Below are 55,071 nucleotides of genomic sequence, written 5' to 3' on the forward strand. Positions count from 1 at the left end.
AGGTCGGGTCAGCCTCGACCGGACGGCGGGACGGCGAGCGGGGGTCCGCCGTCGCGGAGTTCGTCATGGTGTCCGCGCTGGTGATCGCGCTGTTCCTCGCCGTGGTGCAGGTCGCGCTGGCGATGCACGTGCGCGGGCTGGCGATCGACGCCGCCGCGGAGGGTGCGCGCGTGGCGGCCCGTGCCGACCGGGACCTGGCGAGCGGCGCCACCCGGACGCAGGAGCTGCTGACCGCCGCGCTGGGGTCCCGGTACGCCGACGACGTCTCGGTGCGCCGCACCGTGCAGGACGGCCTCGAGGTCGTCGAGGTGACGGTGCAGGTGCCGCTACCGGTGGTCGGGCTGATCGGGCCGTCCGGGATGCTCACGCTCCAGGGCCACGCGCTGGAGGAGGCGTGAGAGCGCACGCCGCGCAGCCGCCGCGCGGACCTCGGGCGGCGCAGACGCCAGCACAGGGATCAGCACAGGGATTAGCACAGAGGGCACCCGACCCCGAGACAACCGACCCCGCGGCGCCGGACCATGAGGCACCCGATTCCGAGGCCGGCGCCGCACTGGTGGAGTTCCTCGGCACGGCGGTGCTGCTCCTGGTGCCGCTGGTGTATTTGGTGCTCACGGTCGCGCAGGTGCAGGCCGGGGCGTTCGCCGTCGAGGGCGCGGCGCGGGAGGCGGGCCGGGCGATGGTGACGGCCGACTCCTCCGAGGCGGGCGCGCAACGGGCCCGCGCGGCGGCCGGGATCGCGTTCGGGGACCAGGGGTTCGCCGTCGCCGACGGCTCGGTGTCCCTGGAGTGCTCGTCCGACCCGTGCCTCACGCCCGGCGCGACGGTGGGGGTCAGGACGCGGCTGGCGGTGCCGCTGCCGTTCGTGCCCGAGGCGCTGCGTGGCTGGCTGCCGCTGGAGATCCCGGTCACCGCGACGCACGTCGCGACGGTCGACGAGTACGGGACGGCGCGGTCGTGAGCCGGGGCGGGCCCGAGGGCGATCCCGAGGACGGGCGGATCATGCTGCTCACGGCCGGCGTGGTGGCGGTGGCGCTGATGCTGGTCGGCATGGTGGCGTCGGCGACGGCCGTGCACCTCGACCGCAAGCACCTGTACGACCTCGCGGACGCGGTCGCGGCCGACGCGGCGGACGCCGTGCCCCCGGAGCGGTTCTACGACGGGACGGCCTCGTCGCCGGGGGAGGCCGTGCTGACGCTCACCGACGCCGACGTCGAGGCGTCGGTGCGCGACTACCTCGCCGCGCACCCGGGGGAGTCGGAGGGGATCGACCACCTGCGCCTGGTGGAGGCGACCTCGCCGGACGGGCGGACGGCGCAGGTCGGTCTGGCGGCCACGTCGCGCCCGCCGCTGCTGCGGTGGTTCACGGATGCGTTCGGCGGCGGGTTCACCGTCGCCGCGACGTCGTCGGCGCGCGCGGGCTGAGCCCCGCGGGAGGCTCGGCGGATCGGGGTGGGCAGGTGTGGAACTTCCCACACCGTCAAAGGCGCATCCAGGATGCCGATTTGGCTAGCCTGCGGGTGTGCAGCTCACCGCGTTCACCGACCTCGGCCTGAGGATCGTCATGCGCCTCGCCGTGCTCGACGCCGAGCAGACGGCCACCACCCGCGTGCTCGCCGAGCAGCTGAACGTGCCCGCGACGCACGCGGCGAAGGTGGTCACGAGGCTGGGGCACCTCGGCGTCGTCGAGGCCCGCCGCGGCCGGGCCGGCGGGCTGCGCCTCGCGGACGGCGCCCGCGACCTGTCCGTCGGGTTCGTCGCGCGCGCCCTCGAGGGCGACGGCGAGGTCGTCGAGTGCGAGGGCGCGAACCCGTGTCCGTTGCGCGGCGGCTGCCGGCTGCGCGGCGTGCTGGCCCGCGCCCGCGAGGCGTTCTTCGCGGCCCTCGACCCGGTGACGATCGCCGACGTCTCCGCCGCGCCCACCCGGGACCTGCTGCTCACCATCGGTGCGCGCCCGCCCGGCTGACGTCCGCGCCGGGCGCCCCCACGAGGCGCACCCACCAGGCGCGGAGATCCCCGAAGGAAGAGACAGGAGAGTCACCCATGCTCACCCCCGAGTCCGCCGCCGTCGTCCGCGCCACGCTGCCCGTCATCGGCGGCGCGATCGGCGACATCACGCCGATCTTCTACCGGCGCATGTTCGCCGCGCACCCCGAGCTGGAGCGCGACCTGTTCAACCGGGGCAACCAGGCCCGCGGCGACCAGCAGCGGGCGCTCGCCGGGGCCATCGCGGCCTACGCGACCCTCCTCGTCGACGGCGGCCCGGACCCGCGCGCCGTCCTGGCCCGCATCGCGCACAAGCACGCCTCGCTCGGGATCCTCCCGGAGCAGTACCCGATCGTGCACGAGCACCTGTTCGCCGCCATCGTCGAGGTGCTCGGCGACGCCGTCACGCCCGAGGTCGCCGCGGCGTGGGACGAGGTCTACTGGGACATGGCCGACGCGCTCGTCGAGATCGAGCTCGGCCTCTACGCCGAGGCAGGGGTGGCGCCCGGCGACGTGTGGCGCACCGCCTACGTGCGCCGGCGGGTGCAGGAGTCGCCCGACACGATCTCGCTCGAGCTCGTCTCCTCGGACGGCGCCCCGCTCCCCGCCGCGCGACCCGGGCAGTACGTCTCGGTCGCCGTCACCCTGCCCGACGGCGCGCGGCAGATCCGGCAGTACAGCCTCACGGGCGCCGGGGCGCCCGGCGCGTGGGCCGTCTCGGTGAAGGCGATCCTCGCCGGCGCCGTCCCGGGCGGCGTGACGCCCGCGGGCGAGGTCTCCAACCACCTGCACGACAACGTGTTCGAGGGCGACGCCCTCGAGGTCTCCTCCCCGTTCGGCGAGCTCGCCCTGGTCGAGGGGGAGAACCCGCTGGTGCTGGTCTCGGCGGGGATCGGCATCACGCCGATGATCGGCTTCCTGCACCACCTGCGCGACGTCGGCACCTCGCGCCGCGTCGTGGTGCTGCACGCCGACCGGTCGCCGTCGCGCCACGCGCACCGCGCGGAGCTCCGCGCGCTCGTCGACGACCTCCCGACGGCCGAGCTGCACCGCTGGTACGAGGACCTCGGGACCCGTCCGGTGCAGGACCGGCTGCGCTCGGGGTACATCGACCTGGACGGCGTCGACGTCCCGCACGACGCCGACGCCTACCTCTGCGGCCCGGCGCCCTTCATGGCGGTGGTCCAGTCGGCCCTGCTCGGCCGCGGCGTCACCGCCGACCGCATCCACCACGAGGTCTTCGGCCCCGGCCGGGAGATCGCCGCCGCCTGACCGGTCCGCTCATCCGTCGTCGGCGAGGCGGGTGAACAGGCCCGGGTAGTCCACGACGAGGCCGTCGGCGTCGACGGAGATCTCGCGGTGGAAGTCGCCGTCGCGGGACTCGTAGACGTACCGGTCGGTGTCGAGCCGGGTGTACCGCTGCGGGTCGGGCGAGACCTCGAAGGTGTCCCCGTCGACGTACGCCGTGACGATGTCGGCCGCCGTCCCGACCGCGAGGTCGAGGCGGCGGATCGGCAGCGTGTTCGTGAACGGGCTGAACGAGAGGTCCACGTCCACGGCGTCGGCCAGGTCGGTCCGGGCGGCGCCGTCGACCCACCAGGAGCCGTCGTCGTCCCGGCTCAGGTCGAGCTGGCGACGGTCCGACGAGCGCAGCCGCAGGCCCCGGAAGGTCCAGGCGGCGTCGAGCTCCATCGCGTACTCGAGCCGCACGGGCCCGAGGTCCACGACGGACCGGGCGCGGAGCCGGTCGTCGCGGGGCAGCAGGTCGAGGTGCTCGACGCCGCCGGACCCGAGCCGCCGCCACCGGTACGTCGCCATCCCCGCCCGCCTCCGTGCTCCGTCGTGGCGCGGACCCCGTGCACGGGTCCGCTCGGTCCAGGATCGACCCGGACCGCCGCCCCCGCCCGGTAGATTCGCGCGCATGACCGACGACAACCCGCCCGTCGACAAGCTGCCGGTCGACCTCGACCAGATGTTCGACCTCGCCCGCGCGGGCGCCGACCTGCTGCTGGAGTTCGTCGACGCCGGCGTCCCGGCCGACCACGCCGACGCCGCGGGCAACACGCTGCTCATGCTGGCGGCGTACCACGGGCACGCCGGCCTGGTACGCGGCCTCGCCGAGCGCGGCGCCGACGTCGACCGCGTCAACGGGCGCGGCCAGTCGCCCCTCGCGGGCGCGGTCTTCAAGGGCTCCGACGACGTCGTCGCGGCGCTCCTCGCCGCCGGCGCCGACCCCGACGCGGGGACGCCTAGCGCCCGGGACACCGCGCAGATGTTCGGCCGCGCGCTGCCCGAGCGGGGCTGACTCCGGCCGCGGGCAGCCCGCCGACGTCGTCGGGCGGGACCGGGCCGCGTGGCGGGTAACCTTGAGGATCGTGGCCACCATCGACTTCCCCGCAGAGATCAAGGCGCTCCGCGCCACCCTCGACTCCATCGAGGCCGTGAGCGACCCCACGGTGCTGCAGGCGAAGATCGACGACCTCACGGAGCAGGCCTCGGCCCCCGACCTGTGGGACGACCCGGAGAAGGCCCAGAAGGTCACCTCCGCGCTGTCCACCGCGCAGGCCGAGCTGCAGCGCGTGGAGAAGCTCGGGCGTCGCATCGACGACGTCGAGACGCTCGTCGAGCTCGGTCAGGAGATGGAGGACGAGGACTCGCTGACCGAGGCCGAGGCCGAGGTCGCGGCGATCCGCAAGGACCTCGACGCCCTCGAGGTGCGCACCCTGCTGTCCGGCGAGTACGACGCCCGGGACGCCGTCGTCACGATCCGCGCGGGCGCCGGCGGCGTCGACGCGGCGGACTTCGCCGAGATGCTGATGCGCATGTACCTGCGCTGGGCCGAGCGGCACGGCTACTCGACGAAGGTGATGGACACCTCGTACGCGGAGGAGGCCGGGCTGAAGTCGGCCACCTTCGAGGTGAACGCGCCGTACGCCTTCGGCAACCTGTCCGTCGAGGCCGGCACGCACCGCCTGGTGCGCATCTCGCCCTTCGACAACCAGGGCCGCCGCCAGACCTCGTTCGCCGCGGTCGAGGTGGTGCCGCTCATCGAGCAGACCGACTCGATCGAGATCCCGGAGTCCGACCTCAAGATCGACGTCTTCCGGTCCTCCGGCCCGGGTGGCCAGTCCGTGAACACGACGGACTCCGCCGTGCGCATGACCCACCTCCCCACCGGCACGGTCGTGTCGATGCAGAACGAGAAGTCGCAGATCCAGAACCGCGCCGCGGCGCTGCGCGTCATGCAGTCCCGCCTGCTGCTCATCCGGCAGCAGGAGGAGGCGGCGAAGAAGAAGGAGCTCGCCGGCGACATCAAGGCGAGCTGGGGCGACCAGATGCGCTCCTACGTGCTGCAGCCCTACCAGATGGTCAAGGACCTGCGCACCGAGCACGAGTCCGGGAACACGCAGGCCGTGTTCGACGGCGCCATCGACGACTTCATCGAGGCCGGGATCCGCTGGCGCCGCTCGGGCGGCGCCGACGCCGCCTGACGCGCTCCCCGCGGCCGACGACGCCGCCCGGACGCCTTGAACGGGTGCCCCGGGCGTCATCCCTGACCCGCGACACACCGGCGTGTCCTTCGCGCCACCCTCGCCGCCGGGTGCGACTCTCGGGAATCGGGCGGCCCCGGCCCAGGCGCGACGTGACGTCGTGCCCGCTCCGGTGCCGCACGGTCGACTGGCAGGGGAGAGGCACGTCGTGATCCGGTTCGAGAACGTCTCGAAGGTCTACGCCCGAGGGGCACGGCCCGCGCTCGACGACGTCTCCGTCGACGTCTCGCGCGGGGAGTTCGTCTTCCTCGTGGGCGCGTCCGGCTCGGGCAAGAGCACGTTCCTGCGGCTCGTGCTGCGCGAGGAACGGCCCACGGGCGGCACCGTGTACGTCGCGGGCCGCGACCTGTCCCGGCTCTCGAGCTGGAAGGTGCCCTCCCTGAGGCGCAGCATCGGCGTCGTCTTCCAGGACTTCCGCCTGCTGCCCGGCAAGACGGTCTACGAGAACGTGGCGTTCGCCCTCCAGGTGATCGGCAAGCCGCGGCACACGATCCGCACCACGGTGCCCGAGGTGCTGGAGATGGTGGGCCTGGACGGCAAGGAGAAGCGGCTCCCGCACGAGCTGTCCGGCGGCGAGCAGCAGCGCGTCGCGATCGCGCGGGCGTTCGTCAACCGGCCCCAGATCCTGCTGGCGGACGAGCCGACCGGCAACCTCGACCCCACCACGTCGCTGGGCATCATGCGGCTGCTCGACCGGATCAACCGCACGGGCACGACCGTGGTCATGGCCACGCACGACGACGAGATCGTCAACGAGATGCGCAAGCGCGTCGTCGAGCTGTCGACCGGGTCGGTGGTGCGCGACGAGGTCGACGCGGTCTACGGCGAGCGGGAGTCGATCCTGCCGCAGGTGGGGCAGACGCCGGTGCTGGACGCCCCGGGTCGCGGCGAGCGGGCGGTGCAGCGGGTGCAGGTCTCGCCCGAGCCGGCGGACCTCGAGGCCGAGCGGGCCGCCGAGGCGGCGGCCGCGAGGGCGGCTGCCCAGGAGCCCGAGGCGCCGCCCGCTCAGCCCGTGGTCCCGGAGCCGGCGGGCGCGTCCGCGGACGAGGTGGTGCAGCAGGTGCTGCGCGAGCACGAGCGCGTGCGCGCGGGACGGGAGGCCTGAGGGTGCGGCTCCAGTTCGTCCTCACCGAGGTCCTCCAGGGCCTGCGACGCAACCTGTCGATGGTGATCTCCGTCGTCCTCGTGACGTTCGTGTCCCTGACCTTCGTCGGCGCGGCGGCGCTGCTGCAGACACAGGTCACCAAGCTCAAGGGGGACTGGTACGACCTCGTCGAGGTGTCCGTCTTCCTCTGCCCGGACGGCTCCACCGCACCGACGTGCGCCGACGGCGAGGCCACGAAGGAGCAGGTCGCCGGGCTCGAGGAGCTCATCGACACCGAGCTGTCCGACGTCGTCGCCGCCACCTACTTCGAGAGCAAGGCGGACGCCTTCGCGGCGTTCACCCAGCTCTACCCGGACGGCTACCAGGGCACCCAGCTCACCGAGGACGACATGCAGGCGTCGTTCCGGCTCAAGCTCGTCGACCCCGAGCAGTACCAGGTGGTCGACGACGTCCTCGAGGGCCGCGCGGGCGTCGAGGTCGTGGAGGACCAGCGCGAGGTGTTCGAGCCGTTGTTCCTCGCGCTCGGGCGGGCGTCGCTGCTGGCCGCGGGGCTCGCGGGCGTGATGCTCCTCGCGGCGGTGCTGCTCATCACGACGACGATCCGGCTCTCGGCCGTGTCGCGACGTCGTGAGACGGGCATCATGCGCCTGGTCGGCGCGTCGAACCTGTTCGTGCAGCTGCCGTTCATGCTGGAGGGCGCGATCGCCGCGCTGGTGGGCGCGCTGCTCGCCGTGGGCGGGCTCTGGCTCGCCGTGCAGTACCTGGTGACGGACTGGCTGCAGGACTCCGTCGACTGGGTGGCCTACGTGGACGTGGGCGACGTCCTGATCGTCGCGCCGCTGCTCATCGGGATCGCCGTGCTCCTGGCGGTGGTGTCGTCCGTGGTAACGCTCAACCGGTACACGAGGGTGTGAGATCGCAGATGACGACCCTGAGGATGTCCCCCGGCGTCGGCCGGCGCGCGCTCGGCGGGCTCGTGGCCGCCGTCCTGGTGCTGGGCGGCGCGACGACGTCGGCGACCGTGTCCGCCGGGGTGTCGGCACGCACGGCGGCCGCGGACGACATCGACGACCAGCGGGCCGCCGCGGAGGCGAAGCAGCGCGCGAAGGAACGCGAGCGCGACGGCCTGCAGGAGGAGCTCGAGGACACCAACGCCAAGTACCGCCAGGCGGTGCTGGACCTCAACGAGGTCGAGGGCCGGCTCCCGGTGGCGCAGGCCGAGCTCGCGGCCGCCGAGGCGGCGCTCGAGGAGGCGCGGCGCAAGGCCGCGATCCTCGCGCAGCGGTTGTCCGACGCCGAGGCCGAGGAGGCCGCCGTCGCCGGACAGATCGAGGCCGGCAAGGGCAAGGTCGACGCGGCGCGCGCCGACGTCGTGCAGATGGCGCGCCAGGCGTACCGCAACGGGGACGACACGAGCACCCTCGGCATCGTCACCGGAGCGCAGTCCACCGAGGACTTCCTCGAGGAGTTCGCGGTGTCGTCGTCGGCGGCGCGCAGCCAGGCGCGCACCCTGACCGACCTGCAGGACGCCGAGGCGGTGGCCCGCAACCAGCAGGCGCGCCTCGACGCCATCCGGTCCGCGATCGAGGATCTCAAGCGCGAGGCCGACGCCAACGTGGTGGCCGCGGAGAAGGCTCAGCGGCAAGCGGCGGACCGCAAGGCCGAGGTCGAGCGCCTCATCTCCAAGCAGCGCAAGCTCAAGGCGTCGATCGAGGCGCAGAAGGCGAACGCCCTCGAGGAGCTCAAGGCGAACGAGCAGGCGCAGCAGAGCCTCGAGGCGCAGCTCAAGGACATCATCGCCAAGCAGAAGGCCCGCGACGCCCGGCTCGCCGAGGAGCGTCGCAAGGCCGAGGAGGCGGAGCGCAAGAAGCAGGCGGCTGCCGAGCGGCGGAGCAACAGCGGCGGCGGTGGGGGCGGCGGATCCAGCAGCGGCGGCGGCTCCGGCGGAGGCGGCGGTGGCGGCGGTGGCTCGTCGTCGTCCGGCCCGTTCCTCGGCTGGCCGACGAACTACCACGTCGTCACCAGCTCCTACGGGATGCGTTTCCACCCGACCCTGCACTACTGGCGGCTGCACGCCGGCACGGACATCCGCACGTACTGCGGCACGCCGATCTACGCGGCGCAGAGCGGGTACGTCGAGCAGGCGCACTACACGTCCGGCGGCGGCAACAACGTGCTCATCAACCACGGCGCGTACAAGGGCCGCAACGTGATGTCCCGCTACCTGCACCTGACGTACGACACCGTGAGCGTGGGCGAGAAGGTCAGCAAGGGCGAGATCATCGGCTACTCCGGGTCGACCGGGACCTCGGCCGCGTGCCACCTGCACTTCGAGGTCTACGTCAACGGCAGCACCACGGACCCGATGGGCGGCTGGCTGAACTGACGCCCCGGGTGTGTTCGCAGGGCGCGGAAAAGCCCTGGCCGTGACGGGAGGCTCCCGTATCCTGGGTCGTCGCGAGACCGCGCGAACCGGGAGGAGGAGACCATGTCCAACAAGGCCAAGGGCGCCAAGAAGAAGCAGGGCGACCCGCGCACGATCGTGGCGAACAACAAGAAGGCCCGCCACGACTACGTGATCGAGGACGTGGTCGAGGCCGGGATCGTGCTGTCCGGCACCGAGGTCAAGGCGCTGCGCATGGGGCGCGCGTCGCTGCTCGACGGGTACGCGGCGATCGACAACGGCGAGGCCTGGCTCGAGAACGTGCACATCCCCGAGTACTTCCAGGGCACCTGGAACAACCACGCCCCGCGGCGCAAGCGCAAGCTGCTGCTGCACCGCGAGGAGATCGACCGGCTGGGCGTGAAGTCCCGGGAGAAGGGGCACACCCTCGTCCCGCTGAGCCTGTACTTCCTGGACGGGCGCGCCAAGGTCGAGATCGCGCTGGCGCGCGGCAAGAAGGAGTACGACAAGCGGCAGACGCTGCGCGAGCAGCAGGACATGCGCGAGGCGCAGCGCGCCATCCGGCACCAGGAGCTGCTGGGCTGAGGCGTCCCCGTCCCGGCGCGGCCTGCGGAAATAAGGGCGCGCCCGCGGTGGTTGATCCACTAGACTGGACGACGTCGGCACGGGTTCCCCGTGGCCGACAGGGTCGGCAGACCCGGTTGACAAATGCACAGGGGCTGATCGGTTTCGACGGTGGTCGTGCTTCGAGGAGAAGCGGGCCGAGGATGCAGGCTCATCTCGTGAACGCTTGCCTGCAAACCTATAGGTGCCGATAACAAGCGCACCGACTTCGCCCTCGCCGCCTGAGCGAGCTCCGAAGTCCGTGAGCCCGGGATTGCTCTCGACCCGGTAGCTCACGTCATCTAGAGAGCCACTGCTCGTCGCCCTCGTCACCGGGGCGGCGGGGACACCTAGGTGACTGGGCCCGTCCGCACCTTGTCTGCGTGAGTGCGGGGGCCGAGAAAATCACAGCAGACTGCGCCCGGAGAAGTCCTCGAATAGCGCCACCGGACCCGGGTTCGATTCCCGGCAGCTCCACCCCTGCGAAGGCGGGCCACCCTCGGTGGCCCGCCTTTCGTGCGTCCCGGCCCGAGCGGAGAGGCCCATTGCTTCGGAGCCCGAACATTTTCTAGGGTGGCCGGATGCCGTACGCCGCCGACGTCGTCCCCGCCCCTGTGTCCCTCCGCGCCGACGGAGAGGTGCTCGCTCTGCGCGACGGTGCCCGGGTCGCCGCCGACCCGGACCTGCGCGCCGCCGCCCGGTGGTGGAGGCGGGTCAGCGAGGACGCGTTCGGGCTCGATCTCGTGCCGGTCGGACCCGGCGCTGCGGACGACGAGGACGCCGACGTGACCTTCGCGCTGGACCGGCTCGTCCCGGCCGGGGGCTACCGGCTGGCCGTCACCGACGGCGGCGGTCGCGCGGTCGTCCACGTCGCCGCGGGTGACGCCGCGGGAGCGCACGCGGCCGCGCAGACGCTGCGGCAGCTGGCCGGCCCGCAGGCGTTCCGCCGCGCCGGTCACGCGCCGCTCGCGCTGCCGGTCGTGACCGTCGACGACGCCCCGCGGTTCGGCTGGCGCGGCGTGCTGCTCGACGTGGCCCGGCACTTCCTGCCGAAGGCGGACGTGCTGCGGTTCGTCGACCTCGCCGCCGCCCACCACCTCAACGTGCTGCAGCTCCACCTCACCGACGACCAGGGCTGGCGGATCGAGGTGGAGCGGTACCCGCGCCTCACGGAGGTCGGGTCGTGGCGGCGCGAGTCCGGCGTCGGCACCTGGCGGGCCGAGCGCTACGACGGCCGTCCCCACGGCGGGTTCTACACGCGCGACGACCTGCGGGAGATCGTGGCCTACGCGCGCGAGCGCGGCGTCACCGTGGTGCCCGAGATCGGCTCGCCCGGCCACGTCCAGGCTCTGCTCACCGCCTACCCGGAGCTGGCCGCGCGCCCCGGCGCGCACGAGGTGCGCACCACCTGGGGCATCAGCGAGGACGTGATCGACCCGTCGGACGCCGCGGTCGACTTCTTCACGGGGGTCCTGGACGAGGTGATCGAGGTCTTCGACGCGCCGTTCGTCTCGCTCGGCGGGGACGAGGTGCCCACGACGGCGTGGCGCGAGCGTCCCGGCATCGTGGCGCGTGCCGCCGCGCTCGGCCTGGTCGGCCCCGACGGTGAGGGCGACGTGGCGCGCCTGCACGGGTGGTTCCTCGCGAGGCTCGCCGAGCACCTGCGCTCGAAGGGCCGCCGCGCCGTCGTGTGGGACGAGGCCTTCGGGCCCGACCTGCCGCGGGACGTCGTCGTCACCTGCTGGCGGGGGCACGCCGTGGCGGCGGACGCCCTCGCGGCCGGGCACGACGTCGTCATGGCCCCCGAGCAGGAGGTGTACCTCGATCACCGCGCCGCCGAGGGCGACGACGAGCCCGTGCCCGTGGGCTTCGTGCGCACGGTCGCCGACGTGCGGGCGTTCGAGCCGCTGCCGGCCGGGTTGCTGGAGGCGCGACCCGAGCTGGCCGGCGACCTGCCGGGCACGGTGCTGGGGGCCCAGGCGCAGGTCTGGAGCGAGCACCTCGACTCGGCGCGCCGGGTCGACTACGCGGCCTTCCCGCGCCTCGTCGCGTTCGCGGAGGCGGTGTGGAACCCCGCGGCTCCGGGGTTCGAGGAGCGTCTGCGGGGCGGTCACCTCGCCCGCCTCGACGCCGCGGGCGTCGAGTACCGTCCGCTCGACGGGCCGCGGCCCTGGCAGCGCCGCCCGGGGGTCGCGGGCTGGCCGCGCGACCTCGCCGCCGAGCGCGCGAGCGCCGGCTGGGCCGGGATGGGCGGCTGGGTCGAGGGGCGTGACGGCGCGGAGCCGGGGGAGTAGCGGCGAGGGCCGACCGGTCAGCGGCCGGCCGGCACCGGCTCGGGGGCCTCGTCGGGCGCGGCGGGGCGCGGGGAGTCCGGGCCGTCGGCGTCGTCGTCCGGGCCGTCCGAGGGGTCGTCGCCCGCGCCCGGGTGGGCGCGCCCCCGCAGCCAGCGGTAGCCGAGGTAGCCGAGCCCGCCGAGCGCGAGCCACGGGAGCAGCACGCCCAGCACGAGCACGACCGTCTGGATCGTCGTGACGAGGGCGCCCCAGCCCGAGGCGAGGCCTCCGAGGAACCCACCGCGCGACTGCGCGGCGGCGACCGGCTCGGGCACGATCTCGACGTCGAGCGTCGACATCGCCACCTGGTCGGACAGGCGCTGGCGCTGCGCGGTGAGCGCGTCGAGGTCGGCCTGGCGTTCGGACAGCTCCTGCTCCACCTGGAGCAGGTCCTCCGTGCTGCCGGCGGCCTTCATGAGGTCGCGCAGCCGGTCCGTCGACGTGGTCAGCGCGGCGATGCGGGCGTCGAGGTCCTGCCCCTCGCCGGTGACGTCGGTGCTGTCCATGTCGACGCTCTCGACCGTGCCGAGCGTGTCCAGGGCCTCGACGGCGCCGGTCATCCGGTCGGAGGGCAGCCGCACGGTCAGCGACGCCGACCCCGCCGAGTCGTCGGTGGCAGCCGTCTCGGAGCGTCGCTCGACGCGACCGCCGGCCTGCTCGACCAGCCGCGCGAGCTTCGTCGCGGCCGCCGCGGGGTCGTCGGCGACGACGGTCGCGCGGCCGGTGGTGACGATCTCGCGCGCCGCGGCTGCGCCGGGCTCCGCGGCGCTCTCCGCGACGGAGGATCCGTCCGCCGCCTGCTCGGCGCTGCCGACGTCCGCGGCCGCGCCGGCGCTGTCTGCCTCCACCGCGGAGGACCCACCGCCCGAGTCGGCCCCGCCCGAGGAGCACGCCGTGACGACCAGCAGGAGCGTCGCCGCCAGAGCCGTGCGGAGCGGTGCACGGCGGGTCCGGGCCTGGCGCGGGGTGGCGGGCATGGCTCAGAGCGTAGGGGGCGGCGGGTTCGCGCCCGGCCCGCTCCGCACGATCGTGACCCGACCGTGCCGAGACCGTGACCTAGGGCGATGTCGTCCGGTCGCCGATCCGCCGCCGTCGGCGCGTCACGATCCGATCACGCCTTCCCGCGGGCGGGGGATCGCGGATTGACAGGGGGCTAGTTAAGACGCTGTACTAACAAACATGTCCACGCCGACGACGCGCACAGCACGACGAGGTCTGGGTGCCGGCCTGCGAGCCACCTCCAAGGTGCTCCCCGAGCACGCCCGGGCGCACAACCGCTCCCTGGTGCTCCAGCACCTGTTCCACGAGGGGCCGACCTCCAGGGCCGACCTGGCCCGGGCCACCTCCCTGACCCGCGTGACCATCTCCGACCTGGTGAACGTCCTCCTCGCCGAGGGGCTCGTCGAGGAGCTGGGCGTGCAGCCCGGCCGGCGGGTCGGCAAGCCCGCGATCCTCGTGGGGATGCGGACCGACGCCTACCAGATCGTGGCGGTCGACCTGTCGGACGACGCTGTCATGCGCGGCGCGGTCATGACCCTCACGGGCGAGGCCGTCGTGCGCCGCTCCCTGCCGGTGGCGGGGCACGTCGGCGACACGCTCGTGGACCTGCTCACGCGCTTCGCGCGCACCCTGATCTCCGCCGCGACCCGCCCCGTCATCGGCGTGGGCGTCGGCTCGCCCGGCGTCGTGGACGACTCCGGCCGCGTCGTCGAGGCGCCCAACCGGCAGTGGACCGACCTGCCGCTGGCCGCGATCCTCACCGACCGGCTGGCCCTGCCGGTGCACGTGGCCAACGACGCGAACTCCGCCGCCCTCGGCGAGTACACCTACGGCGGCGCCTCCGACTCCATGCTCGTGCTGACGGTCGGGCAGGGCGTGGGAGCCGGGGTGATGGTCGACGGCTCGCGGGTGCACGGCTCCGCCGACGCCGCGGGCGAGCTCGGGCACGTCACGGTCGTGGACGACGGCGAGCTCTGCGCCTGCGGCCGTCACGGCTGCCTGGAGACCGTGCTCGCCGCCCCGGCGCTCCGCCGCGCCGTCGCGGGGCTGGACCCCGCCGCCGCGGACGAGGCGCTCGCCGGCGTGGGCCGCACCCTCGGCGTCGCCCTCGCGCCCGTCGTGGGCGCCCTGAACCTCGGCGAGGTGCTGCTCAGCGGCCCCGCCGACCTGCTCGACGGCGCGCTGCGCACCGCCGCCCTGCAGACCCTGACGGACCGCACGATGCCGGCCACGGCCGCCGGGCTGCGGTTGCGGATGGCCACGCTCGACGAGGACGTCGTCCTCGCCGGTGCGGCCGTCCTGGTGCTGGCCGCCCAGCTCGGCGTCTCCTGACCCCGACGAAGGACCTGCACCCGCGGCGCCGTCCCCGGCGCCGCGGTGCTCGGATCGACCCCAGAAAGATCGAGAGGAATCCCCAGTGAAGAGGACCCGTGTGGTCGCCACCGGCGTGGCGACGAGCCTGACCCTGGCGCTCGCGCTCGCCGCGTGCGCGCCCGCCGACGACGAGGGGACCGGCGAGACCGGCGGCACCCCCGAGGCCGGCGACATCACCCTGTGGCTCGCCGGTGCCGACACCAACGACGACCTGCGCAAGTACCTGGTCGACACGTTCGCCGAGGAGAACCCCGGCTCGACGCTGACGATCGAGGAGCAGGACTGGACCGACCTGGTCACCAAGCTCACGACCGCGCTGCCCGACGCCGCGAACACCCCGGACGTCGTGGAGATCGGCAACACGCAGGCGCCGACGTTCACCTACGCGGGCGCGTTCCGCGAGATCTCGCCGGAGCTGTACGACGAGCTGGGCGGCGACAAGCTGCTGCAGTCGTTCGTCGACGCGGGCTCGATCGACGAGGCCAAGTACGCGCTGCCCTACTACTACGGCTCGCGCTACATGTTCTACCGCAAGGACATCTGGCAGAAGGCCGGCCTCGAGGTGCCCAAGACGCTGGAGGAGTTCGGCGACTCCGTCAAGGAGCTCACCTCCAAGAAGCAGTCCGGGTTCGCGATGGGCGGGCAGGACTGGCGCAACGGCATCTCCTGGGTCTTCGCGAACGACGGCGAGCTCGCCGTCAAGGACGGCGACCAGTGGACCTCCACGCTGTCCGACCCGAACACGGTCAAGGGCCTCGAGCAGTGGCAGGACGTCTTCGAGAACGCGTCGAACCTGCCGGCGACGGCCAAGGACGAGGCGTACTGGGACTTCATCAACGACGGCACCGACGGCGAGGCGCCCGAGGGCGCGACCATCATGGCGCCGGGCTGGGCCCGCTGGTCCATCGGCGACCTGACGAAGGGTGACGACGGCAAGGAGGTGCGCGACGGCATGGCGGACGACAAGAAGTTCGACATCTTCGCGCTGCCGGGCGTCGACGGCGGCGTGGCCCCCGTGTTCGCCGGCGGCTCGAACGTCGCGGTGTCCGCGAAGTCGCAGCACCCCGAGCTCTCGGAGAACCTGCTGCGGATCATCTACTCGGACGAGTACCAGACGATGCTCGCCAAGGCGGGCCTCGGCCCGGCCAACACGGACTTCAACAAGCTCATGACCGTGGACGCCGACGGCAACCCGGACAAGTTCGGCGAGGTCACCGTGGAGACCGCCGAGGCGTCGAAGCTCACCCCCGCCGCACCCGGCTGGGCCGCCGTGGAGGGCGCCTCGGTCTACGAGGAGCTCTTCCAGAAGATCGCCGAGGGCGGTGACGTGACGGCACTCGCCAAGCAGTACGACGAGAAGCTCACGCCGATGCTCAACGGCCAGGCGGGCTGACCCCCTTCAGCCCCCACCCCTGACGGGCGGAGCGGTGCCACGTCGCTGGTCCCCCACCAGCTCCACCGCTCCGCCCGTCATCCACGACCACCGGGAAGGAGGACCGCATGACCACCGCGACACCCGCGTCCACCATCGCGATCCGCCGTCGGCGCCAGCCGGCCACCCCCTACCTCCTGCTGCTCCCCGCGGTGCTGATCCTCCTCGTCGGTCTCGGGTACCCCGTGTACTGGCAGGTCGTGACCTCGCTGCAGGAATACGGGATGATGCAGCAGTTCGGCGCGCCCCCCACCTTCGCCGGGCTGGACAACTACGCGCGGATCTTCTCCGACGACCGGCTCTGGACCGTCGTGGGACGTTCGATCCTCTTCTGCCTCGTGAACGCGTTCCTCACGGTGGCGATCGGCCTCGGGCTGGCGCTGCTGATGAAGGCCGTGCACGCCGCCGTGCGCATCACGCTGCAGATCGTGCTCCTGCTGGCCTGGGCGACCCCGCTCGTGGCCGCGGTGACCGTCTTCCGGTGGCTCTTCGACTACCGCTCCGGCGTCGTCAACTGGCTGCTCGTGCAGATCGGCCTCGACCAGTACCAGGGTTACGCCTGGCTCGCGCAGCCGCTGACGTTCTTCGTCGTCGCGACCCTGGTCATCGTGTGGATGTCGGTGCCGTTCGTGGCGATGTCGCTGTACGCCGGCCTCACGCAGGTCTCCGAGGAGGTCCTCGAGGCCGCGCGGCTCGACGGCGCGCGGCCCGCGCAGATCCTGCGCCACATCCTGCTGCCGCTGGTGCGCCCGGTGCTCGCCATCGTGCTGCTGCTGCAGATCATCTGGGACCTGCGGGTGTTCGCGCAGATCCGCCTGCTGCAGGACGCCGGCGCCCCGATCTCCGAGACGAACCTGCTGGGCAACTTCATCTACGAGCTCGGCATCGGCAGCCAGGACTTCTCCGGCGCCGCCGCCGTCTCGATCTTCGTCCTGCTGCTCACGGTGCTGCTCGCCGCGCCGTACGTGCGCAGCCTCATGAAGGAGGACGCCGCGTGAGCGCCGCGACCGAGACCGGGACCGAGACTGCGCGGCCCGCCGCCACGCCCGTCGTGCGCGACGCCGGCCAGGCGGTGCGCCGCCCCCGACCGCGGGTCGGCAAGATTCTGCTGGGCGTCCTGGGCATCGTCCTGTCCCTCGTGTGGGCGTTCCCCGTCTACTGGATGCTGCTGTCGGCCGTCACCCCGGCCGCGCGCCTCAAGGCGAGCACGCCGAGCTTCCTGCCCACCCACTTCACGCTCGCGAACTTCACCAGCGTCCTGACGGGCTCCGGCTTCGGCGGTGCCCTGCGCATGAGCCTGATGATCACGGGTGTGACGATCGTGCTCGTCCTCGCGTTCGCGTTCCTCGCCGCGCTGGCCATCAGCCGCTGGCGCTTCCGCGGCCGCACGAGCTTCGTCCTGGCCGTGCTGTTCATCCAGATGCTGCCCGCCGAGGGCCTGTTCATCGCGCAGTACAAGATGCTCTCGACGGTGGGGGCGAGCACGCCTGTGCTCGGCCTCAACTCGGTGCTCGGCATCTCGATCCTGTACACGGCGATGCTGGTGCCGTTCACGATCTGGATGCTGCGGGGCTTCGTCGCCGGCATCCCGGCCGAGCTCGAGGAGGCGGCCATGGTCGACGGCCTCTCGCGGACCAAGGCGTTCCTGCGGATCACGTTCCCGCTGCTCGCGCCGGGCCTCGTCGCCTCGGGCGTGTATGCGTTCCTGCAGGCGTGGAACGAGTTCACGACGGCGCTCGTGATCCTGCCCGCCGAGGACCGGCAGACACTGCCGATCTGGCTGCGCAGCTTCCTGTCGGCGTCGGCGAACCGCGGCATCGACTGGGGCGAGGTCATGGCGGCCTCGACCCTCATCGCTGTGCCGGTGATCGTCTTCTTCCTCTTCGTGCAGGGCCGGATGACGTCCGGGCTGGTCTCCGGGGCGGTGAAGGGCTGACGTGGACGACGCCACACCCCTGAACCCCCTGAACCCGCCGGGCCGCACAGGCCCCACGGTCGGGCTCGACATCGGCGGCACCAAGACCCTCGCCGTCCTGCTGGACGCGGCCGGCGCCACCGTGGCGCAGGCCCGGCTGGCCACCGAGCGCGGCCCGGCAGGGGTCGTCGCGGGCGCGGCCCGCGCCGTGCGCGGCGTCGCGCGGCAGGCCGGCGTCGACGTCGCGGACGTCGTCGGCGTGGGCGTGGGCATGCCCGGCCTCGTCGACCCGGCCGCCGGGACCGTGCGGCACGCGGTGAACGTGGGCGTGGACGCCTCGCCGCTGGCGCTCGCCCGGCTGCTGGGCGACGAGCTCGGCGGCATCCCCGTCGGGCTGGAGAACGACCTCAACGTGGCGGCGCTCGGTGCCGCGCACCTGGAGGCGGCCGCGGCGGGCACGCCCCGCGCGGGCGTCGACCTCGCGTTCCTCGCGCTCGGCACCGGCCTGGCCGCGGGCCTGGTGCTCGACGGCGAGCTGCGGCGCGGCTTCGGCGGCGCGGCCGGGGAGATCGGTCACGTGCCGGTCGACCCGGCCGGCCCGGTGTGCCCGTGCGGGCAGCGGGGCTGCCTCGAGCTGTACGCGTCCGGGACGGCCGTCGCCCGGCTGTGGCCGGCCCGGACCGGCCGCCCCGCGCCGGTGGAGCTGTTCGAGGCGGCCGAGCGCGGCGTCCCCGGGGCGGTCGAGGCGCGCGACGTCTACGCCTCCGCCGTGGCGGCGGCCGTACGCATGCTGGTCCTCACGGTCGACGTGCGGCACGTGGTGCTCGGCGGCGGCGTCGCGCAGCTCGGGGAGCCGCTCCTCGACGCGGTGCGCGCCGCGCTGGTCCGCGAGTCGCGGGACTCCGGGTTCCTCAGCTCGCTGCGCCTCGCGGACCGCGTCCGGCTCGCCCCGGGCCGCGTGCCCGTGGGCGCCGTCGGCGCCGCCGTCGTGGGACGGACGGTCGCCGGCCGTGCCCCGCTGAACGGGGTGGCGTCGTGACCGCGCGCCGGGCCGGGTCCCTGACCGGTGCCGTGACCGCGGGCCTGCTCACGGTCGCGCTGACCGGGTGCTCCGCGCTCGGCACGGGGGCGGAGCCCGCGGCGCCGGACACGGACCTCACGATGTGGCTGGTCGGCGAGGACACCACGCCCGAGCTCCGCGAGTACCTCGTGCAGAAGTTCGAGGACGAGCACCCGGGCGCGACCCTCACGATCGAGCAGCAGGAGTGGGGCGACCTCGTCGCCAACCTCACGGAGGCGCTGGAGGACCCGGCGACCACGCCGGACGTCGTCGAGATCGGCAACACGCAGTCGCCGACGTTCACCACCACGGGTGCGTTCCGCGAGATCTCGCCGGAGCTGTACGACGAGCTGGGCGGCGACAAGCTGCTGCAGTCGTTCGTCGACGCGGGGTCGGTGGACGGCCGCCACTACGCGCTGCCGTACTACTTCGGCTCGCGGTACGTCTTCTACCGCAAGGACGTGTGGGGCGCGGCGGGGCTCGAGAAGCCGTCGACGTTGGCCGAGTTCGGCGAGTCCGTCAAGGCGCTCACGGACGACGACCACGCCGGGTTCGCGATGGGCGGCCAGGACTGGCGCAACGGCATCTCCTGGGTGTTCGCCGCCGGCGGGGACCTCGCGGTGAAGGAGGGCGACGGCTGGGTCTCGACCCTGTCCGACCCGAAGACCGTCGAGGGCCTCGAGATGTGGCAGGACGTGTACGAGAACGCGTCGTACCTGCCGTCCACGGAGAAGGACGTCGAGTACTGGGACTTCCTCAACGACGGCGTCGAGGAGGCGCCGCCCGCCGCCGCCACGATCATGGCTCCCGCGTGGGCGCGGTGGTCGATCGGCCACCTCGTGCGCAACGACGAGGGCGAGCTGGTGCGCGACGGGATGAAGGACACCGACACGTTCGGCATCTTCGCCCTGCCCGGTCTGGACGGCGGCCTGGCCCCCGTCTTCGCGGGCGGCTCGAACATCGCGGTCTCGGCCACGTCGCCGAGCCCCGAGCTGGCCGAGGACGTGTTGCGCGTCGTCTTCTCCGACGAGTACCAGGAGAAGCTCGCCGCGGCCGGGCTCGGGCCCGCGAACGAGGACGCCCAGGAGCTCATGAAGGGCGACAGGTACGGCCGCCTCATGGTCCGCACGGCCGCCGCGTCGAAGCTCACCCCGCCTGCGCCCGGGTGGGCCTCGATCGAGGACGCCGGGGTGTACGAGGACCTGTTCGGCCGCATCGCCGACGGCGGTGACGTCGCGACCCTCGCGCAGGAGTTCGACGCCCGCCTCACGCCGATGCTCAACGCGCCCGCGGCGGCCGAGGACTGACCCGTCCGCGTGGAGCGGCGCGGACCACGCACGATGCCGGCACGATGCCGGCACGATGACGGCACGACGACGGGATGATGGACCCGATCCCGTACCCGAGAGACTGGAGCCCCCATGGAAGTCGTGATCGCCCCCGCCGAGGAGCTGGCCGTGCTGGCGGCCGACGCGATCGAGGCGTTGTTGCGGCGCGACCCGGCCACCGTGCTGGGGCTGGCGACGGGGTCGAGCCCGCTGAAGGTGTACGACGAGCTCGCGCGTCGCCACCGCGAGGACGGGCTGTCGTTCGCCGACGCCCGGGGCTTCATGCTGGACGAGTACGTGGGCCTGGACGCGGCGCACCCGCAGCGGTACCGCAACGTGATCGAGACGGAGATCGCCTCGCGGGTCGAGTGGCCGGCGGACCAGGTGTCCGGGCCCGACGGGCTGGCCGACGACATCCCGGCGGCGTGCGCGGCCTATGAGGCGGCGATCACCGACGCGGGCGGGGTGGACCTGCAGCTCCTGGGGATCGGCACGGACGGGCACATCGCGTTCAACGAGCCGGGCTCGTCGCTCGCGTCGCGCACGCGGATCAAGACGTTGACGGCGCAGACGCGGGTGGACAACGCGCGGTTCTTCGGCGACGACGTGGAGCAGGTGCCCACCCACTGCCTGACGCAGGGGCTGGGCACGATCATGGCGGCGCGGCACCTGGTGCTGCTGGCCACGGGCCGGCAGAAGGCGGAGGCGGTGCACCAGCTCGTGGAGGGTCCGATCTCCGCGATGTGGCCGGGCACGGTGATGCAGCTGCACCCGCACGCGACGGTGCTGGTCGACGACGCGGCGGCCTCCCGGCTGCAGCTCGGGGACTACTACCGCCAGACGTTCGCGTCCAAGCCGGACTGGCAGGGCCTGTGATCCGTGCCCGGATCCGCGGCGCGAGGGCCGGCGAGGCGGGGGAGCGTCGGGGGGTGGGTCGTAGACTGCCCGGCATGAGCGATCCCCTCTCCACCCCGCCCGCCGACCCCTCGCAGGACACCGGGGCCGGCACCAGCGTGCTGGAGCGCCCCGACACCCGCGAGCAGGCTGCGGAGCCGGGCGACCACGAGCGCTTCGCGCACTACGTGCGCAAGGAGAAGATCATGGAGTCGGCCCTGTCGGGCAAGCCCGTGATCGCGCTCTGCGGCAAGGTGTGGGTGCCGGGTCGTGACCCGTCGAAGTTCCCGGTGTGCCCGGTCTGCAAGGAGATCTACGACGGCCTCCGCGACCCGCAGGACGGCGAGGGCGGCGAGGGCGACTCCGGCAAGTGAGCGCGCAGCCGCTGAACGAGCCCGAGTCCACCCCCGATCACGACGGTTTCGACCTCTTCGCCGCGGCTGCGGAACCGGCGGCCAAGCCGCTGCCGCAGTCGCCGTCGTCGTCGGCGGCGTCCCACCTCAGCCCGGCGTTCCCGCGCCGCGCGCCGTGGGGCACCGCGTCCAACCTGCGTGCCTGGCAGGCCGAGGCGCTCGAGCTGTACCGCAGGCGTGACCCGCGCGACTTCCTCGCCGTCGCGACCCCCGGCGCAGGCAAGACGACGTTCGCGCTGCGCGTCGCCACCGAGCTGCTCGAGGCGGGGGTCGTGCGCCGCGTGACCGTCGTCGCGCCCACCGAGCACCTCAAGCACCAGTGGGCGGACGCCGCCGCGCGCGTCGGCATCCGCATCGACCCCTCCTTCAAGAACAGCCAGGGTCGGCACGGCTCGCACTACGACGGCGTCGCCCTCACGTACGCCCAGGTCGCCGCCAAGCCGGCTCTGCACCGCGCGCGCACCGATGCGGCGCGCACCCTCGTCATCCTCGACGAGGTGCACCACGGCGGAGACGCGCTGAGCTGGGGCGAGGCCGTCCGGGAGGCGTTCGAGGACGCGACCAAGCGCCTCGCCCTGACGGGCACGCCCTTCCGGTCGGACACGGCGCCGATTCCGTTCGTCACGTACGAGAAGGACCGCGAGGGCATCCGCCGCTCCAAGGCGGACTACACGTACGGCTACGGCGACGCGCTGCGCGACCACGTCGTGCGGCCGGTGCTGTTCATGACGTACTCGGGCAACATGCGCTGGCGCACGAAGGCGGGCGACGAGGTCAGCGCACGCCTCGGCGAGGCGATGACGAAGGACATGCACGCCCAGGCCTGGCGCACCGCGCTGGACCCGAACGGCGAGTGGATCCCGTCCGTCCTCGCGGGCGCGGACAAGCGGCTCACCGAGATGCGTCGTGCCGTCCCCGACGCCGGCGGCCTGGTCATCGCGACGGACCAGACGGACGCCCGCGCGTACGCCGGCCACCTGGCCCGGCTCACCGGCCAGAGCCCGACCGTCGTCCTGTCGGACGACGACGGCGCGAGCGCCCGCATCGACGAGTTCGCGCAGGGCGACTCGCGCTGGATGGTCGCCGTGCGGATGGTGTCCGAGGGTGTGGACGTGCCGCGGCTCGCCGTCGGCGTCTACGCCACGAGCACCTCGACGCCCCTGTTCTTCGCGCAGGCCGTGGGCCGGTTCGTGCGCGCCCGCAAGCGCGGCGAGACGGCGTCGGTCTTCCTGCCGAGCGTGCCGCTGCTGCTCGAGCTGGCCAACGGCATGGAGCTCGAGCGCGACCACGCGCTCGACCGCCCGAAGACGGCCGAGGAGCAGGGGACCGAGTACGACCCCGAGGCCGCGCTGCTCGCGGCGGCGAACAAGGAGGAGAAGGCGTCGGGGGAGCTCCTCGGCTCCTTCGAGGCGCTCGAGGCGCAGGCCTCGTTCGACCGGGTGCTGTTCGACGGCGGCGAGTTCGGCACGGGGGCGGACGTCGGTTCCGCCGAGGAGCTGGACTTCCTCGGCCTACCGGGCCTCCTCGAGGCGGACCAGGTCACCACCCTGCTGCGGCAGCGGCAGGCGCAGCAGGTGCGCGGGCGGGGCGGCGCCACGGCGTCGGAGGCGGCGCTCGAGCAGTCGGAGGCCGAGCACCGCCGCGCCGCCGACCTGCGCAAGGAGCTGTCCAAGCTGGTGTCCGCCTGGGCGCGCAAGAGCAGCACGCCGCACGGCTCCGTGCACAACGAGCTGCGTCGCCGGTGCGGCGGGCCCGAGGTGCCGCTGGCCACCGCCGACCAGCTCACCGCACGCGTCGAGATGGTGCGCGGCTGGTTCGTCGGGAAGAAGTAGGCACGACGCCGGCGCCGGCCGCGTCATCCCTGCCAGTGCTCCCGTAGGATCCCGGTCGCCGGAGCGGCGTCCTGGACGCGGTGGCCGGCACCGGCGACCGCGACGTGACGGGCGCCGGCGTCGGCCAGCGCCTCGGCGGTCTCCTCGTACAGCGGGTTCCAGCGACCGGTGACGACCAGGGTCCTCGCAGGGAGCGGCCTCGTCGGCTCGAGGCCGAGGCCCCAAGGGGGTCGCAGGGCCCGCAACCGGGCGACGCGCTGCTCGAGCACGTCGTCGGGCAGCACCGGCGGCGCCGTCCCGGTCGCGGCGGCGAACCGACGTGAGAACTCGCGCGTCGAAACCGACGGGTCGCCCGCGGCGGCGAAGACCGGTGCCATCGCCGCGATGTGCTCCTCGACGGCGGGCGTCCCGCGCGCCAGGTCGAAGCATGCGGGCTCGAGGAGCGCGAGCGAGGTCACCAACCCAGGCTCCCGCTGCGCGGCGAGGAGCGCCGCGTTCGCCCCGTACGAGTGCGCCACCACGTGTCCGCCGCCCGCGCCGCGGAGCAGGTCGAGGACCCGGCGCGCGTCGAGCGCGGCGTCGTCCGCGACGCCCTCGCGCGGCAGGAACGACCACCCCGGCTCGGCGACCGCCGCCTGCTCGGGCCAGGCGTCGGCGCCGGCCGAGCCCGCGCCGTGGACGAAGACGACGCGCATCGCGGCGCTCAGCGCAGCACGAGGTCCACGGTGGGGATCGCGGGGTCGCCGGCCGAGAGCCGGCGGCCGCCGCGCGGCAGCTCCGCGCGGGCCTGGAGGTGGTGGCGGGCCGCGTTCTGCACGCCGTAGGCGCCCACCCAGCGCGAGTCGACGGCGCCGTCCACGACGAGCGGCACGAGGAGGCTGCGCAGGTCGGGGCGCTCGCCGTCGGCGGGCTCGTCGGTCTGCTCCCCGTGCAGGGAGCCGCCGTCCTCGGGGGACCAGGCCACGACCAGGTCGTCCGGACCCGTGACGAGGACTTCTTCGACGGCGCGCCCGTCGGGCCCGTAGCGGCGCGCCGCCCCCTTGCGGCCGCCCTGGCTCGTCTTGTGCGCGGACGCCTTCGCCACGGGCTGCAGCACGCCGGAGGGGTCGGCGCGGGCGACGAGCTTGTAGACCATGCCGCAGGTGGGTGCGCCGGAGCCGGTCACGAGCGACGTCCCGACGCCGTAGACGTCCACGGGCATCGCCGCGAGCCCGGCGATCGCGTGCTCGTCGAGGTCGGACGTCACGACGATCTTCGTGCCGGTGGCCCCCAGGTCGTCGAGCTGACGTCGCACCTCGACGGCGAGGACGCCGAGGTCGCCCGAGTCGAGGCGGACCGCGCCGAGCGACGTGCCGCCCGCGGCGATCGCGTTCTCGACGCCGCGCCGCACGTCGTAGGTGTCGACCAGCAGGGTGGTGCCCGACCCGAGCGACGCGATCTGCGAGTCGAAGGCCGAGCGCTCGTCGTCGTGCAGGAGCGTGAACGCGTGCGCCGCGGTGCCGATGGTGTCGAGCCCGTACCGCATTCCCGCCTCGAGGTTCGACGTGCCCGTGAAGCCGCCGACGACGGCGGCGCGCGCGGCTGCGACGGCGGCCTGCTCGTGGGCGCGCCGGGAGCCCATCTCGAGCACCGGGCGGTCCACGGCGGCGCTGGTCATCCGCGACGCGGCGGACGCGATGGCCGAGTCGTAGTTGAGGATCGACAGGATCAGCGTCTCGAGCAGCACCGCCTCGGCGAACGTGCCCTCGACCTGCAGCACCGGCGAGCCCGGGAAGAAGATCTCGCCCTCCGCGTAGCCCTGGATCGACCCCGTGAAGCGGTAGCCGCGCAGGAAGTCGAGGGTCCGGTCGTCGACGACGCCGGCGCGTTCGAGGTACGCGAGCTCGGCGTCGCCGAATCGGAAGTGGGCGAGCGCCTCGAGGATGCGTCCCGTGCCCGCGAGCACGCCGTACCGCCGGCCGGCGGGCAGCCTCCGCGTGAACACCTCGAAGACGCAGTGCCGGTGCGCGGTGCCGTCCGCGAGGGCCGCCTGCAGCATCGTCAGCTCGTACCGGTCGGTGAGGAGGGCGACCGAGGGGCGGACGGACGGGAGCGGGGCGGCCGGCACGGCCTGCAGCGACGGGGCGGCGCCGCCCCGGGGCTCGTCGGTCATGGGGACACGGTAGGGCTCCTGCGCTGGTCCGGCAGGGCGAGGCCCGCCAGTCGGACGGTCGACGACCGCCGGTCGGCTGTGCCTAGGGTGGGCGGGTGAACGGGCAGACGACGACGCGCGCGGCGATCTCCGCGACGACGGCCGCGAGGATTGCCGTGACGACGGCAGCCGCGGCGACCGAGGTGGAGCGCGAGACGCGGTCCGACGCGGCGACGGCCGTCGCGGACCCGTGGGTGACGATCGTGTGGAACGACCCGGTGAACCTCATGTCGTACGTGAGCTACGTCTTCGAGAGCTACTTCGGCTACCCGCCGGCGAAGGCGCAGAAGCTGATGCTGCAGGTGCACCACGACGGGCGCGCCGTCGTGTCGTCGGGCCCGCGCGAGCGGATGGAGGTGGACGTGCAGGCGATGCACGGGTTCGGGCTGTGGGCCACGCTGCGGCAGTCGGGCTCGTCCGACGGCGGTACGACCGACGGAGGCGCGGCATGACGCCGTTCCGGTCCGCGCCGGCGGGCTACGTCGCCCGGTGGGACGACGTCGAGCGCGAGGTGCTCGGGCGGGTCGCGCGGGACGTCGCCGAGCTGGTGCGCGCGGAGTCGGGGCTGGAGCCGGGCATCGAGGTCGGCGACGGCGTCGCGTTCACCGGCGTCGCACGGGTGCCGCAGGACCCGGCGGTGCAGCGCCTGCTGCCCGACGCGCACCAGGAGGACGCCGACGTCGCCGCCGAGTTCCGGCACCTGACGCAGACGGACCTGGCGGCCGGGAAGGTGGCCCGCCTCGTCGCGTTCGCCGACGCGATCGACTCCCCGGACGTGCTCCCGGACGACCCGCGGGACGGGGCGGAGCTCGTCGTACCGCGCGAGTCGGCGCAGGACTTCGCGGGCGCGCTGACCGACGTGCGGCTCGTCCTCGCCGAGCGGCTGGGGCTGGTCGACGACGCGGACGTCGAGTCCCTGCACGACGACGTCCTGGCCGGCATCGACGACGACACCGAGGACGACGAGACCGACGACGACCCGGACGACGCCGACGACGCCCCGGACGAGTACGCCGGCTGGGAGCGGGTCGGGCTGTCCGGCCGGGAGCGGCGGTACTGGGGTGGGGTGTTCGTGGCCGCGGGGTTCGCGCAGGAGTCGCTGGTCGACGAGATGCTCGCGGACCTGAGGGCCGGGCGCGCGCGGGACTGACCGCGCGACGCCGGCCGCGCCGGCGTGACGGCCGGCGCGTCACCGCAGGCCGGGGCGTCGCTGTGGCGGGCGCCACGCCGTGTCGCCGCTCACTCCCCGGGGTCGTGACGGTCCGTCGCGACTAGGCTTCCTCGCGTGAACGACGCCCCCATCGGGATCTTCGACAGCGGCGTCGGCGGGCTGACCGTCGCGCGCTCCATCCTCGACCAGCTTCCCCACGAGCAGGTGCTCTACCTGGGGGACACGGCGAACAGCCCGTACGGGCCGAAGCCGCTCGCCGCCGTGCGCGCGATGGCGCTCGCGGTGATGGACCGGCTCGTCGACGAGGGCGTGAAGATGCTGGTCATCGCCTGCAACTCCGCCACCGCGGTGGCACTGCCCGACGCCCGCGAGCGGTACACCGTGCGGCGCGGCATCCCCGTCGTCGAGGTGATCCGGCCCGCCGCCCGGCGCGCGGTGCTCACGTCGAGGACGGGGCGCATCGGCGTCATCGGCACCAAGACCACCATCGACTCGCGGGCGTACGACGACGCGTTCCACGTGACGCCGGGGCTGGAGATCACCACGCAGGCGTGCCCGGACTTCGTGCCGCTCGTGGAGCGCGGGCTGACCTCGGGCCCGGAGGTGCTGGAGGTGGCCCACCGCTACCTCGACCCGGTGAAGGCCGCGGGCGTCGACACGCTCGTCCTCGGCTGCACGCACTACCCGCTGCTGGCAGGCGCCGTCTCCTACGTGATGGGCGAGGACGTCACGCTGGTCTCCAGCGCCGAGGAGACGGCCAAGGACGTGTACCGCAACCTCGTGCAGCACGGCCTCGAACGCTCGCCCGGCGCGCCCGCTCCGGTGCACCGGTTCCTCGCCACCGGGGAGCCCGAGCCGTTCGAGCGGCTCGCGCGCCGGTTCCTGGGGCCGGAGGTGACCCTGGTGGAGGCCGCATGAGGCTCGTCACCGTGGGGGTCTCGGGGTCGTTCCCGGGCCCGGCGTCGCCCGCGTCCGCCTATCTCCTGCAGGCGCACGACGGCGAGCGGGACTGGAACGTGCTGCTCGACCTCGGCAACGGGGCGCTCGGCGCCCTGCAGCGCCACGTCGACCCGCTCGACCTGGACGCCGTCGCGTTGTCCCACCTGCACCCCGACCACTGCGCGGACCTGTCCGGGCTGTACGTGTACCTGCGCTACCACCCGGAGCGGGGCGGCACCCGCACCGGCGTCGGGCGGCGGCTGCCCGTGCTCGGGCCGAGCACGACGGCGGACCGGGCCGCGGCGATGTACGGCCTCGCGCCCGGCGAGTCGATGGACGGCGAGTACGACGTGCGCGCCTGGCGGCCCGGCGTCGCAGTGCACGTCGGGCCGTTCGAGCTGGAGCCCTTCGCGGTGTACCACCCGGTCGAGGCGTACGGCATCCGCGTGACGGGGCCGTCGTCGGTGCGCCCGGGGGAGCGGGTCACGCTCGTCTACTCCGGCGACACGGACGCGTGCGACGGCCTGGTCGCCGGCGCCCGCGGGGCGGATCTCTTCCTGTGCGAGGCGGCGTTCCAGGAGGGGCGCGACGACGGCGTCGAGCGCGGCATCCACCTCACCGGCCGGCGGGCGGGCGAGGCCGCCGCGGCCGCCGGGGTGCGGAGCCTGCTGCTCACGCACCTGCCGGTGTGGAACGCGCCGGACGTCGCCGTGGCCGAGGCCCGGTCGGCGTACGACGGTCCCGTCGCGGTGGCGACGGCCGGCGGGGTGCACGAGCTGTGAGCGGTAATCTCGGGGCCGTGAACGACGCCTCCGCCCCCGCCTCCCCGACGTCGCCGGCGACCCGGCCCGCCTGGCCCGCCGCCGTCTGCGACCTCGTGTGCGTGCTCGTGTTCACCGTGGTGGGCACGCTCAGCCACGACACCGCGGGCGTCGGGCACGTCGCGCTCGTCGGGCTGCCGTTCGTCGTGGGGCTCGCCGTCGGCTGGCTCGCGACGCGCGCCTGGCGCGCCCCCGCGCAGGTGTGGCCCACCGGCGTGGCCGTGTGGTTCGCCACCGTCGTGCTGGGCCTGGTGCTGCGGCCCGTGCTCGGCATCGGCGGCGTCGAGACGGCGTTCGCGATCGTCACCGCCGTCTTCCTGGGCGTGACCATGCTGGGCTGGCGCGCCCTCGCGTCCCTCGCCGCCCGCCGTCGCACCACTCGTTGATCTAGTCGGCGATCTCGTCAGCCGAGGGCTTCGGCGACCGCCGGGGCGAGGGCGCGGAACGCCTTGCCGCGGTGGCTGATGGCGTTCTTCTCCGCCGGGGTGAGCTCGGACGACGTGCGCGTGCCGGGCGTGCCGTCGGCGGCCGGGGTCTGCTCGACGGGCACGTGGATCGGGTCGTAGCCGAAGCCGTGGCTCCCGCGCGGGGCGCGCACCAGGGTGCCGGGCATCTCGCCGAGGCACACCTCCTCGCGGCCGTCCGGGGTCACGAGCGCGGCCGCGCAGACGAACGCCGCCGCACGGTGCTCGTCGTGGACGTCGGCGAGCTGGTCGAGGAGGAGGCGGAGGTTCGCCTCGTCGTCGCCGTGCCGGCCCGACCAGCGGGCCGAGAAGATCCCGGGCGCGCCGCCCATGACGTCCACGCTCAGGCCGGAGTCGTCCGCGACGGCGGGCAGCCCGGTCGCGCGGGCCAGCGCGCGCGCCTTGATGAGCGCGTTCTCGACGAACGACACGCCGTCCTCGACGGGCTCCGGGGCGCCGAGCTCGCCCGCCGTCACCACGGCGTCGTCGGGCAGGGCGTCCAGGCCCGGCTGGTCGCGCAGGATGGCGCGCAGCTCCACGAGCTTGCCGCGGTTGTGCGTGGCCAGCACGAGGCGGGCGCCGGCGGGGACCGTCACGCCGGTGGTCGCGTCCGGGGTCGCGTCGGCCATCGTCACAGCTCCTGCGCCAGCGCGGCGCGCTGGATCTCGGTGAGGTCGGCCGTGCCCGCGACGGCGAGGTCGAGGAGGGCGTCGAGCTCGGCGCGGTCGAACGGCGCGTGCTCCGCGGTGCCCTGCACCTCGACGAACGTGCCCGAGCCCGTCGTCACGACGTTCATGTCCGTCTCGGCCCGCACGTCCTCGACGTAGGGCAGGTCGAGCATCGGGGTGCCGTCGATGATGCCGACGCTCACGGCCGCGACGGAGTCCGTGAGGACCTTCTTGCCGCCGGTGACGTGGCCGTGGCGGGTGCCCCACGCGACGGCGTCGGCGAGCGCGACGTACGCGCCCGTGATGGCCGCGGTGCGGGTGCCGCCGTCGGCCTGCAGCACGTCGCAGTCGAGGACGATCGTGTTCTCGCCGAGCGCGGTCACGTCGACGACGGCGCGCAGCGCGCGGCCGATGAGCCGGGAGATCTCGTGCGTGCGGCCGCCGATCTTGCCCTTGACGGACTCGCGCTGGCTGCGGTCGTTGGTGGCGCGGGGGAGCATCGCGTACTCGGCGGTCACCCAGCCCTCGCCGGAGCCCTTCTTCCAGCGCGGCACGCCCTCGGTGAACGACGCCGTGCACAGCACGCGGGTCTTGCCGAACTCCACCAGCACGGAGCCCTCGGCGTTCTCGGTCCAACCACGCGTGATGGTCACGGGGCGGAGCTGGTCGGGCGTGCGGCCGTCGGCGCGCAGCACGGCCTCGGAAGCGGGGGAAGTCATGCGGCCACCCTATGCGAGCCGCACGTAGGGTTGTCCGGTGCAGCTCACCGCCACGGACCTCGCGTTCGCCTATCCCGGCCGCCCGGTGCTCGACGGCGTGAGCCTGCGCGTCTCCGACGGCACCCGTCTCGGCGTGGTGGGGGAGAACGGGTCCGGCAAGTCGACGCTGCTGCACCTCCTGGCCGGCGGGCTCAAGCCCGCGCGCGGTGAGCTCCGGCGCAAGGGGAGCGTCGCGCTGGTGGAGCAGGAGCTCGCGACCTCGGCGGGGGAGACCGTGGGCGACCTCGTGCGGCGCACGCTCGCCGACCTGCGCGCGCTCGCCGCCGAGATCGAGAAGGAGGCCGCGGGCTTCGACCACGAGACGGGCGACCTGCGGCGGCTGTCCGGGCTCCTGGCGCGCGCCGAGCACCTGGCCGCGTGGGACGCGGACCGACGCGTCGACGTCGCGCTCACCCGCCTCGGCGCGGTGCGCGACCCCGACCGGCGCCTCGACACCCTGTCCGTGGGTCAGCGGTACCGGGTGCGCCTCGCGTGCCGGCTCGCGGAGCGGGCCGACCTGCTGCTCCTGGACGAGCCCACCAACCACCTCGACGACTCCGCGATCGAGTTCCTCACCGGTGAGCTGGTCGCCTGGCACGGCGGCGTGGTGGTCGTGACGCACGACCGTGAGCTGCTCGACGACGTGGCCACCGCCATCCTCGACCTCGACCCGTCGATGGACGGCAAGCCGGTGCTGTACGGGCAGCCGGGCTACCTCGCGTACCGGTTCGCGAAGAACCAGGCGCTGCACCGGTGGCGGCAGCGCTACCGCGCGGAGCAGGAGCGCGCCCGGGTGCTCGCCGAGCGGCTGGACGCGTCGTACGAGGGGCTGTCGGACGAGTGGCGGCCGCCCAAGGGGTCGCAGAAGCACCGCCGCGCCACGCGGGCCCGCATCCACGTCAAGGCCGCCGACCGGCTGATCGAGAAGCTCGAGGCCGAGGCCGTCGAGGTCCCCGTGCCGCCTGCGCGCCTCGCGTTCCCGGACCTTCCGTCGATGTCGCCCGGCTGGGACCCGGGCGACCCGCTCGTCGAGCTCCGGTCCCCGCGGGTCGTGGCGGAGGACGGCGACCGGGCGGGCACCGTCCGCGTCGACCTGCCAGGCACGCGCGTCGCGGTGCCGCCGTCGGGTCGCCTGCTGGTCGTCGGCCCCAACGGGTCGGGCAAGTCGACGCTGCTCGCGGCGCTCGCGGGCCGGGTACCGCTGGCCCGCGGCACCCGGTCGGTCACGCCGGGCGCGAGGCTGGGCGTCGTCGTCCAGGAGGCGACGGCCCCGGAGGGCCTCGCCGGGACGACGACGGGCGAGGGCGCGGCGCCGACGGGCTTCGACGCGTACGCGGCCGAGGCGCTGGGCCTGCTGGAGCGCGGCGAGCTGGACCCGGAGCACGTCGTGCCCGTGGCGGCGCTCGGGCTGCTGAGCGAGGAGGACCTCGAGCGGCCGCTCGCGGAGCTGTCGGCCGGGCAGCGGCGCCGGTTCGAGGTCGCGCGAGCGCTGCTGCACGCGCCGCACCTGCTCCTGCTCGACGAGCCGACCAACCACCTGTCCGTGGACCTCGTGGACGAGCTGACCCGGGCCCTGGTCGCCACCCCCGCCGCCGTCGTCGTCGCCACCCACGACCGGCGCATGCGTGCCGACCTCGCGGACTGGCCGGTGCTCGACCTCGGCTCCTGACGCCCGGTTGGCGCCTCGCCGACGCGGGGCCGGGAACTCATCGCGTGACCGGTGCGGCGGGCAGTCGCCGGTCCGCCCAGAGCGCGGCGAGCGCGAGCAGGAGGAACATCGCGGCGACGAGCCCGGCGTTGACCAGGGCGCGGGCCAGGCCCAGCTCGCCGACGTCGAGGAACGGGTACGGGTACCAGCCGACGACGGCGCCCCGCACGAACGTGTAGGCGATCCACGCGAGCGGCCCGACGACGGACCAGGCGACGGTCCGGGCGTCGACCCGCGGCCGGGGGCCGGCGAGCAACCAGACGACCACCGCGAGCACGGGGGACGCCAGGTGCAGCAGCACGTTGGACAGCTGGCCCGCTTGTGTGAGCCCCGGCACCGTGCCTGCCAGGACGGTGTTGTAGACGATGCCGGTGACGACGATGCACAGCAGGGCGTCGAGACGGGCGACGCGCAGCAGGCGGCCGTCGCGGGCCGGGTCGAGCGCGAGGAGCACGGACACGACGCCGATGCCGACGTTCGACAGGATCGTGAAGTAGGAGAACAGCCGCACGAGCCGCTCGGCCGTGGTGCCCGCGGCGCCCGGCCCGTCGACCACGGCGATGACGAGCTCCATGAGGACACCGCCGAGAGCGGGGACGGCGACGAGCAGGTGACCGACCGACGCCGCCCGCCGGTTCACGACAGTCGTCCCACCCAGGCCATCGCCTGCTTCACGATCGTGCCCTGGCCGTGGATCATCTCCGCCTGCACGGTGTCGCTGCACGCCTCCTCGGGGGTGAGCCACGCGAGGTCCAGCGCGTCCTGCTGCGGGCGGCAGTCGCCTGTCACCGGGACGACGTAGGCCAGGGACACGGCGTGCTGGCGGGGGTCGTGGTACGGCGTGATGCCGGGGGTGGGGAAGTACTCCGCGACCGTGAACGGCTGGGGCGACGGCGGGACCTGCGGCAGCGCGACCGGGCCGAGGTCCTTCTCGATGTGTCGCAGCAGCGCGTCGCGCACCCGCTCGTGGTAGAGCACGCGACCGGAGACGAGGGCCCGCGTCATCGTGCCGAGCGGGGTGACGCGCAGCAGCAGCCCGACGGCGACCACGTCGCCGGAGTCGTCCACGCGCACGGGCACGGCGTCGACGTAGACGAGCGGGAGCTGCGCCCGCACGGCGGCGAGGTCCTCCGGGCTGAGCCAGCCCGCGGGCTGCGGCTCGTCGCGGTAGAACTCGTCGTCGGGGGGAAACTCGGCCGTGTCCGTCACACGTCGTTTCTACCAGCCCGGACGGCGCGCCAGCGCGCGGGCAGGCCGCGACGGGAATACTCGGGGCGGCGCCGATGCTGTGCCGAGGAGACCCCCATCGGAAGGACACCCATGGCCACCGTCGAGCTCACCGACGACACGTTCGAGAAGACCGTCACCGACAACGACATCGTGCTGGTCGACTTCTGGGCCGAGTGGTGCGGCCCGTGCAAGCAGTTCGGTCCCGTCTTCGAGGCCTCGTCCGAGGAGAACACGGACGTGGTGCACGCGAAGCTCGACACCGAGGCCCACCAGCGCATCGCCGCCGCCGCGGGCGTGAGCGCCATCCCGACGCTCATGGCGTTCCGCGAGGGCGTGCTCGTCTTCAACCAGGCCGGCGCGCTGCCCGCGCCCGCGCTCAAGCAGGTCGTCGAGGCCGTCAAGGGCCTCGACATGGACGACGTGCGCGCCCAGATCGCCGCCGCGAACAACGGTTCGCCGCAGGCCTGATCGCCGCACCACCCGCAGCACACGCGACGGCCGCCCCGGGATCCCCGGGGCGGCCGTCGTGCGTCGCCTAGACTGACCGGCGCTCGGCCGGAGTGATGGAATTGGCAGACATGCGGCGTTTAGATCGCCGTGCCCTCAGGGCGTGCGGGTTCGACCCCCGTCTCCGGCACCCGGGCCCTCCCGACGCGGTCAGCCGCCGAGGGGAGCGGCCGTCCCGTGCTCGTCGCCGAGCTTGTCCGCGATCCGCACCAGGTCGCGCAGGTCGTCCGCGTCGAGGCGGTCGGCGAACCGCCGGCGGACGGACTCCAGGTGGGTCGGCGTCGCGTCGCGCAGCGCCTCGCGACCTGTCGCCGTGAGCGAGAGCAGGCAGCCCCGGCCGTCCGCGGGGTCGGGCGCCCGGGCGATGAGCCCCCGGCTCTCCATGCGGCTCGCGTGCCGCGACAGCCTGCTGCGCGACCACCCCATCTTCGTGGCCTGCTCGTGCAGCGTGCTGGTGGTTCCCGGTCGCTCGACCAGCGTGCTCAGCACCTCGTAGTCGGGCTCGGAGAGGCCGGTACCGGCGAGATCCCGCGCGGTGTCCGCGCGGACGGAGGTCGTCATCCGCCGGAAGGCCCGCCAGGCACGTTCCTGGTCCTCGTCGAGCCAGGGCGCGGCCGACCCGGGCCGTCGGTCTCGCGAAGTCGTTGACATGTCATCATCCTAGGACCTAGGTTCATTGACATGTCAACGAATTCGGTGCGCATCATGCTCCTCACCTGCAGCACCCGGCCCACGGCCCTCGGCCCGGCGGTCGCGGAGTGGTTCGGCCGCACCGTCGCGCCGCTCGCGGAGGACCTCGGCGTCGAGCTGGTCCCCGTGTCGCTGGGGGAGCTCGACCTGCCGCTCCTCGACGAGGAGGAGCATCCGTCGTCGGGCGTCTACCGGCAGCGGCACACGCGGGAGTGGAGCGCGCTGGTGGACTCGGTGGACGGTGTCGTCGCGGTGACGCCGGAGTACAACTTCGGCATGCCGGCCACGCTCAAGAACGCGCTGGACTACCTCGGCCGGGAGTGGGCCTGGAAACCGATCGGCTTCGTCAGCTACGGCAACACGTCGGCCGGGACCCGCTCCGTCCAGCACGCCAAGCAGGTCGTGACCACGCTGCGGCTCGTGCCGCTCGGCGCGACCGTCGCGCTCCGGATCGGGGACGCCGTCGTGGACGGCCGGGTCCGGCCCGACGCGCGGTGGGACGGCGCGGCCGCCCGGGTGCTCGGCGAGGTCGCCCGGCTGGCCCAGGCGCTGCGTCCGCTGCGAGAGGCGGCGGACGACGACGCCGTCGAGGGGCCGGTGCCCGGCTCCTACCTCCGGCGCCTCACGCCCGGCGACGCCGCCGAGGTGGTGGTGCTCCAGCGCTGCTGCTGGGTCGACGAGGCGCTGGCGAACGACACCCTGGCGCTGGGCCCCCTGCACGAGAGCCTCGACGACGTGCGTGGCTGGCTGACCGAGTGGCGCGCGACCGGGCTGTGGCGCGACGGGCGCCTGCTCGGGATGGTCCGCACCCGGCACGACGACGGCACCGTGCACGTGGGCCGCCTCGCCGTCGTCCCCGACCTGCGCGGCGCCGGCGTCGGTCGATGGCTGCTGCGCCGTGCGCAGGCCGACCTCGAGCCGGGGCTCGAGCGGGTGGTGCTCAGCACCGGCGCGCGCAGCGAGCGCAACCTCCGCCTCTACGAGAGCGAGGGGTTCGCGCGCGAGGGCGGGGCCGTGGACGGCGTCGTCCGGCTCGGCAAGCCCGTGCCGTCCCCGAGCGCCGCGCTCGCACGGTGAGGACGCGGCGCCCGGCGGCGCTCAGTCCAGACCGAGGGTCTTGCGCACCCGGGCGACGTGGCCGGTGGCCTTGACGTTGTACTGCGCGACGGCGACCTTCCCGTCCGGGTCGACGACGACGGTGGAGCGGATGACGCCCACGTACGTCTTGCCGTAGTTCTTCTTCTCTCCCCACGCGCCCCAGGCCTCGAGGGCCTCGTGCTCGGTGTCGGCGAGGAGGGGGAACGTCAGGGCGTCGCGCTCGGCGAACTTCGCGAGCTTGTCGACGCCGTCGGGCGAGACGCCGACGACGGCGTACCCGGCGCCCTGCAGCGAGGCGAGGGAGTCGCGGAAGTCGCACGCCTCGGTGGTGCAGCCCGGCGTCATCGCGGCGGGGTAGAAGTACACGACGACGCCCTTGAGGCCGGGCTCGGCAAGCGTGTCGGCCAGGGAGTAGGTGCCGGTGGTGTGCCCGGTGCCGGCGGGCTCGGGCAGGACGGCGGGAAGCTCGAGGGCGGGGGCGGCGTCGCCGACGGCGAGACGGGTCACGGGTGCTCCTTGGTGTCGAGTACGTGCGGGGCGCGGCGACCGGGTTCACGAGACGGTCGCGGGCGCGCGCTCGGCGTCGAGCCTAAACGCCGCCGTCGTCTAGCGTGGAGCCGTGACCGACCGCGCACCCCGCTCCACGCCCGACAGCAAGCCGCTGCCCATCCGCATGCTGCACGACCGGCTGCTGGTGCAGCCGGAGGTCGACTCGGCGGAGCGGCAGTCGACGGCGGGCCTCGTGATCCCCGCGACGGCGGCCGGGGCCAAGCGCCTCGCGTGGGCCCAGGTGGTGGCGAAGGGCGAGCACGTGCGGCAGGTCGCCGTGGGCGACCGCGTCCTGTACGACCCGGAGGACCGTGCCGAGGTGGACCTCGGCGGCACCGACTACGTGCTGCTGCGCGAGCGCGACGTGCACGGCGTCACCGAGACCGAGGACGAGGGCGGCGCGACCGGCCTGTACCTCTGACGTCGCCTGGCGACCCTGCCCGCCGTCGCTACGGTGGGCGCATGACCGGCGACGACGCCCGAACCGCGGACCCCCTCGACCTGCTGGCGCTCGACGACGAGCTGAGCCCGACCGAGCGCGAGACCCGAGACCGGGTGCGCGCGCTGGTCGACGAGCACGTCCGCCCCCACGTCGCGCGCTGGTTCGCCGACGGGGTGTTCCCGCTCGACCTGGTGCCCCGCCTCGCGGAGGCCGGGCTGCTCGGCATGCACCTGCACGGGTACGGCTGCGCGGGCCGGTCGGCGGTTGAGTACGGCCTGGCGATGGCGGAGCTCGAGGCGGGCGACTCCGGCATCCGCACCTTCGTGTCGGTGCAGGGCTCGCTCGCGATGACGGCGATCGCGAAGCACGGGTCGCCCGCGCAGCGGGAACGCTGGCTGCCGGGGATGGCGGCGGGCGAGACGATCGGTTGCTTCGCGCTCACCGAGCCCGGGGCCGGCTCCGACCCCGCCTCGATGACGACGACGGCGACGCACGTCGGCGACGCGTGGGTGCTGTCGGGCCGTAAGCGCTGGATCGGGCTGGCGTCGGTGGCGGACGTCGCCGTGGTCTGGGCGCGCGCCGTCGACCCGGACGACGACGCCCGGCCCCGCGTGCGCGGCTTCCTGGTCCCGACGACGACGCCCGGGTTCGCCGCGACGCCGATCGAGCCGAAGCTCTCGCTGCGCGCGTCGGTCCAGTGCGACGTCGTGCTCGACGACGTCCGGCTGCCCGCGGACGCGATCCTGCCGGAGCACCCCGGCCTGGCGGGGCCGTTCGCCTGCCTGGCGGAGGCGCGCTACGGCATCGCGTGGGGCGCGACGGGTGCCGCGCGCGACAGCCTCGGCGCCGCGCTGCGGCACGCGGGGGAGCGGGTCCAGTTCGGCCGCCCTCTGGCGGCGTTCCAGCTCACGCAGGCGAAGCTCGTCGACATGGCCCTGGAGGTGTCGCGGGCGCAGCTCCTCGCGCTGCGGCTCGGGCGGCTGAAGGACGCCGGGCGGCTGGAGCCGCACATGATATCGGCGGGCAAGCTCGCGAACGTGCGGTCCGCGATCGAGGTCGCCCGGACCGCCCGCACCGTGCTCGGGGGCGACGGCATCACTCTGGAGCACTCGCCGATGCGGCACGCCGCGAACCTCGAGTCGGTCCGCACCTACGAGGGCACCGACGAGGTGCACACCCTGATCCTGGGCCGGCACCTGACCGGCCACCAGGCGTTCCAGTGACGCGCGGGCGACCGGTCGCGGCCCGGCCGTGGCCTGTCGCGGAGGTCACAGCCCTGACCGGCCACGACGGTTTCCCGGCAGCCCCGCGCGGCTGGTAATGTTTCTCACCGCCAGCGCCATTAGCTCAATTGGCAGAGCAGCTGACTCTTAATCAGCGGGTTCGGGGTTCGAGTCCCTGATGGCGCACCAGCACGAGGTCCCCGTACCGCGGGGACCTCGTCGCGTGAGGACCTCTCCGGTGCGAGCCTGCGGGCGTCCTCTGGCCATGCACCACCAAGCGCCATTAGCTCAATTGGCAGAGCAGCTGACTCTTAATCAGCGGGTTCGGGGTTCGAGTCCCTGATGGCGCACCACCAAGCCCCGCCCGGCACCGCCGGGCGGGGCTTCGTCGTGCCGGGGGCAGGTGGCGTCCAGTGGTCGTCCAGAGTTCTCCCTGTCGCCTCCGGCACGCACCGGAGAGTTCACCCGCCGCCACCACGCTGTGGTCCCGGGTGAGCCCGGGCTGCCTGGCGGGAGCGCCCTTCCCTCATCGACGACAGGAAGGACGGCACGCTGATGCGGCCGAACCCCTCAGGACGCCTGCGCGCGTCCACCCTCGCCGCCTGCGTGGTGGCGACGGCGCTCGCGGTCCCCGCCGCCGGCATCGTGCCCGCCGCGGCGGCGGTGCCCGCGACCCCCGACCCGGGAGCGGCGACGAGGGCCGACGACCGGTTCCCCGGGTTCCCCGGCTGGCCGGAGAGCAGGCCCGGGTCCTCGGAGCGCGGGAAGAAGCCGGGCAAGCCCGCCGAGCCGGGCACCGCGCCCACGCTGACCCCGGCGGACGGCGCCCACCTGGAGGGCACCGTGCGGTTCGCGGCCGACCCGACCACCGCGGGCGACCCGGTCGGCCGGATCACCATCGACGGCGCGGACCTGACCGGCCTCGGGGCGACGACGGGCACGTCCGCCCTGACGTTCGACGTCGGGAGCAACTCCGCCGACGTCGCGTTCGGCAACTACCTCGTGGTCAACGGCCACCGCGTCGAGCAGGACCGCACCTGGGTGTCGGAGCGCGTCTCCGTGCCCGTGCCGAACGAGTGGCTCGTCGAGGGCACCAACACGGTCGAGATCCACGCGGGCGGCCTGGACTCGTCCTGCGGCGTGAACTTCGACGACTTCGTGGTCTCGGAGCTGCAGCTCGAGCTGCTCGGCGAGACCGCCGGTGACGCCGGGAACTCCTTCGGGTACTCGATGGGCGACGGCTCCTGCGGCAGCAACACCTCCTACGTCAAGGAGGCGACGGCGACGTTCGAGGTCGAGGCCGCGCCGGGTGCGACCGCAGGGCTCGCCGCCGACGTCGACACGACGACGCTCGCCAACGGCGCGCACGAGGTGGTCGCGACGACCCGCTCGGGGGCGACCGCCGCGCACACGGTGCGCGTGAACAACTCCCCGGTCGGCGCCCCGGCGCTCGCCCCGGAGGACGGGACGCTCACGCGCGGCGTGCAGACCGTCACGGCGTCCACCCCCGCGGACGGGGAGGGCGGCACCGCGTCGCTGACCGTCGACGGCGCACCCGTCGCGGGGCCCGCCACCCTGGGCGAGGGGGTGTCCGTGTTCGCGTTCGACGTCGGCACGAACGCGATCGAGACCCGCTACCAGAACCACCTGCTCGTCAACGGCACCCGGCTCGACCTGCGCGGCGAGGGCGGCCGCGACCTGGTCTCCGAGCGCGTCCAGGTGGGCGTGCCGAACCGGCTGCTGCGCCCCGGCGCGAACACGATCGCGCTGGTCGCGGGTGACGTCTCGGCGTCGTGCGGGGCGAACCTCGACGACTTCGCGGCGTCGAACCTCGCCCTGAGCGTCGCCGACGGCACCGTCACCCCGCCGGCCGACCTGCAGACCACCTACGCCATGGGCGACGGGAGCTGCGGCTCCAGCAGCACGGCGCTGCCGAAGGTCGACCTGACGTGGACGATCGACGCCCCGGCGGAGACCTCGTTCCCGGCGCTCGGGCACGGTGCGGCCACCGTGTCGTTCGTCGTCGGCTCCAACTCGCTCGACGGGTCGGCGCAGAACCTGCTGCGCATCAACGGCATCGAGCGCCGCATCGACCAGACCATCGTCGGCGGCCGCGGCGAGATCACCTTCCCCAACGAGTGGCTCCTGCCCGGGTGGAACGAGATCGACGTGGTCACGGGCGCCTTCGAGAACGACTGCAACCTCGACGACTTCACCGTCTCGGACGTCGTCCTGACGCCGGCGGACGGCACGGCGCGGCAGCAGAACGCGGCGGCGTCGTACGGGCTCGGCGACGGCACCTGCGGCTCGAACCTCAACTCCTTCCGCCAGATCGACCTGCACTTCCTGGTGGACGCCCCGGCGCGCGGCCTGCGCGCGGACGTGGACACCGCGGACCTGACGGACGGGGAGCACGAGCTCGCGGCGGCGTCCACCACGGGCGAGACCGCCACGCGCGTGCTGGAGACGGACAACTCCGCACCGCGCGTCGCGTCCTCGGTCCCGGCCGACGGCGCACGGATCACGTCCGCCGTGCCGCTCGCGGTGGAGCTCGACGACGCGCACGGGGTGGTCGGGGACGCGCAGGTCGCGCTCGACGGCGAGGCCGTCGCGCTCGGTGCCCCGGTCGGCCCGGGGCTGCCCGCGGGTGAGCACATCCTCGAGGTGGCGGTCGCGGACTCGCTGGGCAACGCGGCGACGCGGGAGATCACCTTCACCAGCGCCGGCGTGCCCGACGTGCCGACCGACCTCGCCCCCGCCCGCGGGACGACGGACGTCGACTCGCCGGTGACGCTGTCGGCCCGCGTCGCCGGCCCGGACGACGGCACCGTCACGGCGACGTTCGCGCAGGCGGACGTGCTGCTGCCCGGTGAGGTCCGGCAGGGCACGGCCGACGCCGTCCCGACGGAGCTCGACCCCCGCGGCGCGAAGAAGGTCTCGGCGAAGGGCCTGGCCGCGGGCGACGGGAAGACCCTCGCCTCCCCGCAGGCCGACGCCGTCGCCTACCAGCGCTTCGACGTCCGGGTGAAGTCCCGCGAGGAGCGCCCGGTGGTGCGCTGGAGCGGCACCGCCGACCCGGCGCGCGAGATCTCGCTGCTGGTGTGGGACACGAAGGCGAAGGCCTGGGACGCGCTCGCGGCGTCGCGCGGCTCCGCCGACGGCGACACCGTGCTGGTGGCGCCGGCCGGGCCGGAGCACCGCGACCGCGGCGTCGTGCACGTCATGGTGACGGCCACGGACCCGTTCGCGGACGACCTCGACGCCGGGGCCGAGGGCTTCGCCGACCCGGCGGACTACGACTTCTCCATCGCGCACCTGACGGATACGCAGTACCTGTCCGAGGGCGCGGTGGAGCAGGAGACCGCCGAGGAGCGGGAGATCTGGGAGTCCGCGTACGCGGGGGTGACCGGGTGGATCGCCGAGAACGCCGACGAGCGCAAGATCTCGTTCGTCTCGCACACCGGTGACCTCATCGAGAACAACATCCGCGAGCCGCAGGACGACGCCATGCGTGACCAGGTCACGGGCGAGTTCGAGGTCTCGTCCCGTCAGCAGGCGACGATCGACGGCATCCCCAACTCCGCCGTCGCGGGCAACCACGACAACTGGTCCGGGGCGGACGGCGGCGCCGACCTGTACAACCGGTACTTCGGCCCCGACCGGTACGAGGCCGCGGCCGCGTCCTGGGAGAACGCCGAGTACCGCTCCTGGCGCGAGGGCGACAACTCCAACCACTACGTCCTGTTCTCCGCGGGCGGGCTGGACTTCGTCGCCGTCGGCATGGGGTACGGCGTCACCCGCGAGGAGGCCGAGTGGGCCGACGGGGTCTTCGAGCGGTACTCCGACCGCAACGGCATCCTCATGACCCACGCGTACCTCGCCGCCAGCACGCAGAAGGACGGCCGGAACGCGGGCTTCGCCGCCCCGGACGGCTCGCCGCTGTACAAGTACGTGGTCGAGCCGAACGACAACGTGTTCCTCGTCCTCGCCGGGCACGTGCACGGCGTCACGACCAACGTCAAGCCGAAGGTCGGCGAGATCGCGGACGGCGTCGTGGAGCTCCTCGCGGACTACCAGGCGTTCACGGTGCCCGCGCAGCGCGTGGGCCTCGGCTCGATCGGGGGCTACGACCCGTCCGAGCGGCTGCGGTTCGGCGCCTCGTACTTCCGGCTCCTGCAGTTCGACGTCGACCGGGCCGAGATGAGCGTCGACACCTACTCGCCCCTCCTCGACGACTTCGGGGCCGACGAGTGGGACCCGGACGCCCGCTACGACTCGACGGCCGACAACGCCGTGCTCCCGGTGGACCTCACCACCCGCACGACGTCGCTGGTCACGGAATCGCTGGCCGTCTACGCGCCGACCCGGGTGATCGGGACGAAGGCCGTGACCTCGGGGGACGTCGCGTCCGTCCGCTGGGACCGGCTGAAGCGGGACACGCAGTACGCGTGGATCGTCACGGCCACCACGCGCGGCGGCGGCGTCACCGCCGCCGAGCCGGCCTTCTTCACCGCCCGGGGCGGCAAGCGGTGACGTCCACCACCCCGGCCAGGACGGCGTCGCGTCGCGGCGCCGTCCTGGCGGCCCTCGGGCTCACCGTGGTCGGCACGGCCGTCGGCACGGTGGTCGGCACGGTCGGCATGGTCGGCACGGCCGGTCCGGCCGCGGCACACGACGCCACGACCGACGCCTACGCGCGGGTCACGGCGGGCGCCGCCGCCGACGTGCACGTCGAGCTCGACCTCGAGTACGACCTGCTCATGAAGTCCGCGTGGCTCACGGCCGAGGCGTACGACGCCCGCGGCGAGGCCGCGCAGGAGGCCCAGCTCGCCGAGCACGCCGACGAGGTCGCCGCCTACGTCACCGAGCGCTTCCAGGTGGCGGCGGGCGACGACCTCTGCGCCCCGGCGCTCGCGGCGGACCCCACGGTCGTCGACCGGGGCGGGAAGGCCTTCGCCACGGTCGTGCTCGACTACGCGTGCCCCACCCGGGACGAGGAGGGGACAGGGACGCACGCGCTGTTCAGCGCCCTGTTCCCGGACACCGAGTCGTTCGTGCACACCACCGAGACGATGGTGACCTACGACCTCGACGGCGAGGAGGGCTCGGCGGTGCTCACGCCGTCCGACCCGACCGTCACGACGGGCGGGCAGGGCACGTGGCACCGGCTGGGGGAGTTCTTCGTGCTGGGCGCGGAGCACCTGCTGCTCGGCCCCGACCACCTGCTCTTCCTTCTGGCCCTCATCGTCGGTTCCCGGCGCCTGCGCGACGTCGTCCTGGTGGCGACGTCGTTCACCGTGGCGCACTCCGTGACGTTCCTCCTCGCGGCGACCGGTGCCGTGAGCGCGCCCGGGGCGGTGGTCGAGCCGGTCATCGCGCTCTCGATCGCCGCCGTGGCCGCGGGGCACCTCTGGGCCGTGCGGCCGGGCGCGCCGCCGCGGCTCGGCGCGCTGGTCGACGTCGCGACCGAGCCACGTCGCCAGGTCCGGCGGCGCTGGCACGACCTGTCGCGGTCCGACGTCACCCGGCTCGCCGTCGTGTTCGCCTTCGGCCTCGTGCACGGGCTGGGGTTCGCCGGGGCCCTGGGGCTCGACGAACCCTGGTCGTGGGGGCTGCTCGGGTCGCTGCTGGCCTTCAACGTGGGGATCGAGGCCGTGCAGCTCGGCATCATCGCCGCGCTCTTCCCGCTGCTCGTGCTGCTGCGACGGCGCGCGCCCCGCGCCGCGCGGTGGGCGACCGGCGTCGCGGCGGCCGGGGTCGCCGTCGTCGGGCTCGTCTGGTTCGTGCAGCGGGTGCTCGGGCTCGGGTGAGGGTCCAGGATGGGGCGATGATCTCCACCGAGCTCGCGGCCCGGCTGCGCGACGCCGGGCTGGTGTGGCGGCCCGCCGACGGCGACCGGTTCCGCATCGACGCCGCCGACCTGTCCGCCGACGTCTTCACCGTCAGCACGATGACGATCGAGGCGCACGACTACCCGACCGGCACCATCCTCGGGTTCAACGGCACCACCGAGTGGGCGCTCGACTCCGTGGCCATCGAGGACGCGCTGTGGCTGCCGCGCGAGGACCAGCTGCGCGAGCTGCTGCGCTCCACCTTCCGCGGGCTGACCCGCACGGGCGAGGGGGAGGCGGAGGGCTACGAGGTCGAGGTGGAGCTGCTCGGCGAGCCGCGGACCTTCACGGCCACGGATCCCGCCGAGGCGTACGGCGCGGCGTTGCTCGCCCTCGTGGAGCTCAGCGTCTGAGCTCCGGTGCCCGGCCGCCCGCTTACCCTGGGGGCGTGCCCGATCCCGTGACGTCCGAGCCCGTCGACCCGCGCTACCGCCGCCAGCCCGTGAGCTTCGTGCGCCGCAGCGCGCGTCTCACGACCGCGCAGGGCAAGGCGTGGGACACCCGCCGAGACCGGTACCTCGTCGACGTGCCGCGCGGCGCCGCGGTGACCTCGGTCGACCCGTCCTGGACGTTCGACCCGGTGCAGGTCTTCGGTCGCACCGCCCCGCTGGTGGTGGAGATCGGGTCGGGCCAGGGCGAGGCGATCGTCGCCGCCGCGGCCGCGCACCCCGAGCGCGACCACCTGGCCGTCGAGGTGTACACGCCCGGCCTGGCGCAGACCATCGTGCGCGCGGGCCACGCCGGCGCCGACCCGGGCCGGGACGGCGGCGCGCCGGGCAACGAGCTCGACAACCTGCGCCTGGTCCAGGCGGACGCCGCGGAGCTGCTGGCCACGGCGCTGCCGGAGGCGTCGGTCGACGAGCTGTGGGTCTTCTTCCCGGACCCGTGGCACAAGTCCCGTCACCAGAAGCGGCGGCTCGTCACGCCGGCGTTCGCCGAGGTCGTCGCCCGCGTGCTGCGGCCCTGTGGCGTGTGGCGGCTCGCCACCGACTGGTCGCACTACGCCGACCAGATGCGCGAGGTGCTCGAGGCCTCCGACGACTTCCGCAACGCCCACGGCCCGGGGGAGCGCGCGCCGCGGTTCGAGGGGCGCGTGCTCACGAGCTTCGAGAAGAAGGGCTCCGCCGCGGGCCGGGGCGCGACCGACCTGGAGTACGTGCGCCGCTGAGCCCTGCGCCGGGACGGACGCGCCCCCGACCTGGGGACGCGCCCGCGAAGTGACTTGCGCCACACGGCCCGGCTCTAGCAAGGTGTGCCACGCGAATCGTTATCGAGCGGGGCAGCGTGGCCCCGTCGGACGCCTGAGCCAACGGAGGCATCATGAGCGACCTGTCCACCGCGGAGCCACCACCGGGAGAGACCGAGTACCAAAGGGTGCAGCGGTCGGACGAGTTCCAGGGGCTGCGACGCGCCTTCCGGAACTTCGTGTTCCCGATGACGGCGCTGTTCCTCGTCTGGTACTTCGTCTACGTCCTGCTCGCCAACTACGCCCACGACTTCATGAGCATCCGGCTGGGCGACAGCAACATCACGGTGGGGCTGCTGTTCGGCCTCGGCCAGTTCGTCTCCACGTTCGTGATCACCATGCTCTACGCCCGCTGGGCGAACAAGAGGTTCGACGCGCGGGCCGACGCGCTGCGCCGTGAGATCGAGGAGGGCGAGCTGTGAGCGGCATCCTGACCGAGTCCCTCGCGGGGACCCCCGTCGTCTCCGCCGCCGAGGCCACGGACATCGGCAACCCCTGGGTGAACATCGGCATCTTCGGGGCGTTCGTCCTGGTCACCCTGGTGATCGTGTTCCGGGCGTCCCGGCAGAACAAGTCCGCCGCCGACTTCTACGCCGGCGGCCGCAACTTCACCGGCCCGCAGAACGGGACCGCCATCGCGGGCGACTACCTGTCGGCGGCGTCCTTCCTCGGCATCTGCGGCGCCATCGCGCTCAACGGGTACGACGGCTTCCTCTACTCGATCGGGTTCCTCGTCGCGTGGCTGGTGGCGCTCCTGCTGGTGGCGGAGCTGCTGCGCAACACCGGCAAGTTCACGATGGCGGACGTGCTGTCGTTCCGGCTGCGCCAGCGGCCGGTGCGGATGGCGGCCGCCCTCGCGACGCTGCTCGTGGTCTTCTTCTACCTGCTCGCCCAGATGGCCGGCGCCGGCGGCCTCGTGGCCCTGCTGCTCGGCGTCGACAGCCGCGCCGGTCAGAGCCTCGTCATCGCCGTGGTCGGTGCGCTGATGATCCTCTACGTGCTGGTGGGCGGGATGAAGGGCACCACCTGGGTGCAGATCATCAAGGCCGTGCTCCTCATCGCGGGCGCCGCCATCATGAGCGTCTGGGTGCTGGCCAAGTTCGGGTTCGACCTCTCGAGCCTGCTCGGCGGCGCGGTCGACGCGGCGGGCGAGGGCGGCGAGGCGCTGCTCGAGCCCGGCAAGCAGTACGGCGTGGACGGCACGTCCAAGCTGAGCTTCCTGTCGCTCGCGCTCGCCCTGGTGCTCGGCACGGCAGGCCTGCCGCACGTGCTCATGCGCTTCTACACCGTGCCGACGGCCAAGGAGGCGCGACGCTCGGTGGTCTGGGCGATCTGGCTGATCGGCATCTTCTACCTGTTCACCCTGGTGCTCGGCTACGGCGCGGGCGCGCTGGTGGGGCCGGAGGCGATCAACAACGCCCCCGGCGGCGTGAACTCGGCGGCTCCGCTGCTCGCCTTCGCCCTGGGCGGGGAGATCCTGCTCGGGCTCATCTCCGCGGTCGCCTTCGCGACCATCCTGGCCGTGGTGGCCGGGCTGACGATCACCGCGGCGGCGAGCTTCTCGCACGACATCTACGCCAACGTCATCAAGAAGGGGAAGGTCAACCCCGACTCCGAGGTGCGGATCGCGCGCTGGACCGTCGTCGTGATCGGCGTCATCGCCATCGTGGGCGGGATCTTCGCCCAGAACCAGAACGTCGCGTTCCTCGTGGCGCTCGCGTTCGCGGTGGCGGCCTCGGCCAACCTGCCGACGATCGTGTTCTCGCTGTTCTGGAAGCGGTTCAACACCTCGGGCGCGCTGTGGAGCATCTACGGCGGGCTGGTCTCGTGCATCGTGCTGATCGTCCTGTCGCCCACGGTGTCCGGCAACGAGAAGGCGATGTTCCCGTCGGCGGACTTCGACGTCTTCCCGCTGACGAACCCGGGCCTCGTGTCCATCCCGCTGGGCTTCCTGCTCGGGATCGTCGGCACCTTCCTGTCGAAGGAGAAGCCGCACCCGGAGAAGTTCGCCGAGATGGAGGTCCGCTCCCTCACCGGCGCCGGCGCCGAGAAGGCCGTGGCCAAGCACTGACGGCACTCCCGGCACGACGAAGGGCCCCGAGCTCGCTCGGGGCCCTTCGTCCGTCCGGGAGCGGGTCAGCCCGCCGACGTCGAGAGCGAGCCGTCGGAGCTGAACACCAGGCCCAGGGTGATCTCACCCTTCTGCAGCGCCGCCTTGGTGAGCGGGCCGCCCGCGTCCAGCGAGCGGAACTCGGAGAACGTCAGGCCGTACGTCTCCTCGAGGCCCGGCTGGCAGAACGGCCGCTCCGTGCACTCCGGGCCGGCGCCGAGCACCAGCCCGCCGCACGCCTCGGCGAGGTCGGTGAGGGTGGTGAGCGAGTGCTCGTCGGCGAACGCCTGCGTCACGGCGAACGCGTTCTGGTCCTGCGCGGGGGACGGGGCGCCGAACGTCAGGCCCGCCGCGTCGCCGAGCTCGGTGAGCGCGGCCACGGTCGCGTCGAGGTCGCCGCTCGCCACCGGCTCGGCGTCGGCCCCGTTGGCGTCCTTGTTGAGGAACTCCGTGAGGGTGCCGACGTACTCCGGCACCATCTGCACCTGCTTGCCCTCGAGCAGGGCCGGCAGGTACGTCTCGCGGTTGCCGATCGTGGTGACGGTCGCGTCGTAGCCCGCGCTCTTGAGCACGTCGGCGTACACGTTGCCGAGCGTGGCGCTCTCGGCGAAGTCCGCGGCGCCGATCGCGACCGTGACGCCCTCGCCCTGCGACGCGTCGTCGGCGGCGAGCCCGGCGTCCTCGACGAACTTCGCGGCGACGTCCTCCGACGTCTGGCGCTCGATGTCGACCGCCTTGTTGAGGCCGATGAGGGTGTCGGTGTCGAGCGCGGCCGACACGGTGTCGAGCAGCGGGATCAGGTCGGGCGCCTGGGACGCGAGGTCGGCGTTGACGGCCGGGATGATGTTGTCGACCGTCTGCAGCTTCTTGTCGTCCTCGAGCACCACGAGCGCGTCGCCCGGGACGGCCTCGCAGGTCGCCGCGGCGGCCGAGGCGGTGGACGTGGATCCGCCGCCACCGGCCGAGCCGGGGTCGCCGCAGGCGGCGAGCAGCCCGGTGGCGCCGACGACGGCGGCCAGGGCGGCCGTCGTGCGGCGCAGGGGGGTCGTGCGATGGAGGGTCATCGTGCTCTCCGTCCGTGGGAGGGGGACCGGCGTGGGTGGTGCGGGTGGAGATGAGGGGGAACCGCCCCATTCGACCGCGGGGGTCCGGTGGTGGCAACCGGTTTGTGGCGGATCGACGGTCACCGCCGGGCGGCGGCGCGCAGGGGTGCGGGGGTGACGAGGCGTTGCACGACGGCGAACACGCCGTCGAGCACCAGGGCCAGGGCCGCGACGAGGACGCCGCCGGCGAGGACCTGGCCGTAGCGCTGGGTGCCCATCCCGAGCGCGATGATCTGCCCGAGGCCGCCGCCCCCGGCGAGCGCGGCGAGGGGCACGGTGGCGCTGACCTGCACGACGGCGGTGCGCACCCCCGCGGCCACCAGGGCCGTGGCGAGCGGCAGCTCGACCCGGGTGAGCACCTGCCTGCCGGGCATGCCGAGGCCCACCGCGGCGTCGCGCGCCGACGGGTCCGCGCCGCGCACGCCCTCGTACGTGTTGACGAGCAGCACCGGGACGGCGAACAGCGCCGCCGCGACGACGGTGGCGCCGTCGCCGAACAGGCCCGCCGTGGCGAGCAGCAGGATGATGCCGAGCGTCGGGACGGCGCGGCTGGCGTTGGTGAGCCACACGGTGACGCCGCCGCCCCGGCGGCCGTGGCCCAGCCACGCGCCCACCGGCAGCGCCACGACCGCCGCGACGAGCACGGCCGCCCCGGTGAGGGCCAGGTGCTCGCGGCCGAGCTCGAGGATGCCGCCGGGCCCCGTCCAGCTCAGGGGGTCGTTGAGGTAGGCGATCGCCTCGCCGACGACGCCGGTGCCCTCGGCAGCGGCGACGGGTGCTGCCGCGACGCTCATGCGGACCTCCCGCGCAGCCAGGGGGTGAGCGCGCGTCCGGCGGCCCACAGCACGAGGTCGAGGACGAGGGCGAGCAGCACGCAGGCGAGGGTCGCCGTGAGGATCTCCGCCCGGTAGAAGTTGTTGCGGAAGCCCTGGAACATCAGCTGTCCCAGGCCGCCGTAGCCCACCACGACCCCGACCGTGACGAGGGCGACGGTCGTGACGGTCGCGAGCCGGAGCCCGGCGACGATGCTGGGCAGCGCGTTCGGCAGCCGCACCCGGGCCAGCACCTGCAGCGGGCCGTGCCCCACGCCGCGGGCGGCGTCCACGGCGGCCGGGTCCACGCCGTCGAGCCCGGTGACCGTGTTGCGCAGGATGACGAGCAGCGCGTACAGCACGAGGCCGAGCAGCACGGGCTGGCGGCCGATGCCCATGATCGGCGCGAGGATCGCGAAGAGCGCGAGCGACGGCACCGTGTAGAGGATCGCGGCCGTGCCGAGCAGGGGCCCGGCGAGCCAGCGCACCCGCGAGGCCAGCAGCCCCAGGGGGATCGCGACGAGCGCGGCGATGGCGACCGCCTCGATCGTCAGCAGCGCGTGCTCGGTGGTGCGCGCCCACAGCACGTCGGCGTTGTCGGTCACGTACGACCAGGAGAACCACGGGTTGTCCGCGGCGGTGGCGACGGCGGTGACCATGGGCTCGACCGTAGCCGCAGCCCCCGACGCGGGCCCGGGCGGCGCACCGGCGTGCCGCGGGCCGGCGTGTGGGACCGCCTCGATAGCCTCGCAACCATGCCGACCCCCGCCCCCGCCCGGCTGTCCGCCGGCATCGAGCTCGACGCCGTCCGCAAGGCCTACCCGGACGGGACGGTCGCGGTCGACGGCCTGAGCCTCACCGTGGAGCCCGGGGAGGTGCTGGCCCTGGTGGGCCCCTCCGGCTGCGGCAAGTCCACCACGCTGCGGATGATCAACCGCCTCGTGGAGCTCACGTCGGGCCGCGTCCTCGTGGACGGCGAGGACGTCACGCAGATGGACCCCGTGGCGCTGCGCCGCCGCACGGGCTACGTCATCCAGGACGTCGGGCTGCTGCCGCACCGCACGGTCGCCGCGAACGTCGGGACCGTGCCCCGGCTGCTCGGCTGGGACCGGCAGCGGGTGCGCGACCGGGTCGACGAGGTGCTCGACCTCGTCGGCCTCCCCGCGGCGCAGTACGGCCGTCGCTACCCCCACCAGCTCTCGGGCGGGGAGCGCCAGCGCGTCGGCGTCGCCCGCGCCCTGGCCACCGACCCGCCCGTGCTCCTCATGGACGAGCCGTTCGGCGCCGTCGACCCCGAGCGGCGCCGGGACCTGCAGAACCAGGTGTCGCGCATCCTCGCGGAGGTCGGCTCCACGGTGGTGCTGGTGACGCACGACGTCGACGAGGCGGTGCGCCTGGGCGACCGGGTGGCGGTGCTCTCCCGCGGCGGCCACCTGGAGCAGGTCGCCTCGCCGCTGACCGTCCTCGCGCACCCCGCGACCGACCGCGTGCGGGACTTCGTCGGCGCCGGCGCGCACCAGCGGATGCTCGCGCTCGCGGCCGTGGAGCGGGCGGACCTGGAGGACGCGTCCTTGGTCGTGCAGCCCGCGCCGCCGGCCGTGCCCCTGGGCGCCAGCCTCGCCGAGGCCTTCGAGGCCGTGGCCGCGCTGCCGACGTCGTCCCAGGGGCGGGTTCCGGTGGTCGACGACGACGGCGCCGTCGTCGGGTCGCTCACCGCGGCCGGCATCCTCGGCGGCCTGCGCCGTGCCGCGGACGCCGCGGCCCCCGCAGCGGGCGCAGCGGCCGCCGCCGACTAGGCTCGGCGCGTGACCACGACGCGCATCGGCCTCACCACCTGCTCCGCCCTGCCCCGCCTCGACAGCGACGACCGCCCGCTGCTCGCGGCGCTCACCGAGCGCGGCGTGGTGGCCGAGGCCGTCGTGTGGGACGACCCCGACGTCGACTGGTCGGTGTACGACCTCGTCGTCGTGCGCTCCACCTGGGACTACTCGCCCCGGCGCGACGAGTTCCTCGCCTGGGCGCGCCGCGTGCCGCGCTTGGAGAACTCGGCCGACGTGCTGGCCTGGAACACCGACAAGGGCTACCTGCGCACCCTCGAGGAGGCGGGCGTGCCCGTCATCCCCACGATCTGGCTCGACCCCGACCGGCACCTGTCGAAGCGCGCGGTGCACACGCGGATGCCCGCCTTCGGCGACTTCGTCGTGAAGCCGGTGGTCAGCGCCGGCGCCCAGGACGCGGGCCGCTACCAGCCGGTGTCGGCGCAGTCGCGGGCGCTGGCGATCAAGCACGCGGTGGACCTGCTCGACCAGGGGCGCGCGGTGATGATCCAGCCGTACGTGACGTCGGTGGACACCACGGGCGAGACCGGGCTCGTCTTCGTGGACGGCGAGCTGCGGCACGCGGTGCGCAAGCACGCGCTGCTCACCGGTCCGGCCGAGGCCAGCGAGGCGCTCTACGCCGCCGAGCGGATGGAGCCCGCGACCGCCACGCCCGAGCAGGTCGACGTCGCGGAGAAGGCGCTCGCCGTCGCGCGGGAGCAGGTCGGCGGCGAGCAGCCGTTCCTCTACGCCCGCGTGGACCTCGTGACCGGAGACGACGGCACGCCGATGGTCATCGAGCTCGAGCTCACCGAGCCGTCGCTGTGGATGCAGCACGCCGGCACGGCCGCCACCCTCGACGCGTTCGCGGACGCGATCGTCGCGCGGGCCTGAACCCGTGCCCCGGGCGGGGCGTCAGCGCCCGCGGTCGAGCTCGGCGACGATCGCGTCGTAGCCGCGGGAGGCCGCCAGGTCGCGGGGGAGCACGCCCTGCCCGTCGCGGACCGTGGGGTCGGCGCCCGCGTCGAGCAGGAGGCGCACCACCTCGACCTGGTCGGCCGACCCGTCGCCGAGGACGATCGCCTCGTGCAGCGCCGTCCACGACAGGTCGTTGACGTGGTCCACCGGCACGCCGGCGTCCAGCAGGATGCGGACCGTCGACACGTGCCCGTGCTCGCTCGCGGGGATGAGCGCGGTGCCGCCGAACCGGTTGGTGCTCGTCACGTCGGCGCCGTGCTCGAGGGTGAGCCGCAGGATGTCGTCCAGGCCCTCCGCGCCCGCGTAGAGGAACGCCGAGTCCTGGAGGCGGTCCTGCGCGTCGGGGTCGGCGCCGGCCTCCAGCAGCAGGCGGGCGAGCCCGGCGGAGCCCTGCCGCGTGGCGGCGAGGAGCGGGGTGCGCCCGTCGGCGTCGCGGGCGTCGACGGCGGCGCCCTCGTGCAGCGCGGTGGCGACGGCGGCGGCGTCGTCGTCCGCGACGGCGCGGTGCAGGGCGGCGCCGGTCGGGGCGCCGGGGGTCGAGGACACGCGGGCCTCGGACGGGTCGGACGGGTCGGGTTCGGGCGTCGTGCAGCCGCCCAGCGCGGCCGCGAGGGAGACGCCGAGCACCGCGGCGGCCGCGAGGCGCCTCACGCGCCCGCCTCGGCGTCGTCGGTGCGGCCGATCCGCAGCAGGGCGGGGACGGCGAGCATGAGGACGACCAGGCACGCGACCAGCGCGAGGCTGGCGCCGAGCGCGGTGTGCGGCACCCCGACCCGCTCGGCGACGGCACCGATCGCGAGCGTCGCGGCGGGCATGACGCCGATCACGAGCTCCTGCAGGCCGAGCGCGCGACCGTGCACTGCGGGCTCGGTGACCATGAGCAGCAGCGTGGTCTGCAGCACGCCGAACGCCGCGCTGGCCAGCCCGATGACGGCCATGAGGACGAACGCGGGGGCGGGAGACGTGGCCAGCGAGAAGGCGGCCCAGGCCAGCCCCCACACGGTCGTGCCGAGCACGAACAGCGCGCCCTTGAACCGGAAGTCGCCGAGCGCCGCGATGACCAGCGAGCCCACGAGGCCGCCCACGCCTGCGCACGTCAGCAGCGCGCCCAGGCCCGCGGCGTCGAGCCCGAACGACTCGGCCGCGAAGACGGGCATGAACGACTGGAACACGGGCCACAGGAAGATGTTCGCGGCCAGGGTGACCAGCAGGACGGCGACGGCGAGGCGGTTCCCGGCGACGGCGCGGAAGCCGCCCGCGACCATGGCGAGCACCGACGTCGAGGCGTGGCCGCCCGGGCCGGTGCGGGTGCGCAGGCGTCGCAGCGGCAGCATGAGCAGCAGCGACGCCACGTACCAGGCGGTGGAGACCCACAGGGCCGCGGGCGCGCCGATCGCCGCGATCATGGCGCCGCCCAGCGCGGGCCCGATCACCTGCGTCATGTTCATCGCCATCGAGTTCAGCGCGTTCGCGTTCGAGAGGTTCTCGCGGCCCACGAGGTCGAGGACCAGCGACATCCGGGCCGGCTGGGAGGGGGACTGGGCGATGCCGATGGCGAAGCCGCCCGCGACGAGCGCCCAGTACGGCAGCAGGTCGGCGGTCGCGAGGGCGGCGACCACGGCCACGGCGCCGGTGGCCCAGGTGCAGGCGACGAGCAGGAGGCGGACGCGGTCGTAGCGGTCGGCGAGCGCCCCCGCGACCGGTCCGAGCAGCATGGGCGCCAGCCGAGCCGCCGTGTAGACGGCGACGAGGAGCTCGGACCCGGTGAGCTCGTAGGCGAGCCACCCGAGCACCAGCGTCTGCGTCCAGACGCCGCCGAAGAAGAACAGGTTCGAGGCCCACAGGAGCTGGAAGGGGCGGTTGCCCCGGAGGGAGGAGAACGCGCCGGAGGGTCCGCTCGGTCGGGCGGGAACGGACTGTCGTGCCACGGCGGCGGGGTCTCCTTCGGGTCGGGGACCGCGTCCCGCGGCCGGGACGATGGTATACCGGGACGCCGGAGTCGAGGTCAGGGGCGCGGGGTGCGCCGTGCCGCGGCGAGCAGGAGCTCGCGGACGCCCGGCCGGTCGACGTCCTCCTCGGTGCGGAACGTGACGTGCCGCGCCCGCCTGCCGGTGCCCTCCAGGAGCCCGTGCGGGTCGTCGTCCGCCAGCTCGGCGCCGCGCGCGAGCAAGAGGTTCACGTGCGCGCGGTACGGCGCCACCGCCGCGATCAGCCCCACGTACGTGCCGGGCCGGTAGGTGTACCCGAGGAGGCGGGCCGACGGGTCCGGTTCCTCGACGGCGTCGGGCAGCGCCTCCGCCACGAGGGAGCGCAGTCGCGCGGTGACGGCGAGCACCGGGGGAGCGAGGCCCTCCAGCACCGCGGCCACGTCGTCCCGCCGGTCGTCGCCCATGGTGCCGACGCTAGCGGCGCCGCTCGCTCCGTGCCGGACGGGGGTGCGGTCGTCGCTCGCCGCCCGGGGCGACCGAGCGTGGCGAGAAATCTGCAACCGAGGGGTTGCATAGTGACCGAAGGTCGTGCGACTGTGTTATGCAACCGTAGAGTTGCATGATGAGGAGGGGTTCCGATGAGTGATCGACAGAGTCGTCGTCCGCAGGTCGGCCGCTCACGGGTGACGCTCGCCCTGGGCGTGCTGTTCGCGGGGACGTTCGTGACGGGGTGTGCCGAGATGCTCGTGATGGGCATGCTCGATCTGATCGCCGTGGACCAGGCCGTACCGCTGTCGGCCGTGGGCGTCCTGGTGTCGGCGAACGCGCTCGGCATCGCGGTCGGCGGTCCGACGCTGACCTTCCTGACCGCCCGGCTCGACCGGCGGCCGGTGCTGCTGACCGCGCTCGCCGTGTTCACCGGGCTGAACGCGCTGCCCGCCCTGGGAGCCGGCCTGGACGCCTTCGTCGCCGCCAGGGTCGCGATCGGTGCCGTGGAAGGGCTCTTCATCGCGGCGGCGATCACCACGGCGACCTCGATCGTGCCCCGCGAGCGGGTCGGTCGGGCGATGGCCGTGGTGATCTCCGGGTTCGCCGTCTCCGGCGCGGTGGGGATGCCGCTGGGCCGGTTGCTCGGCGAGGCCGTGGGCTGGCGTGCGTCGTTCCTCGCCGTCGTCCTCGCGGCCGCCGCGGTCCTCCTGGTCGCCCTGGTCGTGGTGCCCCGGGTGCCCGCCGGGACGGAGGTCGGGCTGCTGGGCCAGCTGAGGTCCGCGTTGGCCCCGCGCGTGCTGGCGGTGCTCGCCGTGGGCGTCCTCCTGTTCGCGGGCGCCTCGGCGGCGCAGACCTACCTCGTCCCGTTCCTGGACGAGATGGCCGGGGTCTCCGGGCCGTGGATCGGGGTCTGCCTGATGGGCTTCGGGATCGCTGCTGCGGTCGGCTCCTTCGGCGGCGGCAGGTTCGCCGACGCCGGTGCCGCGCGCGCCCTGACGCTCGGCACGGT

General features: G+C 74.0%; 55 protein-coding genes, 3 tRNA genes, 1 other RNA gene and 1 pseudogene (1 of these 60 only partly in view). 44 read left to right on the top strand and 16 right to left on the bottom strand.

The window, feature by feature from the left end; genetic code table 11:
* The 5 genes from ACFVS0_RS06540 to ACFVS0_RS06560 all read left to right on the top strand — a co-directional run.
* Nucleotides 1-398: TadE/TadG family type IV pilus assembly protein (locus tag ACFVS0_RS06540; protein ID WP_430587499.1), on the top strand; the 398-nt coding region annotated here is incomplete at its 5' end.
* A 158-nt stretch (nt 399-556) separates the two neighbouring features.
* Nucleotides 557-961: a pilus assembly protein gene (locus ACFVS0_RS06545; protein WP_430549733.1), complete on the top strand. Its 405-nt coding sequence runs from the start codon at nt 557-559 to the stop codon at nt 959-961.
* Between the two features lie 41 nt (nt 962-1,002).
* Entirely contained in the window at nt 1,003-1,425 is a 423-nt protein-coding gene (locus tag ACFVS0_RS06550; RefSeq protein WP_430587500.1) for a hypothetical protein, read from the top strand.
* A gap of 97 nt (nt 1,426-1,522) precedes the next feature.
* Complete coding sequence (locus ACFVS0_RS06555) at nt 1,523-1,966, top strand: RrF2 family transcriptional regulator (protein ID WP_430549735.1); 444 nt, start codon at nt 1,523-1,525, stop codon at nt 1,964-1,966.
* A 77-nt stretch (nt 1,967-2,043) separates the two neighbouring features.
* On the top strand, nt 2,044-3,258 hold the full coding sequence (locus tag ACFVS0_RS06560) for a globin domain-containing protein (RefSeq protein WP_430587501.1): 1,215 nt from the start codon (nt 2,044-2,046) through the stop codon (nt 3,256-3,258).
* A gap of 9 nt (nt 3,259-3,267) precedes the next feature.
* Here ACFVS0_RS06560 and ACFVS0_RS06565 read toward each other — a convergent pair whose 3' ends face one another.
* Nucleotides 3,268-3,804 carry a putative glycolipid-binding domain-containing protein gene (locus tag ACFVS0_RS06565; RefSeq protein WP_430587502.1) on the bottom strand — a complete coding sequence of 179 codons (537 nt, stop codon included), beginning with the start codon at nt 3,802-3,804 and terminating at the stop codon, nt 3,268-3,270.
* 103 nt (nt 3,805-3,907) lie between these two features.
* Between ACFVS0_RS06565 and ACFVS0_RS06570 the strand changes: the two genes are divergently transcribed.
* The 8 genes and pseudogenes from ACFVS0_RS06570 to ACFVS0_RS06605 all read left to right on the top strand — a co-directional run bounded on the left by ACFVS0_RS06570 (nt 3,908) and on the right by ACFVS0_RS06605 (nt 11,943).
* Complete coding sequence (locus tag ACFVS0_RS06570; protein ID WP_430562671.1) at nt 3,908-4,291, top strand: ankyrin repeat domain-containing protein; 384 nt, start codon at nt 3,908-3,910, stop codon at nt 4,289-4,291.
* Nucleotides 4,292-4,361: 70 nt separating this feature from the next.
* The gene (prfB, locus tag ACFVS0_RS06575; protein ID WP_430549739.1) at nt 4,362-5,477 is read left to right on the top strand and encodes a peptide chain release factor 2; all 1,116 of its coding nucleotides are present in this window, start codon (nt 4,362-4,364) and stop codon (nt 5,475-5,477) included.
* Nucleotides 5,478-5,685: 208 nt separating this feature from the next.
* Nucleotides 5,686-6,363 (top strand): annotated as a pseudogene (gene ftsE, locus ACFVS0_RS06580) (cell division ATP-binding protein FtsE); the annotation flags it as partial.
* A 281-nt stretch (nt 6,364-6,644) separates the two neighbouring features.
* Nucleotides 6,645-7,556: a permease-like cell division protein FtsX gene (ftsX, locus tag ACFVS0_RS06585; protein WP_430587503.1), complete on the top strand. Its 912-nt coding sequence runs from the start codon at nt 6,645-6,647 to the stop codon at nt 7,554-7,556.
* 8 nt (nt 7,557-7,564) lie between these two features.
* Entirely contained in the window at nt 7,565-9,028 is a 1,464-nt protein-coding gene (locus ACFVS0_RS06590) for a peptidoglycan DD-metalloendopeptidase family protein (protein WP_430587504.1), read from the top strand.
* Between the two features lie 102 nt (nt 9,029-9,130).
* Entirely contained in the window at nt 9,131-9,631 is a 501-nt protein-coding gene (gene smpB, locus ACFVS0_RS06595) for an SsrA-binding protein SmpB (protein ID WP_429762444.1), read from the top strand.
* Between the two features lie 130 nt (nt 9,632-9,761).
* Nucleotides 9,762-10,129, top strand: a transfer-messenger RNA (tmRNA) gene (ssrA, locus tag ACFVS0_RS06600).
* 101 nt (nt 10,130-10,230) lie between these two features.
* Nucleotides 10,231-11,943, top strand: a complete 1,713-nt coding sequence (locus ACFVS0_RS06605) for a beta-N-acetylhexosaminidase (protein ID WP_430587505.1) — start codon at nt 10,231-10,233, stop codon at nt 11,941-11,943.
* Between the two features lie 17 nt (nt 11,944-11,960).
* Here ACFVS0_RS06605 and ACFVS0_RS06610 read toward each other — a convergent pair whose 3' ends face one another.
* Complete coding sequence (locus tag ACFVS0_RS06610) at nt 11,961-12,959, bottom strand: DUF4349 domain-containing protein (RefSeq protein ID WP_430587506.1); 999 nt, start codon at nt 12,957-12,959, stop codon at nt 11,961-11,963.
* Between the two features lie 202 nt (nt 12,960-13,161).
* Between ACFVS0_RS06610 and ACFVS0_RS06615 the strand changes: the two genes are divergently transcribed.
* The 9 genes from ACFVS0_RS06615 (at nt 13,162) to ACFVS0_RS06655 (ending at nt 23,229) form a co-directional block, all read left to right on the top strand.
* Nucleotides 13,162-14,313: an ROK family protein gene (locus ACFVS0_RS06615; protein WP_430549744.1), complete on the top strand. Its 1,152-nt coding sequence runs from the start codon at nt 13,162-13,164 to the stop codon at nt 14,311-14,313.
* 85 nt (nt 14,314-14,398) lie between these two features.
* Nucleotides 14,399-15,748, top strand: coding sequence for an extracellular solute-binding protein (locus ACFVS0_RS06620; protein ID WP_430585084.1), 1,350 nt, complete (start codon nt 14,399-14,401; stop codon nt 15,746-15,748).
* A 107-nt stretch (nt 15,749-15,855) separates the two neighbouring features.
* Nucleotides 15,856-16,785: a carbohydrate ABC transporter permease gene (locus tag ACFVS0_RS06625; protein WP_430546895.1), complete on the top strand. Its 930-nt coding sequence runs from the start codon at nt 15,856-15,858 to the stop codon at nt 16,783-16,785.
* On the top strand, nt 16,782-17,723 hold the full coding sequence (locus ACFVS0_RS06630) for a carbohydrate ABC transporter permease (RefSeq protein ID WP_430549746.1): 942 nt from the start codon (nt 16,782-16,784) through the stop codon (nt 17,721-17,723). The genes ACFVS0_RS06625 and ACFVS0_RS06630 overlap by 4 nt, the downstream gene beginning before the upstream one ends.
* A 1-nt stretch (nt 17,724) precedes the next feature.
* Nucleotides 17,725-18,741 (top strand): ROK family protein, encoded by a 1,017-nt coding sequence (locus tag ACFVS0_RS06635; protein ID WP_430549747.1) that lies wholly within the window; start codon nt 17,725-17,727, stop codon nt 18,739-18,741.
* Nucleotides 18,738-20,069, top strand: coding sequence for an extracellular solute-binding protein (locus ACFVS0_RS06640; RefSeq protein WP_430587507.1), 1,332 nt, complete (start codon nt 18,738-18,740; stop codon nt 20,067-20,069). The genes ACFVS0_RS06635 and ACFVS0_RS06640 overlap by 4 nt, the downstream gene beginning before the upstream one ends.
* 114 nt (nt 20,070-20,183) lie before the next feature.
* The gene (gene nagB, locus ACFVS0_RS06645; RefSeq protein ID WP_430552556.1) at nt 20,184-20,966 is read left to right on the top strand and encodes a glucosamine-6-phosphate deaminase; all 783 of its coding nucleotides are present in this window, start codon (nt 20,184-20,186) and stop codon (nt 20,964-20,966) included.
* Between the two features lie 74 nt (nt 20,967-21,040).
* Nucleotides 21,041-21,358, top strand: a complete 318-nt coding sequence (locus ACFVS0_RS06650) for a DUF3039 domain-containing protein (protein ID WP_380244530.1) — start codon at nt 21,041-21,043, stop codon at nt 21,356-21,358.
* Between the two features lie 89 nt (nt 21,359-21,447).
* On the top strand, nt 21,448-23,229 hold the full coding sequence (locus ACFVS0_RS06655; RefSeq protein ID WP_430587530.1) for a DEAD/DEAH box helicase: 1,782 nt from the start codon (nt 21,448-21,450) through the stop codon (nt 23,227-23,229).
* A 23-nt stretch (nt 23,230-23,252) separates the two neighbouring features.
* On the opposite strand, the gene ACFVS0_RS06660 is transcribed toward ACFVS0_RS06655, so the two are convergent.
* Both ACFVS0_RS06660 and ACFVS0_RS06665 read right to left on the bottom strand, forming a co-directional pair.
* Nucleotides 23,253-23,924, bottom strand: coding sequence for an alpha/beta fold hydrolase (locus tag ACFVS0_RS06660; protein ID WP_430587508.1), 672 nt, complete (start codon nt 23,922-23,924; stop codon nt 23,253-23,255).
* Nucleotides 23,925-23,932: 8 nt separating this feature from the next.
* Entirely contained in the window at nt 23,933-25,381 is a 1,449-nt protein-coding gene (locus ACFVS0_RS06665; RefSeq protein WP_430587509.1) for a nicotinate phosphoribosyltransferase, read from the bottom strand.
* A 149-nt stretch (nt 25,382-25,530) separates the two neighbouring features.
* Between ACFVS0_RS06665 and clpS the strand changes: the two genes are divergently transcribed.
* The 5 genes from clpS to ACFVS0_RS06690 all read left to right on the top strand — a co-directional run bounded on the left by clpS (nt 25,531) and on the right by ACFVS0_RS06690 (nt 28,737).
* Nucleotides 25,531-25,872, top strand: coding sequence for an ATP-dependent Clp protease adapter ClpS (gene clpS / locus ACFVS0_RS06670; RefSeq protein WP_430562716.1), 342 nt, complete (start codon nt 25,531-25,533; stop codon nt 25,870-25,872).
* Entirely contained in the window at nt 25,869-26,570 is a 702-nt protein-coding gene (locus ACFVS0_RS06675; protein WP_430587510.1) for a DUF2017 family protein, read from the top strand. Before clpS ends, ACFVS0_RS06675 begins: the two co-directional genes overlap by 4 nt.
* 135 nt (nt 26,571-26,705) lie before the next feature.
* Nucleotides 26,706-27,509, top strand: a complete 804-nt coding sequence (gene murI / locus ACFVS0_RS06680; protein WP_430562659.1) for a glutamate racemase — start codon at nt 26,706-26,708, stop codon at nt 27,507-27,509.
* Complete coding sequence (locus ACFVS0_RS06685; protein ID WP_430587511.1) at nt 27,506-28,312, top strand: MBL fold metallo-hydrolase; 807 nt, start codon at nt 27,506-27,508, stop codon at nt 28,310-28,312. The genes murI and ACFVS0_RS06685 overlap by 4 nt, the downstream gene beginning before the upstream one ends.
* A gap of 17 nt (nt 28,313-28,329) precedes the next feature.
* Entirely contained in the window at nt 28,330-28,737 is a 408-nt protein-coding gene (locus ACFVS0_RS06690; RefSeq protein WP_430562657.1) for a DUF3054 domain-containing protein, read from the top strand.
* A gap of 17 nt (nt 28,738-28,754) precedes the next feature.
* On the opposite strand, the gene rdgB is transcribed toward ACFVS0_RS06690, so the two are convergent.
* Nucleotides 28,755-29,444, bottom strand: coding sequence for an RdgB/HAM1 family non-canonical purine NTP pyrophosphatase (rdgB, locus tag ACFVS0_RS06695; RefSeq protein WP_430562656.1), 690 nt, complete (start codon nt 29,442-29,444; stop codon nt 28,755-28,757).
* Nucleotides 29,445-29,446: 2 nt separating this feature from the next.
* A complete protein-coding gene (gene rph, locus ACFVS0_RS06700) occupies nt 29,447-30,202 on the bottom strand; it encodes a ribonuclease PH (protein ID WP_430549758.1) in 756 nt (251 codons plus the stop codon).
* A 37-nt stretch (nt 30,203-30,239) separates the two neighbouring features.
* On the opposite strand from rph, the gene ACFVS0_RS06705 reads away from it, so the two are divergent.
* A complete protein-coding gene (locus ACFVS0_RS06705) occupies nt 30,240-31,910 on the top strand; it encodes an ATP-binding cassette domain-containing protein (RefSeq protein WP_430587512.1) in 1,671 nt (556 codons plus the stop codon).
* A 37-nt stretch (nt 31,911-31,947) separates the two neighbouring features.
* On the opposite strand, the gene ACFVS0_RS06710 is transcribed toward ACFVS0_RS06705, so the two are convergent.
* On the bottom strand, nt 31,948-32,589 hold the full coding sequence (locus ACFVS0_RS06710; RefSeq protein ID WP_430587513.1) for a Pr6Pr family membrane protein: 642 nt from the start codon (nt 32,587-32,589) through the stop codon (nt 31,948-31,950).
* Nucleotides 32,586-33,158, bottom strand: a complete 573-nt coding sequence (locus ACFVS0_RS06715; protein ID WP_430549761.1) for an NUDIX hydrolase family protein — start codon at nt 33,156-33,158, stop codon at nt 32,586-32,588. The genes ACFVS0_RS06710 and ACFVS0_RS06715 overlap by 4 nt, the downstream gene beginning before the upstream one ends.
* A gap of 111 nt (nt 33,159-33,269) precedes the next feature.
* On the opposite strand from ACFVS0_RS06715, the gene trxA reads away from it, so the two are divergent.
* Both trxA and ACFVS0_RS06725 read left to right on the top strand, forming a co-directional pair.
* Nucleotides 33,270-33,647, top strand: coding sequence for a thioredoxin (trxA, locus tag ACFVS0_RS06720; RefSeq protein ID WP_430549762.1), 378 nt, complete (start codon nt 33,270-33,272; stop codon nt 33,645-33,647).
* An 86-nt stretch (nt 33,648-33,733) separates the two neighbouring features.
* A tRNA-Leu gene (locus ACFVS0_RS06725) sits at nt 33,734-33,816 on the top strand.
* 20 nt (nt 33,817-33,836) lie between these two features.
* On the opposite strand, the gene ACFVS0_RS06730 is transcribed toward ACFVS0_RS06725, so the two are convergent.
* Nucleotides 33,837-34,337 carry a MarR family winged helix-turn-helix transcriptional regulator gene (locus ACFVS0_RS06730; protein WP_430549763.1) on the bottom strand — a complete coding sequence of 167 codons (501 nt, stop codon included), beginning with the start codon at nt 34,335-34,337 and terminating at the stop codon, nt 33,837-33,839.
* Between the two features lie 30 nt (nt 34,338-34,367).
* On the opposite strand from ACFVS0_RS06730, the gene ACFVS0_RS06735 reads away from it, so the two are divergent.
* Nucleotides 34,368-35,453, top strand: coding sequence for a GNAT family N-acetyltransferase (locus ACFVS0_RS06735; RefSeq protein ID WP_430587514.1), 1,086 nt, complete (start codon nt 34,368-34,370; stop codon nt 35,451-35,453).
* Nucleotides 35,454-35,474: 21 nt separating this feature from the next.
* Here the strand turns inward: ACFVS0_RS06735 and ACFVS0_RS06740 are convergent, their stop codons facing one another.
* Complete coding sequence (locus tag ACFVS0_RS06740; protein ID WP_430587515.1) at nt 35,475-35,981, bottom strand: peroxiredoxin; 507 nt, start codon at nt 35,979-35,981, stop codon at nt 35,475-35,477.
* Nucleotides 35,982-36,147: 166 nt separating this feature from the next.
* On the opposite strand from ACFVS0_RS06740, the gene ACFVS0_RS06745 reads away from it, so the two are divergent.
* The 10 genes from ACFVS0_RS06745 (at nt 36,148) to ACFVS0_RS06790 (ending at nt 46,896) form a co-directional block, all read left to right on the top strand.
* A complete protein-coding gene (locus ACFVS0_RS06745; protein WP_429762689.1) occupies nt 36,148-36,444 on the top strand; it encodes a GroES family chaperonin in 297 nt (98 codons plus the stop codon).
* A 41-nt stretch (nt 36,445-36,485) separates the two neighbouring features.
* Nucleotides 36,486-37,688 (top strand): acyl-CoA dehydrogenase family protein, encoded by a 1,203-nt coding sequence (locus ACFVS0_RS06750; protein ID WP_430587516.1) that lies wholly within the window; start codon nt 36,486-36,488, stop codon nt 37,686-37,688.
* A gap of 113 nt (nt 37,689-37,801) precedes the next feature.
* Nucleotides 37,802-37,877 (top strand) — tRNA-Lys (locus ACFVS0_RS06755).
* Between the two features lie 88 nt (nt 37,878-37,965).
* Nucleotides 37,966-38,041, top strand: a tRNA-Lys gene (locus tag ACFVS0_RS06760).
* Nucleotides 38,042-38,243: 202 nt separating this feature from the next.
* Nucleotides 38,244-42,221 (top strand): metallophosphoesterase, encoded by a 3,978-nt coding sequence (locus ACFVS0_RS06765; protein ID WP_430587517.1) that lies wholly within the window; start codon nt 38,244-38,246, stop codon nt 42,219-42,221.
* Nucleotides 42,218-43,498 (top strand): HupE/UreJ family protein, encoded by a 1,281-nt coding sequence (locus ACFVS0_RS06770; RefSeq protein ID WP_430587518.1) that lies wholly within the window; start codon nt 42,218-42,220, stop codon nt 43,496-43,498. Before ACFVS0_RS06765 ends, ACFVS0_RS06770 begins: the two co-directional genes overlap by 4 nt.
* 17 nt (nt 43,499-43,515) lie before the next feature.
* Nucleotides 43,516-43,932: a pilus assembly protein CpaE gene (locus ACFVS0_RS06775; protein WP_430549769.1), complete on the top strand. Its 417-nt coding sequence runs from the start codon at nt 43,516-43,518 to the stop codon at nt 43,930-43,932.
* Between the two features lie 35 nt (nt 43,933-43,967).
* Complete coding sequence (trmB, locus tag ACFVS0_RS06780) at nt 43,968-44,747, top strand: tRNA (guanosine(46)-N7)-methyltransferase TrmB (RefSeq protein ID WP_430587519.1); 780 nt, start codon at nt 43,968-43,970, stop codon at nt 44,745-44,747.
* Nucleotides 44,748-44,899: 152 nt separating this feature from the next.
* Entirely contained in the window at nt 44,900-45,247 is a 348-nt protein-coding gene (locus tag ACFVS0_RS06785) for a DUF485 domain-containing protein (protein WP_430549771.1), read from the top strand.
* A 5-nt stretch (nt 45,248-45,252) separates the two neighbouring features.
* The gene (locus ACFVS0_RS06790) at nt 45,253-46,896 is read left to right on the top strand and encodes a cation acetate symporter (RefSeq protein WP_430549941.1); all 1,644 of its coding nucleotides are present in this window, start codon (nt 45,253-45,255) and stop codon (nt 46,894-46,896) included.
* A gap of 65 nt (nt 46,897-46,961) precedes the next feature.
* On the opposite strand, the gene ACFVS0_RS06795 is transcribed toward ACFVS0_RS06790, so the two are convergent.
* From ACFVS0_RS06795 to ACFVS0_RS06805, 3 genes are all read right to left on the bottom strand, one after another.
* Nucleotides 46,962-47,999, bottom strand: a complete 1,038-nt coding sequence (locus tag ACFVS0_RS06795; RefSeq protein ID WP_430549772.1) for a glycine betaine ABC transporter substrate-binding protein — start codon at nt 47,997-47,999, stop codon at nt 46,962-46,964.
* A gap of 119 nt (nt 48,000-48,118) precedes the next feature.
* Complete coding sequence (locus ACFVS0_RS06800) at nt 48,119-48,832, bottom strand: ABC transporter permease (protein WP_430549773.1); 714 nt, start codon at nt 48,830-48,832, stop codon at nt 48,119-48,121.
* Nucleotides 48,829-49,509 (bottom strand): ABC transporter permease, encoded by a 681-nt coding sequence (locus tag ACFVS0_RS06805; protein ID WP_430562644.1) that lies wholly within the window; start codon nt 49,507-49,509, stop codon nt 48,829-48,831. Before ACFVS0_RS06805 ends, ACFVS0_RS06800 begins: the two co-directional genes overlap by 4 nt.
* Before the next feature lie 96 nt (nt 49,510-49,605).
* On the opposite strand from ACFVS0_RS06805, the gene ACFVS0_RS06810 reads away from it, so the two are divergent.
* Nucleotides 49,606-50,646, top strand: a complete 1,041-nt coding sequence (locus ACFVS0_RS06810) for an ABC transporter ATP-binding protein (protein WP_430549775.1) — start codon at nt 49,606-49,608, stop codon at nt 50,644-50,646.
* 9 nt (nt 50,647-50,655) lie between these two features.
* On the top strand, nt 50,656-51,561 hold the full coding sequence (locus ACFVS0_RS06815) for a RimK family alpha-L-glutamate ligase (protein ID WP_430587520.1): 906 nt from the start codon (nt 50,656-50,658) through the stop codon (nt 51,559-51,561).
* Nucleotides 51,562-51,582: 21 nt separating this feature from the next.
* Here ACFVS0_RS06815 and ACFVS0_RS06820 read toward each other — a convergent pair whose 3' ends face one another.
* From ACFVS0_RS06820 to ACFVS0_RS06830, 3 genes are all read right to left on the bottom strand, one after another.
* A complete protein-coding gene (locus ACFVS0_RS06820) occupies nt 51,583-52,296 on the bottom strand; it encodes an ankyrin repeat domain-containing protein (RefSeq protein WP_430587521.1) in 714 nt (237 codons plus the stop codon).
* On the bottom strand, nt 52,293-53,573 hold the full coding sequence (locus ACFVS0_RS06825) for an MFS transporter (RefSeq protein WP_430549778.1): 1,281 nt from the start codon (nt 53,571-53,573) through the stop codon (nt 52,293-52,295). Before ACFVS0_RS06825 ends, ACFVS0_RS06820 begins: the two co-directional genes overlap by 4 nt.
* Nucleotides 53,574-53,650: 77 nt before the next feature.
* Entirely contained in the window at nt 53,651-54,037 is a 387-nt protein-coding gene (locus tag ACFVS0_RS06830; protein ID WP_430549779.1) for a DUF1801 domain-containing protein, read from the bottom strand.
* A gap of 174 nt (nt 54,038-54,211) precedes the next feature.
* Between ACFVS0_RS06830 and ACFVS0_RS06835 the strand changes: the two genes are divergently transcribed.
* On the top strand, nt 54,212-55,071 hold the 5' portion of the coding sequence (locus tag ACFVS0_RS06835; RefSeq protein ID WP_430585101.1) for an MFS transporter. The gene runs 361 nt beyond the window's last position; only the first 860 of its 1,221 coding nucleotides appear in the window; the start codon lies at nt 54,212-54,214; its stop codon lies off the right edge, out of view.

Source organism: Isoptericola sp. NPDC058082, assembly GCF_042885055.1.
Lineage (GTDB): Bacteria > Actinomycetota > Actinomycetes > Actinomycetales > Cellulomonadaceae > Isoptericola.

Excerpts from the sequence above, each read along its gene's own strand:
- trxA (WP_430549762.1), top strand. The coding sequence starts at position 33,270 with ATGGCCACCGTCGAGCTCACCGACGACACGTTCGAGAAGACCGTCACC.
- ACFVS0_RS06660 (WP_430587508.1), bottom strand. The coding sequence starts at position 23,924 with ATGCGCGTCGTCTTCGTCCACGGCGCGGGCTCGGCCGGCGCCGACGCC.
- ACFVS0_RS06665 (WP_430587509.1), bottom strand. The coding sequence starts at position 25,381 with ATGACCGACGAGCCCCGGGGCGGCGCCGCCCCGTCGCTGCAGGCCGTG.
- ACFVS0_RS06735 (WP_430587514.1), top strand. The coding sequence starts at position 34,368 with ATGTCAACGAATTCGGTGCGCATCATGCTCCTCACCTGCAGCACCCGG.
- nagB (WP_430552556.1), top strand. The coding sequence starts at position 20,184 with ATGGAAGTCGTGATCGCCCCCGCCGAGGAGCTGGCCGTGCTGGCGGCC.
- rph (WP_430549758.1), bottom strand. The coding sequence starts at position 30,202 with ATGACTTCCCCCGCTTCCGAGGCCGTGCTGCGCGCCGACGGCCGCACG.
- ACFVS0_RS06800 (WP_430549773.1), bottom strand. The coding sequence starts at position 48,832 with ATGAGCGTCGCGGCAGCACCCGTCGCCGCTGCCGAGGGCACCGGCGTC.
- rdgB (WP_430562656.1), bottom strand. The coding sequence starts at position 29,444 with ATGGCCGACGCGACCCCGGACGCGACCACCGGCGTGACGGTCCCCGCC.
- ACFVS0_RS06775 (WP_430549769.1), top strand. The coding sequence starts at position 43,516 with ATGATCTCCACCGAGCTCGCGGCCCGGCTGCGCGACGCCGGGCTGGTG.
- ACFVS0_RS06785 (WP_430549771.1), top strand. The coding sequence starts at position 44,900 with ATGAGCGACCTGTCCACCGCGGAGCCACCACCGGGAGAGACCGAGTAC.
- ACFVS0_RS06810 (WP_430549775.1), top strand. The coding sequence starts at position 49,606 with ATGCCGACCCCCGCCCCCGCCCGGCTGTCCGCCGGCATCGAGCTCGAC.
- ACFVS0_RS06650 (WP_380244530.1), top strand. The coding sequence starts at position 21,041 with ATGAGCGATCCCCTCTCCACCCCGCCCGCCGACCCCTCGCAGGACACC.
- ACFVS0_RS06730 (WP_430549763.1), bottom strand. The coding sequence starts at position 34,337 with ATGTCAACGACTTCGCGAGACCGACGGCCCGGGTCGGCCGCGCCCTGG.
- ACFVS0_RS06830 (WP_430549779.1), bottom strand. The coding sequence starts at position 54,037 with ATGGGCGACGACCGGCGGGACGACGTGGCCGCGGTGCTGGAGGGCCTC.
- ACFVS0_RS06805 (WP_430562644.1), bottom strand. The coding sequence starts at position 49,509 with ATGGTCACCGCCGTCGCCACCGCCGCGGACAACCCGTGGTTCTCCTGG.
- ACFVS0_RS06795 (WP_430549772.1), bottom strand. The coding sequence starts at position 47,999 with ATGACCCTCCATCGCACGACCCCCCTGCGCCGCACGACGGCCGCCCTG.
- ACFVS0_RS06750 (WP_430587516.1), top strand. The coding sequence starts at position 36,486 with ATGACCGGCGACGACGCCCGAACCGCGGACCCCCTCGACCTGCTGGCG.
- ACFVS0_RS06610 (WP_430587506.1), bottom strand. The coding sequence starts at position 12,959 with ATGCCCGCCACCCCGCGCCAGGCCCGGACCCGCCGTGCACCGCTCCGC.
- ACFVS0_RS06615 (WP_430549744.1), top strand. The coding sequence starts at position 13,162 with ATGTCCACGCCGACGACGCGCACAGCACGACGAGGTCTGGGTGCCGGC.
- ACFVS0_RS06675 (WP_430587510.1), top strand. The coding sequence starts at position 25,869 with ATGACGCCGTTCCGGTCCGCGCCGGCGGGCTACGTCGCCCGGTGGGAC.
- ACFVS0_RS06560 (WP_430587501.1), top strand. The coding sequence starts at position 2,044 with ATGCTCACCCCCGAGTCCGCCGCCGTCGTCCGCGCCACGCTGCCCGTC.
- ACFVS0_RS06550 (WP_430587500.1), top strand. The coding sequence starts at position 1,003 with ATGCTGCTCACGGCCGGCGTGGTGGCGGTGGCGCTGATGCTGGTCGGC.
- ACFVS0_RS06605 (WP_430587505.1), top strand. The coding sequence starts at position 10,231 with ATGCCGTACGCCGCCGACGTCGTCCCCGCCCCTGTGTCCCTCCGCGCC.
- ACFVS0_RS06590 (WP_430587504.1), top strand. The coding sequence starts at position 7,565 with ATGACGACCCTGAGGATGTCCCCCGGCGTCGGCCGGCGCGCGCTCGGC.
- ACFVS0_RS06565 (WP_430587502.1), bottom strand. The coding sequence starts at position 3,804 with ATGGCGACGTACCGGTGGCGGCGGCTCGGGTCCGGCGGCGTCGAGCAC.
- smpB (WP_429762444.1), top strand. The coding sequence starts at position 9,131 with ATGTCCAACAAGGCCAAGGGCGCCAAGAAGAAGCAGGGCGACCCGCGC.
- ACFVS0_RS06570 (WP_430562671.1), top strand. The coding sequence starts at position 3,908 with ATGACCGACGACAACCCGCCCGTCGACAAGCTGCCGGTCGACCTCGAC.
- ACFVS0_RS06625 (WP_430546895.1), top strand. The coding sequence starts at position 15,856 with ATGACCACCGCGACACCCGCGTCCACCATCGCGATCCGCCGTCGGCGC.
- ACFVS0_RS06745 (WP_429762689.1), top strand. The coding sequence starts at position 36,148 with ATGCTGCACGACCGGCTGCTGGTGCAGCCGGAGGTCGACTCGGCGGAG.
- ACFVS0_RS06685 (WP_430587511.1), top strand. The coding sequence starts at position 27,506 with ATGAGGCTCGTCACCGTGGGGGTCTCGGGGTCGTTCCCGGGCCCGGCG.
- ACFVS0_RS06765 (WP_430587517.1), top strand. The coding sequence starts at position 38,244 with ATGCGGCCGAACCCCTCAGGACGCCTGCGCGCGTCCACCCTCGCCGCC.